This window comes from Inquilinus sp. CA228 (assembly GCF_052078665.1).
GTDB lineage: Bacteria > Pseudomonadota > Alphaproteobacteria > DSM-16000 > Inquilinaceae > Inquilinus.
The window spans coordinates 1-54,805 of record NZ_JBQJIK010000057.1 but is presented as its reverse complement, the minus strand read 5'-3'; the positions used below and the strand labels follow the sequence as shown (position 1 = coordinate 54,805).

The following is a 54,805-nucleotide window of genomic DNA, read 5'->3' as shown; positions in this document are numbered from 1 at the left end:
GGAACACCAGCGTCTCGACATGGGCGCTGCCCAGCACCCGGTCGAACAGCTGGTACGAATAGAGCGGCGACACCATCACCAGGAGGTTGAGGACGAAGCTGAATCCCGCCGCCACCAGGAACCAGGGTCTGACCGACCTCAAGGCCCGGCGGGCGGCGCTCGGCGGTGTCGATTCGGTCTTCGCCATGTCTGACTTACTCTCCCCGAAGCCGATCAGCATGATCGACGTCACCAACACACATCCTAAAGCCGGCGCCATTCACAACCCGCTCTGCCTCCAATTGAGGCAAACGGAAGACGGCGCATGGCAATACCCAAAGAGCCTACTCACAAGCGATTCTCCTACCTTGCCGCAAGTCAATATCAGATTTCGTAAAATGCAAAACCTCATAACAATTTAGTGAAAATCAAATCCAACTGCAACAAAAAATCAACAACCGCAAAAATTATTTAGTTCCATAATCGAAATACAATATAGTATTCATGAAATTTATAGGAATTTGTTTCCGGATCTGAGAACCACACCAAAGTGCTTCATCATCGGAGAGGGGAGTCATCGGCTCGTCCGCGTGGCCGATATCGGCCACGCAATGGACAAGATGGGAGCTCGGGATTGCGCGTCCGTGGTTTCACATGCGCCGTTTCGGACTGCCCCTGGACACGCCGAAAACCGCCCCGCCCGATCGCCATCTCAAGAGTCAGAGATCATCGGCGGTGAGCGTGATCGAGCCGGTGAGCACCATCTCGATATCGGCTTGGCCATCGCCCGTTGATGTCGCCCTGCGCCGGCGCGTCGCCATCTCTGTGCTCGTAGCGCGGTTGTCCGGCCGCATCGATGACGAAACCTGCAGTGCCGACAAACGCACCCTCGGTCACCGGACGTCGTCTCGTCGGTGTTGATCAAGATCATCTCGATCGGGTCGAGCTCGGGAAAACAGGGCGGCAGCAGAAAGATCTGGACGCCGGTGGCGACGGTAGTGGTTCGGACGTCCTGGGTCTTATAGGCTGCCAGGATCCGGACCGCCGGTGGCCCGGTGTCCGCCGGAGCTGATCGAGGAAGATCGGCTCGCCCTCGAACTGGATCGTCGACTCGCGAGACCGGGTGGTGAAGCTCAGCACGCCGGCGAGGAGCGTTGGTCGGCCACGTCCTTCGTCCGACGGAGACCGACGAGCCCTTCATCGAGCTCTTTGCCACCTCACCCTCCCGGGCGCGGCACTGGAGCGGCGCTGCAGATCCGGGATCTTTGCGACGACGGCGAGATTCCGCGCCTGCGCTGTAGCACTTCGCGCCACAGTGCGTACGGGATGACGATCCGTTCATCGACGCTGGTATGGAGGCCCGTCGCGGCGACGCCACCAAGAGCAGGCACCACAGCATCGGCCCGACGACGCGGGAAGAGGTCGGGGGGCCGGCGGCGGCCGGCCCCAACTCGAGCTCAGAGCACGAAGTCGCGCCCAGTCAGTGCGATCTGACCTTCGAGCGCGATCTCGAAATCCGCCTGGCCGTCACCATCGGTGTCGCCCTGCACCAGCGTGTCGCCGTCTCTCCACTCGTAGCGCAGTTGTCCGGCCGCGCCGATGATGAAGGTCTCGGTACCAACGAAGGTAAACCACTGATCGCCAGACGCCGCCTCGTCGGCATCGATCGCAGACAGGTCGATCTTGTCGCCCTGCACCTGACTGAAGTCCTGGATCAGATCGCTGTTCTCCTGAGCGCTGTCGTCCGTTGTCGCGTAGGCGAAGCAATCCGCTCCGCCACCGCCCCGAAGGACATCCTTGCCCTGACCACCGGTCAGCCGGTTCGCATCACCGTTGCCGACGAGCGTGTCGCCCTGATCCGAACCGACGACATTCTCGATCTGATCATAGTGGTCTTCCTCAGCCGTGCCGTGGTGACCCTGGCCCGTCGAAAGATCCACGATCACGCCCTCGGCGCTGTCGCCGTAGCAGACGGTATCGATGCCGGCGCCCCCATTGAGGTTCTCCCCATCGATGACCGCCCCGCCAGTACCGCCCCAGAGGATGTCGTTGCCATCCTCACCGTAGAGATTGTCGCTGCCAGCGCCTCCATAGAGAACATCATTGCCCGCGCCGCCGAGGAGCACATCGGCCCCGTCGAGACCAGAGAGGACATCGTTGCCCGCCCCACCTTCGAGCCAATTCTCGCCCTCGTCGCCTTCGCGGTTCTCGCCCTCGGAGGCATCGCCTCGAGCCGTTCCCTGCAGACCTTCAACGGCACTAACGATCACCTCATGGTCTTCGCCTCTGGCCAAATCTTGACGGACCTCCGCGATATCGACCGAGGAAGCGCTGCCGGCGGCGGAGTCAACATGCCCGAGCCGGCTCCATAGATCGTCGTCGCCCAAGCCGTAGAGAACATGCGCCGAGTCCGCAGCCAATCTTTGCTTGCTCATGATCATTCCTATCTTGGTTCTTCTGAGACAGCCGCTGATGTATGCCGCCAGCCACAAGGCTAAGGCTATAATCATCTCACCCCGGCTATCGGCATGATCTATATATCTTGACCATTAAATCAACAAAAAACAGAATATTACTTAAACGAACTTAATATATAAAAAGTAATTATGGAATATAAATTTCAACCTCCTGTAATTATTCGATGCTGATTTCCGGAATACTATCAGTTTTTGGAGACCATAGGGGATTGAATGAACCCGCTGGCGCGGGATGTGAGAAGCGGTGACGGCGGAGGTCTCCTGAACCGCCCCGGGTTTCCCGGAGACTCCGACTCTTAGAGACCGTCTGTAAATGCTACTGGCGCGGCCGTCTGACGGCGGTTTCTCCGCTTCCGGTGCTCACGGACCCAAACGTCCGCTGCGCTCCGGGTCTCGAAACCACCGCCAGCCGACTCACGCCAGCGCATTTCCAAACGGTCTCTTAGGAGAATGGAGACCGAAGATATTCTCCCAGGAAGTGAAGGAACGGGCGGTGCGGATAGCGAGCGAGCACCCGAATGGGAACGGCTGCGCAAGCTCGAGCGCGGGAGGAGCGGCAGTTGCGCCAAGCCAACGAGATCCGGCGCAAGGCATCAGCGTATTTTGCCCAGGCGGAACTCGCCGCCGCTTCAAGTCGTGACGGCGTTCATCGACCAGTATCGAGCCGCCTACGGGGTCGAGCCGATCTGCAAGGCACTGCCGATCGCCCCGTCGACGTACCGGATCCATGCGGCCCGAAGCGCCGATCGCGTGCAGCCGCCGGCCGGGGCTCGAGATGGCCATGGCCCGCCACAGCGACTGCGGCCTGGAATACGTCTCGATCCGCTGCACCGAGCGCTTGGCCAGTCGAGCCGTCCATTGGTCACGTCGGCAAAAGCGACGACAATGCACGCGTCGAGGCCATCATCGGCCTGTTCAAGGCCGAGTTGATCTGACGGCGAGGCCTTTGGCGTAACGCCGAGGCGGTCGAACTGGCCATCCTCGAATGGGTCTACTGGCTCAACCACCGTCGCCCACTCAAGCCGATCGGAAACATTCCTTACGGCCGAGGCCGAAGCGCGCAGCTATGCTCAACGTGAGGTACTCGCTCTGGGGGCGCAGGCAAAACCGCCCCCGGGAAACCCGGGGGCGATTCAGTTGGGACGCCGCAGCCTATGCCGAGGAGTGCTCCGTCACCGGCTTCAACGCTTTACCGGAATCCTGCGCTTCGTGGCGCCCTCCATCTTCGCCTGGAGAGCGCCATGACGCTGTCTGTAGCATTATTCACAGTCACACGAATAAAGATTAGGGCACTCTAAAGGATCGCATTGCTCGTCAGCACGAGCCTGACCAAACACAGCCACACTCCCCATGCTGACCACGAGGGCGATAGCAAGCACGGTGCGGCGGACAGATATTGGAATATTCAGCATTACTTTCTCCATTGACTGAGAAATTTATAAATACATGTTCACAATACTAAAGTCAAACTTGATGCCAAAAATATTGAATTACTTTAGATGGATCTTAATATTACTTCAATTCATTGAATAACTCTATGCAGACGTCACCGTCTGCGATCGCGATTGACAGGAAATTATTCCTTGGATTGGTAAGACTGATTGTGCCGCCAAGTCACTCGCTAGATTTGGAGGCAGCCTCGCGCCATAATCGTCATCGGCGACGTGATCCGGCAGATCAAGAGATGCTCTGGTGCCAGCGCCCCCGCCGGCACGAGCCGGCTCCACCCAGTGGCCCAAGGGCGCTGCGCGGGCCAACTCCAAGCACGGAGACCCTTCAGCTCGCGGCTCCGAACTGGACTGGCCAGTATTTCATGCGGTGCGGCAGCGCGACGGACCATCCCTTCGCTGACAAAAGCAGCCGTTCATCGTCAAGCGCCGCCTTCGCCTTCGGGTCGATCCGCTCGAGATCGGCTTCCCGACAGACGTCGACCGCCGCGAGAAACACCTGGTGGGAGCCGTGATCGTTCAAGACGTAGTGGTCCTCGAAGCGACCGAACCGGCTGTCGCGGACGATCACGAAGTCCGTACCCTTCCGCCAATAGCAGCGTCCGTGGCAGAAGTCGCGGCGCCAGTCGAAGAGCTGTTCCTCCGGCAGATCTCCCGCCGAGGGCGGCGCCAGATGGCGCAGCGCTGGCACCAGATCGGGACGCAGTCCCCGGATCGTCCAGTCGACATCGATGCCGCAGGCGGCCAGATCGCGGATCGCTCTGAGCCAACACAGCCCGGCCCGGGCGGACCTTTCATTGGCGAGGCCGAGATCGACCGGATCACGGATCGAGACGCGCCTCATGCCCGCCCTCGCCAGCGCTTCGATCCGCCCGAGATCGGCGAACATCTCGTCCGCCCCCGGATCGGACACGGAGATCTCGGAGCGCCCGTGCAGTCGCAGGCTGTTGCTCGCCGTTGTCACCTGCTGCATCCCTCAAGATGCCGCCGCGGCCGCGAGCACGGCCGGCGTCGAACCAAGCCGGATCCGCTCGAAGCCCGGATGCGAAGGCTTCTGGGCCTCGCGGAGAATGCTGATCTGAGTGCAGCTGAGGGTCAGAGCGACGTACAGGCCGTCGTCAGCGAACAGCAACCCGTTCGCCGACAGCCACGCCAGGGCGTCCTCCACAGAGGACGGGACCGCCTCCGGAAATTCCCGTCGCGCATGGACCAACAGCGCGTTCGCGGTCGTCGGTCGCCGCAGCATCCGGTAGACCGCCGCGACAAGCGGATCATCGATCATGTAGGTGCGGTCCCCCCATCCGATCCGCCGGTCGGTGATGACGATGCCGTCTTCAGTCTCCGCATGCGTGAGAACACTTCCTGCCGCATAGCCCTGCCGCCAGTCCGTCAAGCCCTTGGCCAGGGCGGCCAATACCTTATCGGACACGCCACGGGGCGCGCTGTCGAAGAGATAGACCATGTCCGCCAATTCGGTCTCCGGCAGCGCGAAGATGTGGTTGAAGAACGCTGCCGGCCGCTTCTCGGGGAAGCCGAGATCAGGGCGATTGAAATACGGGCTGAACCGCTCGATCGCGATGCGGTTGACGGATGCGGGCGGCTGAAGGTGAACGAGGGCCGGCATCTGCGCCAGCGTCCCCGCATAGTCCGCCTCCGTCTCACCCGGGAAACCGACCAGGATGTTCCAGGAGGTGGTCATGCCGAATTCGGCGAAATCCCGAAGCACCCGCACGTTCTGCGGGGCCGTGACTCCCTTGTCCATGATGCGCAGAACCTTGCTGGACAGGCTCTCGATCCCGGGCTGGATATGCCACACCCCCGCGTCGCGCAGCAGCTCGATCTGATCGTAGCGCAGGTTCGATTTGACCTCGTAGTGAAGCTTCAAATCCCGATCGCGACGGCCGAGTTCCGGCAGCAGATCCTTGAAATATTCCATCGGGATGATATTGTCGGCCATGATGATGTCCAGCACCCCATGACGGGTGGTGAGTTGGTCGATCTCCTCGAGGACGCGCTCGGCCTTCTTGCTTCGGAATGCCATCCCCGAGCCGTTCAAGCCACAGAAGGTGCAGTGGTGCTTCTGCCCCCACCAGCACCCTCTGGCGGATTCCAAGACGATGTTGGGCTGAATGAAGCGCGCTAACGGTGACGAGAGGCACTGCTGGAAATAGTCGTCAAAGACAGGGGTGGGGACCTCATCCATCGAGGCAAGCGACGCGACCGGATTGGCCCGCGTCCTCGCACCTTGCCGCCAGCACAGTCCCGGGACGTCAGCCACCGCACGATGACCGTCGAGGAAGGCGAGAAAGGCTTCAAACGCAGCTTCGCCTTCGCCGCGGACGACATAGTCGATGAAGGGATAGTTTCGGTGGAGCGTCTCGCCCTGAACACCATCGCAGTTTCCGCCGCCCATGATGATGATGGTCTGCGGCGACAACGCCTTGAGCCGCCTGGCGAGCGCTAGGCAGGGCACGCTTTGCATGAAAGTGTTGGTCAGCCCGACCACGTCCGGCCGGCTGTCCGCGATCTCCTGCGCCAGCGCCTCGACGAATTCGCGGGACAGCCGGTGTGCCTGAAGAGCCAGATCGAATGTGCCGGGCGAATTCGACAGGACCTCGCGGTACCCCTCCACGCACCACTCGTCGGCGTCATAGAGCGCCGGGGTGAAAACCCATTCCCCCACGCCCTGAAAGAACAGATCCTCGCCGAGCAGCTTGTAGGTGTCCGGCGACAGCGCGCCACCGGACTTCCGCATCATGAATTCGACCCAGCGGAGATTGGCATAGCGGGTGCCGACATCGGCCGTCGGCAGAGCCCGCCGGGCGACGGCCGTGAGAATACCCATGCCCAAGGAGGGATAATGAATGGAGTTCCAGGGCATGACGACGAACTGGATCCGCACGGCCTTCACCCACCGATTTCGAATGCGAAAAGGACCTGAGCCCCCTCAGATCGAGCGAGCACCCAAGCGCGCCGAGGGCACGGTCGACGCGAACTCGGGATCCGCCCCCGCCGAAAGCCGAGTATCGGCCCTTTGTTGGGAGCGGAGCAGATCTCCCTATTCCTTGCCCGCGGACGGGGCCGGCGTCTCGACCGGCCGCTCCGCCGCCGTTGTGACGGGAATGATGGGGCTCGGGCCCTTGAGAACCGAGAGCGTGGCACCGCTCGGTCGATTCGGAGCAACCACCTCCAGTTGACGCTTGATCATCTCTTTCTCCAATCAGGAATGCGGATTTGGACTGCGCCGCCATGCGTGTTCAGCGACACGCCACGACATCTAAATTTGAAGATAACCTTATCTTACGTCAATAAAGCTTTTCCTTATGCAAGACACAAATTGGGTAATACATGAAATATGCTTGTGCCATCGCATCCACTCATAAAAATCCTTACCTGACTTATCGCCATGGCCACGCCCGCTCTCGGCCGACCGGTCCGACCCCGAAAGCGCAACAGCCGCCGGCAGCGTGTCACCGACAGCCTGGAGAGATCAGAGGCCTGCCATTTCGGGGAGCGGATGATCCAGTCCGCGCAGTGCCCGGAGATCACCCAGATGGGGTGATCCCGCGGATCCTGGACAGACGAAGGTCATTGGAGTGGGGCTTGGCCGTCACCACCCGGCCGAGGTCAGCGGCCGGCCTTGACGGCCGGCCCCGGCTTCGTGGGCTCAGAGCACGAAGTCGCTGGCGTGGAGGTCGATCGTGCCGGTGAGCACGATCTCGAGGTCAGCCTGGCCGTCGCCGTCGACATCGCCCTGCACCACGGTGTTGCCGCCCTGGTGCTCGTAGCGCAACTGCCCCGCTACCCCGTCGGTGAACCTCTCCGTGCCGATGAAGGTGAAGTGTTGGCCGCCTTCCTTGGTGGTGTCGGCGTCGATCTGCGTCAGCCAGATCTCGTCCTCCCCCTGGCTGAAGTCCGTGATCACGTCGGCCTTCCCCGCCTCGCTGTCGCTCAGCGCAGAGAAGAAGAAGTTGTCCGAACCCGACCCACCGGTCAGGATGTCCTGTCCGGCCCCGCCTTCGAGCCAGTCGTGGTCGCTGCCGCCGTCGAGCACATCGGCGCCGTCGTTGCCATAGAGCAGGTCCTGGCTCTCCTGGCCCATCAGCACGTCATTGTCTGCGCCACCATGGAGCGAGTCACCACCCGCGCCGCCCTCGAGCACGTCATTGCCCGCATCGCCATAGAGGTAGTCGGTGCCGCCGCCGCCGGACATCCGGTCATGGCCATCACCGCCCAGGAGGCGGTTTCCTGCCTCGTTGCCGGTGATCCGGTCGTCCTGGCCCGAGCCGATGACCTCCTCGATCCCGATCAGAACGTCGCCCTCGGCGAGACCGCCCGAGCACCGGCCGCCCGACAGGTCGAGCACCACCCCGGCACTGCTGCCGCTGTAGTCGACCCGATCCGCCCCGGCCCCGCCGTCGATCCGGTTCGCCGCCTCCCCAGCGAGAAAGACATCACCATAGGCCGAGCCGACGACATTCTCGATGCCGGTCAGCACATCGCCCATGGCGTCGCCGCCCCAGCCACCGCCGGTCGCGAGATTGATCAACACGCCTTCGGCGCTGTCGACATAGGACGCCGTGTCCACCCCAGCACCACCGTCGATCTGGTCGGCACCGGCCCCGCCAATGAGCACATCGTCGCCTTCGCCGCCAAGGAGCACGTCATTGCCCTCTTCGCCGTCGAGCATGTCCGCGCCCTCGCAGCCATCGAGAAGATTCCCGGCGCCGTTCCCACTGAGCCTGTCGTTCAGGGCCGAGCCGACGACGTTTTCGATCGAGTGGTACAGAAGATCGCCCTCGGCCGCGCCGCCGGAGCCCATGCTGTAGAGCGGGCCATTGAGGCCACGGTAGTCGACAAGATCGATGGTGACCCCGTCATCGCTGTCGACATAGGACACCGTATCCACGCCGTCGCCGCCTTGGAGAACATCCGCGCCGCCGCCGCCGATCAGAATGTCATTACCACCGCCGCCCCAGAACACGTCGTTGCCGGCGCCGCCCGCCAGGATGTCATCGCCCTCGCCACCGAAGAGATCATCGTCGCCTTCCCCTCCGTCGAGGTTGTCATCGTCGTCCCCACCATCCAGAAAGTCGTCGCCATCGCCGCCATAGAGCTCGTCATTCCCCGCCTCGCCGGTGAGATAGTCGTCGCCATCCTCGCCGGAGAGATCATCATTACCGGCCTTGCCATAGATCTGGTCCCGGCCGCTGGTGCCCCGGAGTTCATCGTCGCCGTCGGTGCCGCAGATGATGTTCGGGCCTGTCGCCCCGCCTGGGTGGGTAGCGGCGGCACCGAGGATCGGCATGTCGGAACCAGCCGCATCGCCGAGCGTGATCTGGTCGTCGCCGGCATCGTACTGAGAGTTCACCATAGCTGCCGTCGATCCTGACTTGCGCATGCTCGTTCTCCAATGACAAGGGACGGCGCGCAGGCGATACAGACATGCTGAGGATTGCGCCGGATGAGCTCTACTAGATTGGCCGATACATAAGGTGGAGCTGATTTGAAATCAACGTATCTGAATAATAATTTTTATAGTATAACCAAAATTAATGTTTGGAGTTTTCTAAAACTATCGATGGCCCTATCAAAATTATGTGTGCGACGGGGCCGGAAGTCTGTTCTGGTGTCCGTGGTTACGCCGGTCGCTTCACAAGCCTGGTCATCCTCACATGTCGCGTTCGGCCCATGGCACGAGACATGGCTTCCTCCCCTCGTCGTTGGAGCCGTCCTAAATTGTGATGATACAGGCGTTCTGGCCGGGACGATCTGGAAATCGACCACACCATCGCCGGTTAATTCACCCTCCACCAGCATTTTGTCTGAGACCGTCACCTGATTTTACTGTGTTACAAACTCCGTGATCTTTGGATCGGATTGATCATCCGAGCACAGCATGGACATCGGGCTAGGCGGCGGACGATGGCTGCGGCCAGTCTTTGGCGCATTGTGGCGATCGAGTTGGGGATGTGCCGGGCGGTCCTGAGCGGGGGCGCCGCGGGGTCGGAAACCAGCTAGAAGGCGAGGCGCTAGGAGGCGCGCGGCGGCACGCGGTGCTGAGGGGGGAATGGTCCCCGGTCGGAGATCAGGAACCCGTAGGCGGCGATGCAGAGCAAGGCGTGATGGTGGAAGCCGCGCCCTTCAAAATGCCCGAGCCCGACTTCCTGCTTGAGCTCCTGATAATCGCGCTCGATGCGCCAGCGCAATTTGGCCAGATCGACCAGACGGGCAAAGCCGATGCCATCGGGCAGGCTCGCCAGCCAGTACTTCGGCTGCCTCGGAAACCGCGTTGCGCGTCCTCGCTTTTGCGGCGTCAGGTCACGACCGCATCTGAGTGGTGGGCTTCGCTTGCCGAAATCGATCCAGCCGTATTCCGCCGTCTTGACGGGCCCCTACGACGCCTACGAAGTGATCATCTCAAGAGCGGTTCGACGATGGCATCCATTCGCCGACAAGGTCAGATCGTCCGATGGCCAGAGACCAGGCGCCCCCTCGAGACGGCTCGTCGGCGGCAGAGATACGCCAGGAGAACGATGCCGACCGAGACCAAGCCGAGGATAAGCTGGGATCGTGTATCATTCTTGAACGCCATCGCTAGCAAGATCGCGGCCATCGCAGCCATGGTGAGGAGGGTGAGAACGGGATGGAACCACATCTTGACCCGCAGCCGCTCCGGTGGAATTCGCGGCCTCAATACCAGCTGAGATACGGCGATCATCAGATAGACAAACAGAATGATCGCACCTGAGGAGTTCAGCAGGAACAGGAACACGGTTTCCGGCGAGACATAGGCCATGACGGCGCCGAGATATCCGATCAAGCTCGAGGCCAGGATCGCCCGTACTGGAACGCCGCGCTTGGAGACAGCGATCAACTTGTGAGGCGCCTCTCGCCGGCCGGCAAGCACGAAGAGCATGCGCGATGCGGTGAACAGGCCGGAATTCAGACAGGACAGGATGGCCGTGAACACAACGGCGTTCATCAAATCTCCCGCCCAGCCGATGCCCATCCGCTCGAAAGCGGCGACAAAGGGGGAAACCCCCGGCACATGGCTGTCCCAGGGCAAGATTGCGGTCAGCAGAAAAACCGATCCAATGTTGAACAGCAGAACCCGGATGACGACAGAGCGGGTCGCCCTGATCACCGCGCGCTCCGGATCGGCAGTCTCTGCCGCGGCGATCGTGGCGACTTCAGCCCCGACCATCGAGAATATGGCGACCACGATGCCCGAGAAGAGCGCGCTACCTCCGTTTGGGAAGAGCCCGCCCGGCGGCGAGAGATTGGAGAGATCCATGGCATGGCCGGGCCACAGGCCAATGATGTACAGCGTTCCAAGTAGAATAAACACGCAGATCGTCAGAACTTTGATCCCAGCGAACCAATATTCGAATTCTCCAAAAGAGTGAACCGAATAGAGATTGGTTGCCGTCATCAGCAACAGGAGACCAAGAGACAGGATCCAGAGCGGAACCTCAGGCAGCCACACCTGCAGAATGCCGGCACCTGCCACCGCCTCGAAGCCGACGACCATGACCCAGAAGTACCAGTACAGCCAAGCAACAGTGAAGCCTGCCCAATCGCCCAAGGCCATCCGCGCATAGTCCGAAAAGGAGCCGGTCGATGGATGAGCGGCCGCCAACTCACCCAGCATTCGCATCACCATAATGACCACGATGCCGGTCATGGCATAGGCGAGGAATGCACCCGGCCCGACCTCTCCGATGACGGCACCGGATCCGACGAACAGTCCAGCGCCGATGACGCCGCCAATAGCGATCATGTTGATCTGACGCTGCTTCAAACCTGGCTGAAGCTGGCCTTTTGGATTGGAGAGCATTTCAGTTTCCCGGGTTTCCGCACTACATCGAATTATTCTGGCCTGGACCGGACCATGGGCGAGCCGCACCCGGTCTCGAAAAGGCCCTCGGCGGCCTGCGCCTCCGGCCGTCGGGAATGATGGTCCCTCTCGCTGGTGCGGCCCGGCACGACCGGCGCCAAGGCGAGTCTGCCGCTTCTCCTCACAGGCAGAAGTCGGTGGCGGTGAGGGGGTGGTCGGCGTCGACGGCGATGGCCAGATCCTCGGTCTTGTCGCCGTCGGTGTCGGCCAGCACGTATTGGGTCGCCCCCTTCGTCACCACCCGCACCTCCCCGGCGGTGCCGGTGAAGCTCGCATCACCGATGAAGCTGAAAGCCTGATCGCCGTTGCCGGCATTCCCGTCGGCATCGATCGCCGACAGGTCGATCCGGTCCCCGGAGGTGAAGTCGCGGATCGTATCCCGGACCGCCGCCGTGCTGTCGCCGACCGCGGTGTAGACGAAACGGTCCGATCCGGCCCCGCCCTTCAGGCTGTCGGCCCCGCCGCCCCCCGTCAGCACGTCGTCGCCTGCGCCGCCCCACAGCCCATTCACCCCGGCATCCCCGGTCAGCCGGTCGTTCCAGGCCGAGCCTATCAGCTGCTCGATCCCGATGAGGCTGTCGCCTGTCGCGTCGCCGCCTGAGGCAGCGCCGGCCGTCAGGTCGACCATCACCCCCGCGATGGAGCTGGCATAGCTCGCGGTGTCGATCCCCGTACCGCCGATCAGCTCATCCGCCCCCGCCGCCCCCTCGAGGATGTCGTTGTCCTCACCGCCCTCGAGCTTATCGTCCCCGGCCCCGCCATAGAGCTTGTCGTCCCCGGCCCCGCCATCAACCCGATCCCTGTCGCTCCCGGCATCCACCGAGTCCGCGCCGGCGCCGCCATGGATGGTGTCGATGCCGGCACCACCGACCAGTCGGTCGTCGCCGTCGCCGCCATCAAGGGTGTCATTGCCGTCTTCGCCGGACAGTACGTCATCGCCGCTGTGTCCCACGAGGATATCGCTGCCGAGCTCGCCGCCGATGATATTCCGCCCGTCGTCCCCGACCAGCGTGTCGTCATGGCTCGACCCGTACAGGTTCTCGATCTCCACCAGCACGTCGCCTTCGGCGTCGCCGCCCGCCGCCATCCCCAAACTCAGGTCCACCTTCACACCGGCCGACGAACCCTGGTAGTTGGCAAAGTCCGACCCCGACCCGCCGATCAGCACATCGGCCCCAGCCCCGCCGCGCAGTGTGTCGTCGCCGGCACCGCCATCGAGCCGGTTCGCGCCATTGTCTCCGATCAGCCAATCGTCCCAGGCCGAACCCTCGACATTCTCGACACCCTGATAGCTGTCGCTTTCGGCCGTGCCGCCGGCCCCCCGGCCGGTCTGCAGATCCGCGGTCACGCCCGCGGTGCTGTCGGCATAGGACACCGTGTCCTCGCCGGCGCCACCGTCGAGGATATCACCGCCGCCAATAACAGCGTCACCGCGGCCGCCGACAAGCAGATCATTTCCAGCACCGCCGCGGAGCGTGTCGCTGCCGTACCCTCCCTCCAGCCGGTTGGCACCGTCGTTGCCGATCAGTGTGTCATTCCGATCTGAGCCAATGGCATTCTCGATGTCGTGGTATTCGTCGCCCTCGGCATCATCGCCGGCCCCGCGACCAGTGCCGAGGTCGACCGTCACCCCTTGTCCACCAATCGCCACTGAACTGACGGCGTAGGAGACCGTGTCCACGCCCGCGCCGCCACGAAACACGTCCGCGCCTGCGCCGCCGTCGAGTACGTCGTCACCGTCACCGCCTTCAAGCGTGTCATTGCCGCCGCCACCGTGGAGCGTGTCGCTGCCCAGGCCGCCGTTGAGCAGATCGTCTCCATCCCCTGCGCCGGCGGTCCATGTGTGGCTGCCGCCCCAGAGCTCGTCATTGCCCGTGCCGCCGATGAGAGTATCGTTGTCGAAGCCGCCTTCGAGCCGGTTGGCGCCGTCATTGCCGATCAGCGTGTCCTTCCAGATTGAGCCAATGGCATTCTCGATGTCCTGGTACCGGTCGCCTTCGGCATCGCCATCAGATCCATAACCGGCCCCAAGATCGACGAACACCCCCTCGGCACTGCCGAAATAGGACGCCGTGTCGATGCCCGAACCGCCGTCGAGAAGATCCGCATCAATGCCGCCGACGAGCTCGTCATTGCCACCCCCACCATGTAGCTCGTCATTGCCCATGCCTCCGTCGAGCCGATCGTTCCCATCTTCGGTGTCGCCAGCCCACTCCTCGTCTCCCCCCCACAGCCGGTCGTCACCCTTGTCGCCAAGAAGGTCATCGGCGCCGTAGCCGCCTTCGAGCCGGTTTGCACCGTCGTCGCCGGACAGAGTGTCATCGCCAGAGGACCCTTCAAGATTCTCGATCCCATCATACTGATCGCCATCGGCGTCCCCCCCGATGCCATAGGTGTTTTCGAGATCGACGATCACCGGTTTGGCACTCTCGGCGTAGGAAGCGGTATCTATTCCCTCCCCACCGCGAATTGTGTCGGCGCCCGCGCCGCCATCGAGCACATCGTCACCAGAGCCGCCGTCGAGTATGTCCCTACCCTCGTGGCCGAAGATCTCGTCATCCCCGCCCGTTCCCTCCAGGCGATCGTCGCCGATGGTTCCATCGATGATGTCGAGGCTGCTCGTCTGGCGAGCACCGACATGGCCGCCGGCGGCACGACCGGGAGCAATAGCCGCGTGCTCATCGGGCCTCTCGCCGAACCGGGGCTCTCGCCCCGTCTCACCGCGCGCAATATCGGTCGTGCCACAGGATCGACCATCCCCGGCCCCGCCATCGAGCAAACCTGTCAGTTCCGCGCCCAACTGCCGCTTGGTCATAGTCGCTCACCGAGTAAGGAAATTTCCGCGCCACGCATTGCAGATGTTCTGCAGATCACCCAGAGCAGGCGCCGACCCCTGACGCGGAGGACATTTGGACATTTTCCAAAATATTTTCAATAGGGTTTCAATTAAAATTTGAAATTACCTGCTATCCCCACTTCAATTACATCAATTTATATTTATGAGATGTCACAATTCGACAGATTGCCTCTTCTCGTTCCTGATGGCTGTTGACCCTAAACGTTCCGCGCCCTGGAAGGGCGACCTTCTTGCCCTGCGCGGCGCCGTCGACGATCGCCTTGGAGACGGTATCAATGATCCGCCTGGCCGGGGCCTTTGTCCGTTCGCCGCGACTTGGCCGCCAGTTCGCAGGCGCTCACGATTGCGCCCGAAGCGCGTGCGAGACCCCTTCCCATGTCCCGCGCCCCTTCCGCATTCCGTTGAGCCAACCGCTTCCTCCCGGTTGTCGATCTCATTTCCCCGACGGAGGTGGCGGGTGACCGCGGATGGACTCGATGGCGCCGCCCGGGAATGGAGCGGCCGAAAGCAGGTTCGCGATGACGGGTAGAAGACCGGAGCGGCCGCTCGATGACGTCCGCGCGTGGCCGCACTGCCGCGGCGGCCACCGCGCCTGTCAATCGCGCCCACCCGATAGCACGGCCGCGACAAACCCGGTGAGCAAGACGCTTCCGACCACGGACATTGCCGCCGCCTCGCCGAGAAACAGATATACGACGGCGCTTGCCACCATGGCGATGGCAGGCGCCACCACAAAGGCGATCTGCAGTCGCGTCATCGAGACATCTCGCTTCATCAGTGAATTCTTGTGTCCGGATTCTCCACGCTCGCGACCGACCGAACGCGCCGTGACGTGAATAGTCCCAAGATCGCAATAGCATCCAATCCTCAGAGACTTTTTGCCACATGTTTTTCCATAACGAAAAATTATCGCATCAGAACTTTCCCTAATAGTTATAATTTTTTATTGCCGTAAATTACACCAAGCATTACCGTACGCATAACTTAGTTATGATTACAAGCAGAGCCGCGAGACAGATCTCGACCAACTGAGAAGGATGTCGCTTCCAAAGCCCTCGTTAGAGCCAATGGATCGTGGATGACTCGTCTCCCCAGTCTCTCTAACGGTTGGCCGCTATTCTGTGGCCTCTCGGCCAGAAATCGTCGGCGTGCTATGGCACGGCCGGAATGCGGTGTTTCATTTCTCCGATGCCCCTCCGATCTCAAAGGCCGCGGGACCATATCGCCGGGCCCCCGGGCCAAGTCTCCACCGCCCCGGATCCGGCCAGAAGAAAAATGTGGAATGGGCGCAGCCGAGGCCGGATGATGGAGGAAGACGTGATCTTGAGTCATGGCCATCGTGAATCCGGAGTCCCCCCTGGCCTTCTTCGCCGGTGGGTGGCGGCCGCGGCCGGCGTCCTCATGGCATGCGTCGTCATCTCCGGCTTCGCCACAGCAGCCGATCCGCCGATCGAAGGGCCCGAGTTCCGCCTGCCGAACATCTGGCAAGGCGATCTCGACGGCATGGCGCAGCGTCGGCTGATCCGCGTGCTGACCGTCTTCAGCAAGACCAACTACTTCCTCGATGGCGCCCAGCAGCGCGGCGCCACCTATGAGCTCGTGGAAGCCTTCGACGACTTCATCAACAGGACGATGAAGGCCAGCCGGACACAGCCCATCCGGGTCGTCATCGTCCCGGTCTCGCGCGATCAGCTTCTACCGGCGCTCGCGGCCGGGCGCGGCGACATCGCGGCCGCCAATCTGACCGTCAGCTCCGACCGGCAGGCAACGGTGAGCTTCTCCGATCCCCTGATCGAGCAGGTGAATGAGGTCATCGTCACCGGCCCTCTCTCGCCGGCGATCACCGGGATCGAGGACCTCGCCGGAATGACGATCCACGTCCGGCGATCGAGCAGCTATTGGCAGAGCCTGGAGACGCTCAACACCACCTTCGCGGCCCGCGGCCTGGCGCCCATCACGCTGTCGCCGGCGGACGAGGCACTGGAAGACGAGGATATACTCGAAATGGTCTCGGCCGGGATCCTCCCGCTCGCGGTCGTCGACGATCATCTCGCCCGGTTCTGGGCCGGGATCCTCAAGGGTCTGGTGATTCATGAAGATGTGACGGTACATCGCGGCGGCGCGATCGCTTGGGCCGTGCGCAAGGACGCGCCGGAGCTGCTCGCTGCCGTCAACCACTTCATCCCGAAGGCCAAATACGGGTCGGAATTCGGCAACACCCTGGCGCGTCGCTATTTCAGGGACAACAAATGGGTCAGGAACCCAACCGCATCGGCGGATTTCCAGCGGTTCCGGGCAGCCGCCGCTCTGTTTCAACGCTACGCCGCGGATTACGACTTCGACTGGCTGATGATAGCGGCCCAAGCCTATCAGGAATCGGGACTCGATCAATCAGCTCGCAGCCGTGTCGGCGCCATCGGCGTGATGCAACTCGAGCCGGCCACGGCGGCGGATCCGAACATCGGCATCCGTGACATCTCAGACCTGGACGACAACATCCACGCCGGAACCAAGTATCTGCGCTTCCTGGTCCAACAGCATTTCAACGATCCGGCCATCAATTCGCTGAACAGAACCCTCTTCGCCCTTGCCGCCTACAATGCCGGGCCAAGCCGCATCGACCAGGTGCGCCGCCAGGCTGCGTCGATGGGGCTCGACCCCAACCGTTGGTTCGGCAATGTCGAGCTGGCAGCCGCCCATGCGATCGGGCGAGAGACCGTCGTCTATGTCAGCAACATCGCCAAATACTACTACGCCTACCGCCTCGCGCTCGAGGAGCTGGAACAGAAGAAGGCGGCCCAGTCCCAATCGGACCAGGAGTGAGCGTCCAAGGTCGCCGATGCAGCGCCGACGGCGCGCGCGCCCGAGCCGACGGGCGTCGGCATAATGGATTTTCCCGCCCACACCCCTCCGTCGAAGTCATCGGTGATCTCACACGGTCGCCGTCTGCCGAATGGCGCCCATGACTGGATCGTCTTCCTCAAGTCGCGCGCCCGAGCCGCCGCTGTCCTCCGGAATGAGCTGGACGCAGGACTCCAAGAAGGCAATCGCAACCGCTGCTATGATCGCGGATCTTCGACCGACAGCCGCAACGCCGTCCCCCTGCTTGAGAACAACAGGTCGGAAGAGGTGAGACGTCCGAACGGTAGGCGCTGTGGGTGTCGTAAGCAGACCGGACCAGAATCGCGTCCCCCAACACGCGATCGGGAAGCGCTCCTGGAGCCGATCGTCAAGGCGAAGTTCCGCCATGCCTCACACAGGTCCGCCCCGGACGAAGCCCCTCTGGCTCCGGAGCATATCGGCTAGCGCGGATATCTCACCACGTGTGGAGCGGGTTGGTTGGTCGGGCTGGAGGCGGAGGGATTTCGGCGAGAGCGGCGGATTTTCCGGGGAGTTGACGGATTTCGGTCACGGCTGGTCGCCGCCGTTAGTGGCGGTGGTGTTCGAGCTGATGTGGCCTCTGCGCTGTCTGGTTCGTCAGCGCCGTGCGGCGTCCAGGAAGGCATGGGCGAGCCCGAACTCGTGGTTGTAGGGGCTGCCTGAAGCCATGGCGAACTTGATCCGTCGTACGCTGGTGGTGACGAGCGCACCGATCTTGAGGAGCTTCAGGCGGATGGTGCCGCAGGTGGCTTGGGCGAACTGGGTGTGGCGCAGCCTGATGCGGCGCAGGGCGGCGAGCAGGACATAGGCCATGGAAGCGAACCAGAGGCCGTTGCGGACGAGACCGAACAGGTAATCGACCGCATGGCTCTCGCACCACGCCATGAGGCCCTCCCGGCAGAAGCCGCTGTCGGCGCGCAACAGGATGCGCACCCGGGGCCAGCGGCGCCGGATCTGGGCCACGAGGCGGGCGACCTCCTCGACCGCTCCCGCCGCCGCGTCGATGTTCGAGCGCCGGAGCTTCGCGGCCAGCAGATGGCGGCCGCAGAACACATAGAGCGGCAGGTAGCAGTAGCCGCCATAGTAGCCGTGGAAGAACCGGCCTTCCCCCGCTTTCGTGTTTGGTCCCGGGAGATTGGTTGAATGGATTTGGTGTAGAACGGGGCGTCGGGCATGTCAGGGAGAGGCTCGGATGGAGCTGAAGCTGCACGCCAACGCCACCACCACCCCGAAGATCCGGGCCTAAATCCAGGCGAGCGCCCAGCCGGTCGCCGCCTTGGCCGCGGAGCTCGGAGTGAGCGAGACCACCATCCGCCGCTGGCGCGGCCGCGACAGCGTCCGGGATCGCCCGCACACGCCGAAGCGGCTGACCACCCGCCTGACAGCGCTGGAGGAGGCGCTGATCTGCGAGTTGCGCCGCATCCTGGCCCTGCCGCTCGACGACATCGTCGAGGTGATGCGCCGCTGTGTGCGCCCCGACCTGTCGCGCAGCGCCATCCATCGCTGCCTCCGCCGCCACGGCCTGAACCGCCGGCCCAAGCCCGACACGCCCCCGGTCGGCGCCTTCGAGCACGCCACCGTCGGCTTCATCCACATCGACCTCAAGCACCTGCCCGCCCTCCAGCGGCAGAAGAGCTACGCCTTCGTCGCCATCGACCGGGCCACCCGCTACGTCTACCTGGAGGTCCACCCCCGCCGCGACGCCGTCACCGCCGCTGCCTTCCTGAAGCGCTTCCTGGCCCACTTCCCATACCCGGTCCACACCATCCTCACCGACAATGGCAGCGAGTTCACCGACCGCTTCGCCGTCGACATGATCGACAAGCCTGACGGCAAACCCTCCGGACGCCACCCCTTCGACCGCATCTGCAAGCATCACCGCATCGCCCACCGGCTCACCAGGCCCTTCCGACCCCAGACCAACGGCCTCGTCGAGCGCTTCAACCGCCGCCTCGCCGAGGCCCTCCGCGGCCACCGCGCCGCCGCCCGCAACGGCGGCAAGAACAAGTTCGACAACCACCCCGAACGCGACGCCTTCCTCGAACGCTTCGTTGCCGACTACAATCGCACCCGCCTCAAATGCCTCGGCTATCACGCCCCGCTCGAGGCACTCTCCAATCTCCCGGGACCAAACACTTCCGCGGGGGCAGGCTCTGACGGCCGTGCAAGGGATCGTCGGTGGCGTCGAGATCGAGGATGATCTGCTTCGGCGCACGGGCATGCGCCTCCAGGAACAGATCGACCAACAGCCCTTCGATCGCCGCCGGATCATGGCTGATCTTGTGATAGCGCGATGGCTCCGGCCGGCTCAGCTCCAGCCGGTTCAGCGTCGATTTGCCGGCGACTGGCGCACAGCCCTTGCGCCGGGCCGTCAGTTTGCCGGCCAGCACCGCCAGCATCGGGTCGTGCCGCAGATCGTCATGATCGACCAGGTCTTCCCCCGGGTCCGGCTTCGCCGGCCCGAGGACAGGCTGCACCGAGCGCCAGGCCGAACACCCGCTGCCCGACCAAGGTGCGGACCTGATGCTCGATCAGCTCCGCGGCACGGGCATCCCGGAAGCACAGAGCGAACCGATCGACCAGCCGGATCGCTCGATCCGTCGCGCCGAGCAGCAAGCCGCCCGCATCCGACGTGATCGCTCCGCCATCGAACGAGGCCACCACCGCACGCCCTTCAACGGGTGCAAATCCAAACAGATCCGAGCTACACTCTGTCGGCATCGGGGAGCTCCTTTGATCCAAGATAAGTCGTTCTCGCAAAACAACTTTCTCAGATCCAAAGCCCCGATGCACCTGCTCTCTGTGAGAAATGCGGGCTAGTTCTCCCTGACGACAGGGGTCCAGTTCCGGAAGTCGCTTGATAGGCAGCTGGCCGCCGATGCGCCGGGGACATGCCAAGCATTCCGCCCGGGCCAAGCATTCGATTTGATGATTCTTGGTAACGTATCCATGCAATAGCTGCATTGGTAGGAAAAGGGTGCATCCTGATAGCCTGCAAATAAGGGCATATTTTAGTAAACCTTAGCCGTATGGGCAGCCATGGCTGATGCGAGTGACGGCTTCCACGAGGTTGCGAGCGGGATCAATGGCTTGGTTGATCCGCGGCTCTATTGGGAGCGGGTTTCGACCTGGGGATCCCAGGTCGGAATGCCCCCTTTCCGATTCGATATGCCGGACCCTCTGGTCCAGGAGTTCCGCAGTCGCCTGAGGCTGTTCGCTGGCGACAACGGCGCCCACTTCATCGACGGCTTCATGAACGCCGCGATAAGGCAGACAACGACGATCGATACCCAAGGCGAGGCGGTTGTTGTGGGTTATCTCAGCACTGGTCGTCTCTTCATTGAACACAATCGAAACGATATAACATCATTACAAGCAGGAGATCTCTTCGTCTCGGACTATGGACGGCGCACTCAGATGTATTGGCATCCAAACTACTTTCACTACTTGACAATACCTCGAAAATCTGTCGAAGCAACCCTCGGCCGACGGGTAACTCATCTGCTCGGCAACAATGGCATTAAAAAGATACCGGATGAAGGATTAGCGCCTTTCCTTCGTTCACAGCTGCAAATGCTATCGAGACGTGGCCGGATTCTCAACGTCTATGAGCGGGCCGCTGCCTTGACCACTTTGGCGGACATGGCCATGGCCCTGCTGCAGCAACATTTCGGAAAGACCAAGAGCGATCGTACGCATGGAAATCCTGGCGTCTTTGCTGCGGCGAAGCGGTACATCGAACAGAACTATCATCGCCACGACCTGCACGTTGATGAGATAGCCGCGGCTCTGCGCTGTTCACGCACACAGCTCTATCGCGTCTTCAGCGAAAACGAGACGGCCATAGCGGAATACATCCGGGAGACCCGCTTGAAGCGGAGCCACCAGATCTTGGGGGCTCATGGAGGCGCCGATATTGCGGCAGTCGCCTATCTTTGCGGCTACACAGATCTCTCTGCATTCGGCAAAGCATTCCGGCGTCGTTTCCAGCAGTCGCCAAGTGAACGGCGAGGCCTGATTTTGCCACCGGAGCGCCGGCCACAGGCCGGCGCCTGGAATCCTCAGCCCCCCTCTGCCGAACCAGCGGATTCGATGCGGGACGGAACCGGTTCCCCCTGAGGGCGCCGACTCCTGATGGCCTGGCAATGCGGGCATGCGATCGTGCGATACCCGATGTTGACAGTGGAGAGATTCGGCGCCAGCCAGAATGACTGCTCGCGGGAAATCGAGATGCCCGCCCCTCCGGATATTCCCGCCCTCCGGCTCCGACAGGCTCATCGGTGGGTTTGGCCGCCGGCAAATATAGCCACAACGCGGCCAATCAATAACTCATGGACATCAATAGATCAATAAAATGCATTTTGCTTTTCTCCTTTACTTAAGATAAATAGCCATTGCCGAACTGTCTCTCGAATTGGTCTCATCATGCATTGGAGGACAACACCATGAGCCGCTTGGCCAGCAGCAGGATCACCGCTGCTCCCGTCAAGGATGCGCCTTTGCCCGTGAAAGGCTTCGCCGCCGTCGATCCCAGGAGGTTCGCAAGGAGCACGGACCAGGCTGCCGTCGTCTTGATGGAAGGAGAGAAGAGCTTTCTCGCGACTGTCAGCTGACGTCCCAACGACCTCCAAGGCGCGCCCGCGAGCAGCGGGCACGCCTTGACTGACAAAAAGGGCACTGCTGCTCGGATTGCGACGCGAGCCGAACGGCGTCGCAGACGGGGCTCATGATGTCCAAACGCGGTCGGTGGCGTTGTCATGTGGGTCGATGGCGAAAGACCGGGCCAGGTTGCCGGCGCGAATGAGCTTTTCCCTGCTCGGGCAGCCGCCTGTTGCTCCAGTTTCGATATGCGCTAGCGACCGTGAATTCGGAGACGGCGGCATACGTCGCCCTGACCTTGCACACCGGGCCGCATGGATGATCACATCCGTCCTCGCCCGTCGGTCCGGATACCGCCGCCATGCGCCGCATTCGCAGCAAGCTCGACAGTTTGCCTTGCAGCGAGATCGTCACCGGCGAGTGCCCTGCCGCTGCGGATCTCGTGGACGGCTCCGATCTGCCGGCAGCCGCTCTGAACAGAAGCGAGGCCGCCTTTCTCAGGACGATCTCCTGAGACCAATGAGGGTGGGCAGAACCCCGCCCACCCTTCGTCGTCCGTAACGAAACATCGGTAAGGTCACTGATTGCGTCGGCAGGATGATGCGTGGTCGGCCCTTGAAGGCGATGGCATGGGCCGACAACGGCCCGGAAAAGCCTCCATTCAGCTACCCCACATCAAGCCGTGGCCAGAGACCGATCCGGCAGGTTCCTCGACCAACTCGCCCCGCCGGGCCCGACCACCCAGAGGCCTCTCTCCATATCCGCTATATCCGCCAAGACGAGTGAAGCATAACCGATATGACATTCCAATATTATCACTATGAATTTTACATCCTCCTATAATATCATCATAGGATTTGTCGGGCATCTATCTCGGTTTTGCCTAGAATTGAACAATCAGAAATGGAGACTCTTGGTATGGTTCGCTTCCTCAGCAGCAACCACGGCGTCAAGGATTGCCTAGCCCGAAACAAGCTCGGCAGTCTGCTTTGCAGCGAGATCGTCGCTGGCGAGCGCCCTCACGCTGCGAATCTCGCGGACGGCTCCGATCTGCCGGCAGTCACTCTGAGCAGAAGCGAGGCCGCCTTCCTCACGATGATCTCCTGAGACAGATGGGGTGGGCAGAACTCTGCCCACCCCATCGGCCGTGACGGAACATCGGGCAGGACGATCGATCGCGTCGGCAGGATGAAGCGTGATCGGCCTTCGCTTCCCCTCCCGTGGCGGATCCGCCACTTTGGAAAGACTCGTCCTATGAACCCGACGGAACGCAGCCAGACCCTCGAGGCCGCCTACACCGGTGCGACCTCCTTCATCTATAATCGAGGCTGGACAGCCAACATCGCCATACAAGGCACTGGCCTTGTCACTTCACATTGCGACATCAGGGATCACGACGGCGACGTTCTCTCCAGGGGACAAGGCAAAGGCTTCCTCGACGAATCGATCGTCGGGGCGATGTATGAGGCTCTGGAGCATTTCTACAGCGACATCGAGATGATACACTCACCTTTCTTCCTCGTGCCCACCGAAGATTTGGCACGTGCGGACGGGATGCAGAATCTCCCCTTCCATGAAGCCTTGAGCTCGCAGAAAGCCGATGTCGCGTGCAGGAGGTTCAAGTCCTTCTATTCCGACTTACATGCCTTTATGCCTCTTTTCATGCTGACGCCGGACTACGGTATTTCCGTTGCCGCGATTCCGGGCGATACATTTGATCACGCCAGCGTCACACGATACTCCAACAACGGCGGAACCGCGATCGGCAAGACCTTCGAAGAGGCCTGCGTCCATGCCCTCGGCGAACTGATCGAGCGCGACGCGACCTCGCTGTTCATGCTGCAGCACTTCGTATCCCCCAACCGGACCTGCTCCGCGACGATCATTGAGCCGACGTCCCTCCCGGCAGAGCTCTTGGCCGATCATCGGACCGCGGAGGACCGCGTCGGCCAGCCGGTCATCCTCTTGGACGTCACGACAGACATCGACGTGCCGTCCTTTGTGGCAACGACCGCCAGGAAACGGGAGGAAGATGCAGTCTTTCACTACGGCGCGGGGAGCTCGCTGTCCCCGGCCTACGCGGCGCACCGAGCCTATGGGGAGCTGGTCCAGACGTCCGACCTGAGGCGCAGGTTCGACAGGGTATTGGACGAGGATCATATCGCTCTGCGAATGCTCGAACCATATCCGCGCCTCTCGGCGGCGGCAATGTTCCAGGTCGACACGAAGGCTCTTCGGTCCCGGCCTTGGGGGGCGCACGGCCACGCAAGCCTTGATCCTACGCAGACCCTCCGTGTGATCCTCGAGCACCTCTCCGCCAGCGGCATCGACGCCTATGTCTCGGTGAACTTCGAGGCCCCCGGGACCTGTTGCGTCGTCAGTTGCGTTTCCACCCTGCTCGAGCGCTTCCACCTCGTCAGCGCGGGTCATGTGGTGGTCCCAGGGCGCAGGGGACGCACGTTCTTCGCCGATTCCCCGGCCATGGACTGACCAGACCGCGCGATCAGGCAACGTCATACCAATAGACAGGCGACACCGCGACAGGAAGCCGGCACGGCCCGGCTGGGTGCCGGACGTGGAATGCCATCGATTGCCGGCATTCGGCAGCATAGGGATCAGCACTGGCCTGACAGCGAGGGAGTGACCCTTTGTCGGGCTCGACGCCCTCGGCCCCGCTCGCGCCGTCAGCTAAAAGATGGCTTCGGATGCCGGGTGACGTGCAGTGCCACGGCCAAGCGCCTGTGTCCCGGCGATCGCCCCCTTCGATGATAGCCTGTCCGGCAGCGCCGTCGGGCGTCAGCCGCTGATCTCTCGCTTGACCGCCGCTAGAGACGGCGAGAGAAAGCCGGGTCTGGCGCCGTCCGGGATCACGATACCGTGGTGCTCGAGCATCAATGCCCGAAAGTGCTGCCAGTCGTCCTCGGTCGTCGCCAACCGACGGCCCACGAGCCGGTCACGGCCCGGCCGCCAGAACTCGGCACGGCGATGCAGGATCTCGAAGCCGCGTCCGTCGAAGTGGCCGATGCGATGGCCTCCGCCATCGTCAATCCAGACGGTCCCGGGCGCGCTGACGATCTCCGCGCCGCTATCGGTCGCCCCCACGCGCACCAGCGGATTCACGGAGATGACGTTGTGCTCTGCCTGCATCATCGGCGCCTCGACATCAATCAACGATGTAAACTTATCCCGGACATATCAGCAAGAGAAGCTTAATTCTTAACAATCAATTCTACCAACCCAATTGTCATGATAATTTCAAGGAGAATTCCTCAACGTTCTATAGGCCAGACGACAGGATCTATGACCAATTTTTATGGATTGTACTCTGATCTCGGCGCAATCTCGGCTGTGTCACCATGACGGATGTCGATGACACCGGCTTCGACGGCGACGGGACCAAGCCGCCCCGTGCGGGCGCACGGCATCCGATGCTTCGCATTCGTTCAATCTCTCGACCCGTGGACGATCCGGCCGTAGCGACTGATGGCATCGGGCACAGGTCCGGCGCGGCGCGTCTGACGCAGCCGTCCAAAACCTCGGCGGGAGGGCGTGCCGCTGGACCTGGTGGCCTGGTCGCCCGCCCAGGTCACGCTCGGCGCCGTGGCCCGGCCTTCGGCGAAACCAAGGCCCGACAACAGACGTGAACTGAGGCCAACAATGCAGGAGATCACGATCCCGTCTCGCAGCGAACGCTTTGCCGCCGGCAAGGCGCTGCGGACAGGCTGCCCCCGCTCCAGCCATGCCGATCCCGCACCGCAGAGCGATCGCGACCCCATCCATCTGATCGAGCGATCGAACCGGAACCGGCTGGAGAACCTCGTGCCGGTGCGGCACGAGCGAATGCTTGAATCGCCCTTCGCCTTCTTCCGCGGCACGGCACTGATCCAGGCTCACGACCTAGCCCGCACCGCGCGTTCGGGCATCATCGTTCAGGCCTGTGGCGACGGCCATCTGCTGAACTTCGGCGGTTTCGCCACGCCTGAGCGCAACCTGATCTTCGATCTCAACGATTTCGACGAGACCTTTCCAGCTCCGTGGGAGTGGGACGTGAAGCGGCTCGTCACGAGTGTGGTGCTGGCGGCCCGCTGGCGCGGGATGAGCACGGTCGAAGCCACGGCCGCTGCGGCCGAAAGCGTCGCCGCCTATCGGCAGGCGATGGCAGGCTATGCACAGATGAAGACGCTCGACCTCTGGTATCACGCCATCGGTCTCAAGGAACTTCGGGCCGATGCCAAGGGCGATAAGCCGATTGCCGATGCCTTCGATACCCTGATCGCCAAGGCGGCGGGCCGCACCTCCAGCACGGTGTTCCAGAAGCTGACTCGCGACGCAGAGGGAATGCCGCGAATGGTCGACGCACCCCCGCTCCTGTACCATCCGGATTTACCCGATGCCGAGATCCTGAAAATCGCCGAACCCTTCTTAAAGCAGTATCGCAAGACGCTTTCCGGTGATCGACGGGTGCTGTTCGATCGCTGGGCGCTGGTCGACACCGCCTATAAGGTGGTTGGGGTGGGTAGCGTCGGCACGCGCTGCCTCGTCGTGCTGATGATGGCGGCCGGCGACGACCCGCTGTTCCTGCAGATCAAGGAGGCGCGATCCTCGGTGCTCGAGGGCTATGCCGGCAGGTCGCCCTGGAAGAACCACGGCGAGCGCGTGGTGACGGGTCAGCGGCTGATGCAGGCGGCGAGCGACGTCTTCCTCGGCTGGTCGCGCGGGCCGGCGGGCCGCGACTTCTACATCCGCCAGCTGCGCGACATGAAGGTTGCCTTCGATATCACCACCCCCGGTGCCCGCCTGTTCCAGCACTATGTCGCCTTGTGCGGCCGGGCGCTGGCGCGGGCGCACGCCAAGGGCGGCGACGCCGCCATGATCGCCGGCTATCTCGGCGGCAATGACGCCTTCGTGGAGGCGGCGGTGCGCTACGGCGTGGGCTATGCCGATGTCGTCGAACGCGACTACGAGGGCTACGTCCGCGCTGTGCGGACCGGGCGCCTGCCGATCCGAGCCGACGCCGAGGAGCTGGTGCGCTGACCATCAGCGCCCGTTCGCCCCCGCCATCCCCGGCCAGCACATCGCCCCAGGCCGAGCCCATCACCTGCTCGATCCCGGTGAGGTTGTCGCCCGCGGCATCGCCGCCCGAGACGGCGTCGGCCGCCAGGCCGACCATCACCCCGGCGCTGGAGCTGGCATAGCTCGCCGTGTCGATCCCCGCACCGCCGATCAACTCATCCGCCCCGGCCCGCCCCCTCAAAGATGTCGTCGCCCTCTCCATAGAGCCTACCGCGGCCAGCGCTACCGTCGAGCCGATTGACGCCGTCGTCTCCGATCAGCCAATCGTCCCAGCCTGAACCCTCGACATTCTCCACGCCCAGATACGTGTCGCCCTCTGCATCACCGCCGAAGCCTTGGCCGAACAAGGGATTGGCGATGACACCTTCAGTGCTGTCGGCATAGGAGACCATGTCGTTGCCGCCGCCGGTCCGCGTCAGCACCGCCGGAGAAATCGTCGGTGCTCCCAAGACCAAAGATCGAGTCGTCTCCGTCGGTTCCCGCGAGGCGACCACCGCCCTCGGTTTCATGAGGACGGTCCGACGGCAAAGCATCGCGATGAGAAAGTGCCCGCATCAAAGGATGAAATCGTCGGCCTTCAGTCCGATAGAGCCTTCAAGCCTGATTTCGAAATCGGCTTCCTCATCTCCATTCAGATCGCCGCTAATGACAGTGAACCCCTCATTCCCGTAGGCGTAGCACAGCTCTCCTGCCTGACCACTGAACCGATCTCCACCGATGAAAGTGAAGGCAGTGTCGCCATTTTCGGCATTGCCATCCGCATCGATCTGCGACAGGTCGATCTTGTCATTTTCGGCTTGATCGAAGTCCTGGACGCGGTCGCAGGTCTCGCCCGGCCGGCTGTCGTTCATTGTCGTGTAGACGAAACGGTCGGCACCAGCACCGCCCTCAAGCACATCGCCATCGGCGCCGCCATGGAGCGCGTCGGCACCGTCGCTGCCGCTCAGGCGGTCCACACCCGCCTTGCCGAAAAGTACATCGTTGCCGTCATCGCCGGAGAGCCAATTGGCACCGCCGTCGCCGATCAGCCTGTCATTATGCGCCGACCCTACGACGCGCTCGATGTCTTGGTAGATGTCCCCCTCGGCCGCGCCGCCGGCACCATGGCCGGTCTGGAGATCCACAGTCACGCCCGCGGCACTGTCGGCATAGGAGACTGTGTCCATACCAGCCCCGCCTTCAAGCGTGTCAGCGCCGAGTCCGCCCAGAAGCACATCGTCGCCTGCGCCGCCCCAGAGCGCATTTGCCCCGGCGTCCCCGATCAGCACGTCACCCCAGGCCGAGCCGATGACATTCTCGATCCCGACCAGCACATCCCCCTCCGCGTCGCCGCCCAGGGTCACGCCACCACCGAGATCAACCCACACCCCAACCGTCGACCCGGCGTAGGACACCGCGTCCACACCCGCTCCGCCCTCGATCCGGTTCGCCGCAGCGCTGGCGACGATCGCGTCGTCATGGGCCGAGCCCAGGACATTCTCGATCCTGACCAGCACGTCGCCCTCGGCATCCCCACCAAGGCCGCGGCCACCCGAGAGATCCACGGTCACGCCCGCGGCGCTGCCGCCGTAGGACACCATGTCATTGCCGGTACCCCCTTCGATCCGGTTCGCCGCGGCGCTGGCGACGATCACATCGTCATAGGCCGAGCCCGCGACATTCTCGATCTCGACCAGCACGTCGCCCTCGGCATCCCCACCATGGCCTTCGCCGGTTGCGAGATCGACCATCACCCCTGCGGTGCTGTTGGCATAGGACACCATGTCCACACCCGCTCCGCCCTCGATCCGGTTCGCCGCGGCGCTGGCGACGATCGCGTCGTCATGGGCCGAGCCCAGGACATTCTCGATCCCGACCAGCACGTCGCCCTCGGCATCGCCGCCATGGCCGCGGCGGCCACCCGAGAGATCCACGGTCACGCCCGCGGCGCTGCCGCCATAGGACACCATGTCATTGCCGGCACCCCCTTCGATCCGGTTCGCCGCGGCGCTGGCGACGATCACGTCGTCATAAGCCGAGCCGGTGACATTCTCGATCCCGACCAGCACATCCCCTTCGGCATCGCCGCCATGGCCGCGGCGGCCACCCGAGAGATCCACGGTCACGCCCGCGGCGCTGTCGGCATAGGACACCGCATCGGCGCCGGCGCCCCCTTCGATCCGGTTCGCCGCGGCGCTGGCGACGATCACGTCGTCATAAGCCGAGCCGATGACGTTCTCGATCCCGACCAGCACATCCCCCTCGGCATCGCCACCGCGGCCTTGGCCGGCGGCGAGATCGACCATCACGCCTGCAGCACTGCCGGCATAGGACGCGGTGTCCACACCTGCGTCGCCACAAAGCCTGTCCGCGCCGGCGCCGCCCTCGAGCCAGTCGGCACCGCCGTCACCAATCAGCACGTCGCCATAGGCCGAACCGATGACACGCTCGATGTCGCGGTAGCTGTCGCCTTCGGCGTCGCCGCCGGCGCCATGGCCGGCCGAGAGATTCACGCTCACGCCGCCGCCGCTGGCGCTGTAGTCGACCGTGTCCACACCAGCGCCGCCGTCGAGCACATCGCCACCGGCTCCACCGTCAAGCACGTCCTCACCCTCGCCGCCGTAAAGCCGATCGGCGCCACCGCCACCACGGAGCGCGTCGGCGCCGGCGCCACCCTCGAGCCGGTTGGCACCGCCGTCGCCGAGCAGCACGTCGTCGTGCTCAGAACCTTCCACATTCTCGATGTCGCGGTAGCTGTCGTCCTCGGCCGTGCCGCCGCGGCCGAAGCCGGCCCCGAGATCGACATGCACGCCCTCGGCACTGTCCGCATAGGACGCCGTGTCCTCGCCCTCCCCGCCGTCGAGCGCGTCCCGGCCGCCACCACCAGTCAGCAGGTCATCGCCCTCCCCACCGCCGAGCCAGTTGGCACCGTCGTCGCCGATCAGCACATCGTCATGGTCTGAGCCCCCGACATCCTCGATGTTCCGGTAGGTGTCGCCCGCGGCCGTGCCGCCGGCACCGCGGCCGGCCTCGAGATCCACGACCACACCTTGAGTGCTGCCGGCATAGCCGACCGCGTCCCGCCCCGCACCGCCGTCGAGCGCGTCCGCCCCGCCGCCGCCGAACAGTGTGTCGGCTCCGTCACCACCCATCAGCCGGTTCCCGCCGTCGTCGCCGATCAGCACATCGTCATGGCTCGAGCCGACGACATTCTCGATCCCGACATAGCGGTCGCCCTCGGCATCGCCGCCATGACCTTCGCCGGCTCCGAGATCGACGATCACGCCCCGGCCGCTGCCGACATAGGACACCGTGTCCACACCCGACCCGCCGTCGAGCCGGTCGGCCCCGCCGGCGCCGTGCAGCACGTCGCCGCCGCCGCCGCCGGACAGCGTGTCGGCGCCGTCGCTGCCGAAGAGCACATCAGCGCCCTCGGCACCCTCCCGGATGTCGCTGGCGCCGGACCGGATCCAGAGGCCGGGCTCCACCGCGGTCCGGCCGGCTCCTTCGCCGGAGCCCGCCTCCCGCCCCCGCTCGCTGACCGCGGCGCCGGTCGCACGGAAGCGGCCGTCCTCGGCCAGGCCATAGAGCAGTTCCGTCAACGCCGCATCCGGCCGATACCTGGTCATGATCACACCCGTGGTGAGGACAGGCCCGCGCCCAGTGAATGCCGGCATCGCAATGCCTGCCGAGCGCAATCCTGCTACTGATTGAGTTGCCCATAATCTAGAAGGAGACTGAGATAGATTCAATATAGATATTAAAGTATTTTACAATTACTTACATAAAAAATATACATTACTTCTACTCATACTCCTGCGCCCGCTCACGGCAATTCGGCTAGACAGAACGGCGCAGCCGACGCCTGCAGCGCCTCAGCCGATGCCCGTGCCGGCGCAGACTGATGACCTCAATGCTGTCGATCCGGGCAAGCGCTACGCACCGTCGTGGTCACTCCTCGATATGCCCGATCAATGAGGGCCTGCGAGAGGACCGGAGTGACGAACCGTCTTGAACCGCGAGAGCAGCTCGGATCGGGGTGCCGATCATCACCGTCGGGATCACAACTTCAACCCTGCGTCCGATAGCCAGTCGGATGCGGGATAGCTCCAGGGATCGGCACCGATGAGAGAACAGGCCACGAGTTCGCGCAGCCGGTCATTGGGGAGGCCCGAAGGGATGTTGCCGAGCGCGTCGCGATACAGCCTCTCGATCGGATACTCCGCGGAGTAGCCGCGGGCTGCGTGGAGCCGCATTGCGGCATCGCAGACCCGGACGGCCATTTCCGACGCATAGATCTTCGCCATCATGAGCAGGTCTCGTGCCGGCTGCCCGCGCCCTTTGCGCCAGGCCGCATCGAGAGTGAGAAGGCGCGCCGCCTCAAGCTCCGCCTGCATGTCCGCGAGCCGGACCTGGACAGCCGGCAGGTGGGCGATCGGCCGGCCGAAGGCCTTTCGCTCGCGGACGAAGTCGATGGATCCGGCCAAGGCCGCACGCGCGATCCCGACGGCGCTCGCGGCCTGGAGCACGTGCCCCCAGCCTATGGCGTCAAGCGCTCGGCCGCTATCCACAGGACCAATGACATCCTCCTCCGCAACCTCGACGTCATCGAAGCGGAGGCCGCCCCACGGCATGCCGCGCAGCCCCATATGTGCGGTCGTGGTGCGGTGGATCCCAGGACGGTCGAGGTCGAGGACGATATAGTGCACGGGACCTGCGGACGGCGCGTCCCGACGGCGCGCCGTGAAGACCCCGACATCAGCGATAGGACCGTTGCTCACCCAAGGCTTCTCGCCCTTGAGCACGTAGCGGCTGCCGTTCCGGACCAGCGTCGTCCGGTCGGCATCCGGATCGCAACCGGACTCCGGGCCGATGATGCCGAAACATCCCACGACTTCCCCCGCGATCAAGGGGCGGAGCCAGCGCCGATGATGCTCCGGCGTGCCGAGCTCGTGAAGGAGCTTGCCGCACAGCGCAGCGGAAATCGTGGCGCTCCATGCCGTGCTGGCACAAGCGCGCGCCAGCGTCTCGATGGCGAGAGCTATGCCGACGCCATCGGCTCCAACGCCCCCCAATTCGGGCGGATGAAATAGGCGCGCAAAGCCGAATTTTGCCAAATCACGGGACGTTCTCGCAGACAGGCTGGCGGAGCGGTCGACCTCGGCAGCCCTCGGGGCGATGCGCTGCCGGCAGAGCCGGCCAAGACGCGTCAGGTAGCGCCTCTGCCTGGCGCTCAACGAGATATCCATGAAATGGCCTTCAGGGGCAGGTCGAAGCCGAGGCCGACCAGTTGGATGGTGATCCTCGCGCTTGTGGTTCGGCGCGAGGATCTGCATGAGCTTGGAACTTCCTCTCTGCACCGCGCTCGACGCCAAGTTCAACCGCTCGCAGACGGTGAGCACGAGCACGGTCTTGGCGGCGAGACCGATCGCCGCCGCAGCGGTGACCCCGCGTTGCCCATTGGCTTCGAACTCGCGGTGCAGTCTTCGGCCCAAGGCCTCCGTTTCGGGCTGGCCATCGAGCCAGGCATCGATCCCGGGCCGGATCGCAGGTCGGCCGTAACCAGTTCCGCCTGTCCCGGCCACCGGTACGAGTACGCACGGAACGCCGGTGCGGCGGAGCAGAATGCCTTCCTCCCGCTGCCGGTCGTCCTGCCAGACCTCCCAGCTCGACGTCGATCACCCGCCATTCCCACCGGAGCTTGAGGAGCGGATCAGGCTTGCGGGCCGCCGCCCGACAATGATCGTCGCGTCGTCCAGGGTGTCGCTCGTCACCACGACGCCCCGCGGTCCCGTCGAACAAGCCGCGGTCGACTCCCGACGCGACGCCGCGAAGCGGCTGGCCGGCATTGCCCATCATGGGCGGCCGAGAGCCATGCGCTTTGGCGTGCTCCAGAGTTCGGCGCTGGACGAGAGGCCTTCTCCACCCCGGCAAGGATCCCAACAGCTTTCCGCCAAACCGGTCCTTGCCGACGTCTACCGCCAGCACAAACGGGACGGGTCTCAAGTGTCAGCCCAGGTTGCGAGCTCGGCCCCGATGGCCCGGGCCACCTGCGCCTCACAGTTTTGGAAATAGAAGTGGCCGCCGGGGAACAGGCGTGTGCGGCCCGGTCGTGTCGTGTGCCCCAGCCAGGCCTCGAGGTCGCTCCAGCTGACACGGCCGTCGGCATCACCGCCAAAGGCGGCGATCGGGATGTCAAGGGGAGCGCCGGGCTCGAAGGCGTAGTCTGCCAAAGCCGAAAGATCGGCTCGAAGCGTTTCTTCGGTGTGCCGCGCCAGATCGGGGGTGACGAGGGCGGCATCACCGGCGTCTCCGAGCAGGATCTCAAGGGCGGCTCGCAGATCCTGTCGTGGATCGTCGAGGGCACGCCGGAGCACGCCGGCACGGCCCATCCAACGGTCGGGCGCAGGGCAACCGGAGACGAAGAGGCCAAGCGGACCGGGAGACTGGGTGGAGATGAGCCGGCGGGCGAGCTCGAATGCCACGAGCGCGCCCATACTGTGTCCGAAGAAGGCGAAGGGTCGATCGAGATAGGGGCGGATCGCGGAGAAGAAGGCCTCAAGCTGGATCTGGAATCGATGCTGCACGAGTTGGCCCTGACTGCCGCCGCGAACAGGCGCCCGGGTTGAAAGGCATTCGATATATCCAGGCAATGCCCGGGCCAAGCCGCGGAATGCGGGGATGCCCCCTCCTGCGTGAGCGAAGCAGATGAGGCGCAACGGCGCATTCGGGGAATTCCGCAGCGAGACGATTGCAGGATCTCCCGCGGGCCGGGCGACGGGAGATTGCGCCGCGGCCAACACACCAAGACGTGCCGCAATGGCCGCGATGCTCGATCCATCGAGCAGCCAAGCGACAGGCAACGGCATGCCGAGCTCACGGACGAAGCGGGCGCTGACCTCTGTCGCGAGCAGCGAGTCGAGCCCCAGTTGCGGCAGCGGAGCGCGAACATCGCAGTGCTTCATCGGCAGGCCGAGGGTCTGGCTCGCGATCCTGCGCAACTGCGCTTCAAGAAGGTCGCGGGACTGGCCGACTGGACAAGCCGTGAACGCCTGATCCGCCGGCACATGGCATGGCGACGCACCGGTCGAAGTACCGGCATTGCTCAGGTCGGCGGGCTGCTCTCCGATCCGGCAGCGCTGCCGTTGCCAGGGATAGAGCGGCAGTCGCACTAGACCAACATGGCGACGGCCATGAAGACTCCGGAAGTCGATGGGGCAACCGCAGGTGTAAAGAGACCCGAGGCTGTGGAGCAGGGCGCGAAACTCGGGCTCGCCGCGGCGCAGCGACGCGAGCGCGGTGCCGACTTGCCCGGCGCTCTCCATGCATTGGCGTATCGATGTCAGGAGCAGCGGGTGCGGACTGAGTTCGAGGAACAGCGAAACCCCATTCTGGATCAGCAGTTGCATCGCCTGCGCGAACAGCACAGGCCGGGAGAGATTCATGGCCCAGTAACGGCCATCGAGAACTCGGCCGTCCTCGACGCGGCCCGTGACGGTGGAGAAGAAAGGTATGGTGGCCGGCCGCGGCGAGAGAGTGGAAAGCTCCGCGCGGAGCTGAGGCAGAATCGGGGTCATGTGCCGACTGTGGGAGGCATAGTCGACGGATATGCGACGACAGAAGATGTTCCGGCGAGCAAGCTCTTCGATGACTGCGTCGAGATCCGCGGCGTTGCCGGAAATGACGGTCGAGGTCGGGCTGTTGCAGGCAGCGACCGAGAGCCGGCCGCGCCGTCCGGCGATGGCGTTCTCGACCTCCGTCTGCCCCAATTCGACGAGAGCCATGCCACCCGAACCGCCCTCCGAGGCCGCCAGGCGGCTTCGCGCACGGATGACAAGCGAGGCCTCGCGCAGCGTCAGAGCGCCGGCTACATGGGCAGCGGCGACCTCTCCCATGCTGTGACCGACGACGATATCGGGCCTCACACCCCATGACTGCAGAAGCGCCGCAAGGGCCACCTGAACTGCGAAGATGCAGGGTTGGACGACGTCATCCGCTCGGAACAGATCAGAGCGGGTCTCGTCGAGATGGAACACATCCAAAAGAGAATGACCCGCCAAGGGTCCGAGGGCGTAGCCGCAGGCTTCGAGGGCCGCGCGGAAGACAGGGGCGACCTTAAGCAGTTCCCGGCCCATGCCCAACCATTGCGAGCCCTGTCCAGAGAACACAAAGGCGAGACGCGGGGGCGCGTCGCCGGTGCGACCCGGGGCGCCACGTGGCTGAGCGTCCAGGACGGTCGCAAGCTCGTCGAGATTGCCGGCGACGATTGCAGCACGATGCTGATGATGGTCGCGGCATACCGCGGCAGCGGCTGCCAACTCGGAGAGATCGACGTTGGGTTTGTCTCTCACCATCTCGCCGAGAGCCCGGATGAGATCCGCAAGAGCAGCCGGGCTGCGAGCGGAAACCGGCATAAGCGTGGGAAGCCCCTCTTCCGGCCGGGCCGAAGGGGTAGGCCTCTCAACCTCGGCCTCGAGGATGACATGGCAGTTCGTGCCGCCGAACCCGAAGGCGCTTACACCGGCCCGGGCGGGCCCGCTTTGTGACGGGGGCCAGGGGGTGAGCCGAGTGGGTACGGCGAGCTTCAGGTCGGCTAGTGGGATGGCGCAACCCGCCTCCTCGAAGTGAAGCGTGGGAGGGACTTGCCGGTGATGGACCGCGAGCGTGGCCTTGATCAGACCGGCGATGCCTGACGCGCCCTCGAGATGACCGATATTCGCCTTGACCGAACCGATGAGGAGCGGCCGGTCCCTCGACCGATCGGCGCCAAGCACAGCGCCGAGCGCTCCCGCTTCAACGGGGTCGCCGAGACGAGTACCGGTTCCATGGGCTTCGACGTAGTGAATGGATGATGGTTCGACACCCGCGTTTCTGCAGGCCAGTCGAAGCATGGCTTCCTGGCCGCGCTGGCTGGGAGCGGTCAGGCCGATCCTCGGCCCGTCATTGTTGACGGCGCTCCCGCGGATGACCGCGTAGATTCGATCTCCGTCGGCGCGGGCCTGCAAGAGCGGCTTCAGAACGATGACACCGCCGCCTTCGCCCCGGGCGTAGCCGTCTGCCCGAGCATCGAAGGGCCTGCTGCGCCCCCCAGGCGACAGGGCGCCCAGCTTCGACATCGTCACCATCGATTCGGGCGCCAGGATCAGGTGCACGCCGCCGGCGAGGGCAACAGTGGTCTCCCCGGCGCGCAAGCTCTGGCAAGCGAGATGCACGGCGACGAGCGAGGCGGAGCAGGCGGTGTCCACAACCAGGCTCGGACCTTCAAGCGCCAGTGCATGCGAGATCCGGTTGGCGATGATGCCCAACTGCATTCCGGTGGCGGTGTGCTGGCTAATGCTTTCGATCCCATGGCGGCTCAGCACTTGGGTATAGTCATTGGCGATCGCACCAACGAAGACACCCACCGGCAGGCGACGCAGGCTGGATGGCGCAATGCCCGCGTCCTCGAGCGACTCCCACGCCAGCTCAAGCATGAGCCGCTGTTGCGGATCCATCTGCATGGCCTCGCGCGGCGAAATGCGGAAGAACAGCGGATCGAAACCGTCCACCCGATCCAGAAATCCGCCGTGCCTGGCGATCGCCCGGCCAGGCGCACCGGGGTCCGGATCGTAGAAGGCATTGAGATCCCAGCGCTCGGCCGGGATGGGACCGACGCCGTCGGCTCCTGCCACGAGCTGCGTCCAATAAGCATCCAGGTCCGGAGCACCTGGCAGGCGGCAGCTCATACCGACGATCGCAATGGGCTCGATCATGGTATCAGCCGGAATCTGCCGAGCCACTCGCCATCGGCGCTCTCCTGCGCCTTGCACGCCTGCAGTCTCATATCGTTCTCTACGGAGATGGCTGAAAAGAACTGGTTGGGTGATGCCGACCCAGAGCAGGAGGTCGCCGTCAGGAAGCCGGACCATGCCCTCAAGCACGATCTCGATATCGGATTCACCGTCGCCACCGGCATCGCCCTCGGCCACCGAGCTCCCGTCCTTGCGCCCATAGCGCAGATCCCCGGCCCCGCAATCGAAGGCCATCCAGCTCCAGTTCGCGAGGCTGATCGAGACGCTCGTCGTCGGCGCGCTCCCGACACTGGAGCAAACTCGCCATATCGGGCCTCCGATGAGGTTTGATCGCCGCCTTACCTCTGAAAAGAGGAACGTCTGCGGCCGTCAAGCCGACAGAACAGACTGCGTCGCCGCGTGATCCATATCCCGCCCAAGTTACGACGACAATTGGAAACACGTCAAATAGAATTGACGCAGAGAAACTATTCACATAGTACGCGAATACGATAACTATATTCAATAAAGAGAGTTTCCATAATATATAATTCGAAACGGACGTGCACGATCTCGGCCCGTGAGCCTGCCCGCAGAGGCCATGGGTCAGTTCCTCCGAAGCCTGTCGGAGGGCGAGCTCGGACGCGACTGCCGCGACCTCACCGAGGAAACACCCCCCGCCCCTCGTGATCTCCGCGGCTCTCCTGCGAGAGCACTGCCGAGATATGTCCCGCACCGTCCTCCGCCGCGCCGCCTCGCGATGAAACCATTGAGCAGGCCTCCCTCTGGAGGCGACAGAGGCCCTTCCTCTCTCGCCCGCCCTGTCGGTCCCCGCCGCTCCGCGAGACGCCGCATATCCGGAGGGCTGATGCCTGCCTGAGTGCGTGACCGATCGAAAGCCGGCGCCGGCCCGGGCTCGGAATCAGAGGATGAAGTCGTCTGCTATCAGGTCGATCTCGCCCACAAGCACGATCTCGAGATCGGCCACGCCGTTGCCGTCGACATCCCCCTGCACCAGCGTGTTGCCGTCCTTGTGCTCGTAACGCAGCTCCCCGGCCGTCCCGCTGAAGTCGCGATCCTCGATGAAGGTGAAGGACTGGTCGCCGCTCCTCTCGGGGTTGGCGTCGATCTCCTTCAGCCAGATCAGGTCCTGCTCCGCCCGGCTGAAGTCCGTGATCACGTCGCCGGCCCCCGCTGCGCTATCGCTCACCACATCGAAGACGAAGTCGTCCTCGTCGGCCCCGCCGGTCAACACGTCCCGGCCCGCACCGCCTGCGAGCCGGTCGTAGCCGCCGCTGCCGTACAATCCGTCATCGCCGTCGCCACCATGGAGCGAGTCGCGGCCATCGCAGCCTTGAAGAAGGTTCCCCGCCCCATTGCCGGTGAGCGTGTCGGCGCCGTTCGAGCCCACGACATTCTCGATCCCGATCAGCGCATCGCCCGCGGCATCGCCGCCGGAGCCCCGGCCGTGCTCCAGATCGACCGTCACCGCGGCAGCGGAGGCATAGTAGTCGGCCGTGTCCATCCCCTCGCCGCCCTCCAGGATATCGGCTCCGCTCCCCCCTTTGAGCACGTCGTCGCCTCCTTCCCCGCGGAGCCAGTCGTCGCCTGCGCCGCCCCAGAGCGCGTTCGCCCCGCCATCACCGCGCAGCACATCGGCCCAGGCCGATCCGACCACCTGCTCGATCCCGGAAAAGCTGTCGCCGTCCGCATCCCCGCCCGTAGCGACGCCGATGTCGAGATCGACCAACACCCCCGACGCCGCCCCGGCATAGCTCAGCGTGTCGATCCCCACCCCGCCGATCAGCACATCCCCGCCCCCCGCCCCCTCCAGGAGGTCATTGCCTTCGCCGCCGTCGAGCTGGTCGCCGCCCGTGCCACCGTAAAGCACATCGTCCCCGGCCTCACCGAAGACGATGTCGTCCTCGCTGCCGGCATCCACCGAATCGTCGCCAGCGCCGCCACGGATGTCATCGCTTCCGGCCCCTCCAACCAGCCGGTCGTCGCCGTCGCCGCCAAGGAGGCTGTCATTGCCATCCTCGCCGGACAGCACGTCGGCGCCGCCATGGCCGAGGAGGATATCGTTTCCCCGTTCACCGCCGATGATGTTCCGCCCATCATCCCCGATCAGCTCGTCGTCCTGGCTCGACCCGTACAGGTTCTCGATCCCGGTCAGCACGTCGCCTGCGGCGTCGCCGCCCAACCCCGTCCCGGTCCGCAGATCGACCTTCACCCCAGCTGACGATCCTTGATAGTTGGCAAAGTCCATCCCCGCCCCGCCATCCAGCACATCCGCCCCCGCGCCCCCTCGCAGCGTGTCGTCGCCGGCCTCACCTTCGAGTCGGTCCGCCCCCGCACCGCCCCACAGCTTGTCCTCCCCGGCCTCGCCGGAGAGCACATCGGCGCCGTCGGCACCGTCGAGCACGTCGTCGCCATCCCGGCCGGCGAGCTTGTTCCCCGCCGCGTTGCCAGTGATCCGGTCCGCATGGTCCGAGCCTTCGACATTCTCGATCCCGACCAGCTCGTCTCCCTCGGCCCAGCCACCCGAGCCCCAACCCGTCGCAAGATCGACGGTCACCCCGGCGTCGCTGATGAAGTATTGGACCCAGTCCACGCCGTCCCCGCCGTCGAGCCGGTTCGCCTGGCTGCTCGCGACGAAGGCGTCGTCGCGGGCCGAGCCGGTCGCATTCTCGATCTCTTCCAACCGGTCGCCCGCCGCATCGCCGAACCAGCCAAGGCCGCTCGCCAGATCGACCCTCACCCCCTCGCGACTGTCCTCATAGGACGCAGTATCCGCGCCCTCGCCGCCGTCCAGTTCATCCGCCGCCGCGCCACCGCAGAGGACATCGTCACCCGTCCCGCCTCGCAGATTATCGTTGCCGCCGTCGCCGTACAGCTGATCATTGTCCTCATCACCAGACAACAGATCCTCACCATCGCCGCCCCAAAGCACATCGTTCCCCCTGTCGCCGTACAGTTTGTCATTTCCTCCGTTGCCATGAATGCTGTCGCCTGCAAGCCACCCGTGAAGCTTGTCGTCCTCGTCGTCGCCTTCGATAACCTCGAGGCCACGCACGCCTTCCGTGTCGTCGCGCGGCACGAGGACCTCACCGCCGCGGCCGGACGGGGCGAGCGGTCGCGACGACGCGATCGGGGCGGGGGCATCGGCCAAATGCGAGAGATCGCGGTCGGAGGCCGCAGGGAGACGCGGCTGACCGGGGCTGGTCCGGCGCTCATCGTCGCCACCATAGAGCAGAGCCGCCAGATCTGCGACCAGGGTCCCAGCATCGTGCATGGGTCATTCTCCAAAGAGTGCTGTGCCAGACGGTGCCCCGTGCCGATGCCCGTGGCCAAGCCGTGCTCACGGATCGGATCCAGAAGCGGTGAACTTTAATGAATCCGACAATAAGTTCAATAAAAATTTTCAATATTTCGCTCACATTACCAGATTATCTAGAATGAATTATTATAATTTATTGACCACAGGGCTAAAGAATCAAGAGAAACAACAACAGACACTATTATCCACAACCCTCTTCCAGATCGGGATCCGTCGAGCTTTTGAGACCCGTGCCCGGCTCGGGCGTGTCGGGTCGCGCGTTCGACTCTCCAAGCAGGAATTATTGCAGGCTCCCATCACCGCCCCCGCCGCGAATGAGCGTCTATGCTGGCGATTCGCGCTCTTGGCCAGACCGGAGACGTGTTGTGGAGCCACCAGGACGGAGCCGTCTCCGCTCTTCGGCAACGCTTGAACCGCCGACGACCAGAACCTCAACGCCACCGCCACGCCCGGCCGCCAGAGGGATGGTTTGGCTCGCCCACCACCTTGCCTTCCTTCAGGTCGCAAATCAGGAGCTTGAGCGGCTCGATCTCGGAGTCGAACCGCTCCGAGATCGAACGGACCAAGCCCGGCGCAGCATCGCGAGATCCCTCCGTACCGGGACGCTACCGGCGGAACCCGACTTCAAGGTTCAATCGATGGCGTCACCGGCCGCATCCAGCGGCGCCGCGACCGCGTCACCCACCACCGGAACGATCTTCGCCGTATCGGCAACAACACGGAATGGAAAGGCCACGGCACCGCAACCGGCGAGCCCGAAGCATGTCGCTGCGATCAGCAGCAGCACTGGGAACCGAGCATGACCGCCGCGATGGGCGCTCCATTGGTGAAGACCCTGACGCATCCCTGTTCGAGGCATCGGCTCTTCTTCGCCCATAGCAGGTTTATCGATCATGGACTCGGGATCTCCGGCAGGCCAACGCGGACGCAACGCAAGTGCGCTGCCGTCCGACGGATTTGCGGGATCGGAGCGGAAGCCATCCACCGTCATCACAATCTGATCCTCTGGAGCGGAGATTTGAGGTCCGCCGTCGGACACGATCGCGCCTGCCGTTCCTCGCAGCTGAGAGCTTCGATCGACAGCCTGCCCCTTCGTTTATCCTTGCCGCGGCGGGGCGGCGGCCACTCAGAAGCGATAGACCAGCCCGAGTTGCGCCGCGATCTGGCCGGCCTCACCCTCCGCCTCCACGATCGGGCTGTCGGCTGCCTCGCCGACGAGCCGCGACACCCGCACATAGCCGACCAGGGAAATGGACGGCGTGATGTCGTAGGCCGACCCGAGGAACAGGCTGACCTCCTGGATGCCGGCGCCGGGCCGATACGCCGGCAGCCCTGATCGGGAGGCCTCGCCGTCGTCGATGCCAAAGAAGGCATCGCTCCAGCCGCCGTCGCCCCACAGGGCCGTGGCGCCGACCCGACCGCGCCACCCTTCCGCCAACTCGAAGGCCATCACCCCGGACAGGGTGGCGACATAGCCATCGAAGTCGCCTGCGAAACTATGGCCCACGCGCCCCTCGATGGCGAACGGAGCCAGGCTGTATCGGACGAAGAGCCCAGCAAGGCCCGTCCCGTCGAGGTCATCGAGGCCGTCGGCAGCCCGGCTCCGCTTGCTGCCGAGCGAATAATCGAGGAAAGGCCCCGCACTGAGACCGCTAAACCTGACGAGATTCGCGCCGATACCGCGTCCCGTCGCAGCGAAGGCGATGTCACCGAACCGAACACCGACGATCGGAATCGGCTCCACCCGCAGTTCGCCTCCCCCAACGAAGTCCGGCATGACACCGGCTCCGAGACCGAGGCTGACTGCATCGTCCTGCGTCGTCGAAGCAGCCAGAGGATCGACTCCGATCCCGATCATCTGGGCCTGGGCCTGGGCCTCAGGCACTGTCGCCAGGCCGATGCACGCCGCAACCAAGCCGACCAACCGTCGGCCGCTCTCCGTCGCCGGTCTTGAGGCTCTCGCGATCACAACCCATCCCTTGCATGAAGATCCAGACCGACGTGCCGGGCTTCCCCGAACGCTGGAGTCGGAGACCGGACACGACGCAGTTTTCTCGATGAGGGCAGGCGCACCGGATCTCCGCGCCTCACAGCAGGAAATCCGTCTCCCACAGAGAGATCGTTCCATCGAGCTTGATCTCGAAATCGGCGATCTTGTCGCCATTGGTGTCGCCCAGCACCAGCGTGTCGCCGTCTTTGTGCTCATAGCGCAGCTCACCGGCCTCACCATGAAAGACCTCGTTGCCAATAAAGGCGAACCCTTGAACGCCGTCCTCCGTGCCATCGGCGTCGACCGCCGACAGATCGATCAGATCCTCTCCCTGATGAAAATCCACGATGGTGTCGTGGGCATAGGAATTGCCTGGCTTGCTGTCGCTCACAGCGTTGTAGACGAAGGTATCTTTGCCGCTCCCACCGCACAGAACATCTCCGCCCGAGCCTCCGCACAACCGGTCTGCGCCTGCGCCGCCATCGAGCATGTCGATGTCACCGCCACCGTTCAGAATATCATTGCCGTCCAAGCCACACAGAATGTCATCGCCGCCATGGCCGTTGAGCGTGTCGTCTTCAGCGGTTCCGTCATGTGTATCGTTCCGGTTGCCTTCGCCGTTCCAGACTTCGCTGGGCCTGATCCAGGGGGTGCCGGCGTCACCGCGCTGGCCGCCCTCGGAATCGACACCGATCCAGAGGGGCTGGCGATCGGAGCAGCCCTGGGCTTCGGGAAGGTTGCCGGCGCCGTGATGGCGGTGATCGATGTCACCAGCAAAGCCCTGGCCATAGAGAGCGTCAGCGACACCCATATCCGACGGGTATGTGATCATGATCCTTGCCTTGATAGTAGAGATGCGTCTAGACCTCTGATGCCAACGCCTCGTCACGCGACATCCTCACTAAATACAAATTAGGTTTTATTAAAAAATGGTCAAATGAATATCAATTATAGTATACTCATTCCCGCGTTATGGATGCTATATAACTCACCCTCTCTATCAATCCGCATGAAGCATATTCTTCGCTGCAGAGATATATACGGCGAGGACAACCAGATAGAGCTTGCGAGTCTCGGCTTCGCAAGATCGATCACGATCCTCCGATTGGCGCTGGAGATCCTCAAGCGTCCTCACCGGACGGCGATAGAGGATGGCCGACGGCCCCAGGCCGTGATCATCCCGACGGACAAATCGCAGATCCCTGGATCCGCCAGATAGGCGAGCGCGGACTCAATGGTTTTGTGCGCCACCGAACCCGACGCCAAGAGGCTTGGGACCGCTTGGCGCAGCGTCAAGTCCCAGAAGAGGGCGAGTGGCGATCCGGCGGTGACGATAGGAAGGTCAACCGCCATGCCGATGTCCGTCAAGCGATGCGCCGCCAACGTCCCCGGGTGACGACGACCGTAAGTCATGTCAGTGCCGATCGTGTTGGCCAGTGTCCGCCACAGGGCTGTCAAGGTGTTCCTGTAAGCAGAGTGAGCCGAGGAGAAGACGCCAAAATCAGCATGGTCGCTGACAACCAGCCATCCGCCAGGTCGCACCCAGGAGAGCATGCGGGCAAGCAGATGGTCCCGGTCGCGCAAATGCATGAGCACGAACCGGGCATGCACCAGATCAAACGTGCCGGGAGCAAAATCCGGCTCCGTGATGTCCGCGGTCATGACGGCAAGCCGCGGATGATCGATCTGCTCGAGAAAGCGGGTGTCCCGATCGACGGCCACGACCTCGCCACCGGCAACCACCTCGGCCAGCCACCGGCTGACCGTACCCGGACCGGCGCCGACGTCCAGGCATCGCCATCCGCGCCGTACTCCCAAAGCCGCCAGCCGACCCTGCGTGGCGGGATCGAACGCGGCGGCCAAGGCAGTGAGCCGGTCGTACTCCCCTTCGCGACCAGGATGGAACAAGCGATCGCCATAGCGTTCCGACTTCTCCATATCGATCTCCTGTTGATGGGCATGATCCGCGAAGGGTCCTGTCGGGCCAGATGCTTTGGTGCGGTTTCCAGCGCTACCTACGGCTTGCGATCGGCGCCGCCCCAGCCACCGCCGGTCGCGAGATTGATCAGCACGCCTTCGGCGCTGTCGACATAGGACGCCGTGTCCACTCCCGACCCACCATCGAGCCGGTCGGCACCGGCGCCGCCATTCAGAACATCGTCACCCTCACCGCCGCTGAGCTTATCGTCGCCACCGTCACCGTACAATTCGTCATCGCCGGCGTCTCCGGAGAGGTTGTCAATATCATCCCCGTCTCCACCGCGGATCAGATCGTTGCCTTCTCCGCCGCGGAGCAGGTCCATGCCCTCGTCGCCATTAAGCTCATCATCTCCATCACCACCGTAGAGTTTGTCGTTTCCACGCCCGCCGAAGAGTGCGTCGCTCCCCCCTTTGCCGTGAATCTCGTCATTACCAAGGTTCCCGCCGAGCACCTCGTCTTGATCGTCACCTTCAATCAAATCACCGCCGAAGAGGACCCTCACCGCCTCGTCCTCGGAAGCGATCGGGAGGCACGCGCCGTCGGAAAGGGGTCTGCCGGACGGCTGTGCCGGTCCTTCTTGGGCGAGGCCGTTCACCATCGGATGTGGGAGACGGTGCGAGTGCTGGAGGCTGTGGCCGCTTCGGTCGTCCTGGCGCTCATCGCCGGCGCCAGAGTGCAGGACCAACGCATCGACGGTCGAGGCTGTGACGTTGCGCACGTTTCTTCATCCAGAAGCTGGGGCGTCAGAGCACGATCCGCACGGACGCCAAGATCAGACCAAATTCTCAGAAACAGATCACCGAGGATCGGAAACATGTACGAGAGCGCCCAAGATATATGATCTTATATAGAACCGATCAACACAAACCAGATATCGAAACCGGAATTACTGAATATCAGTAGAAATATTACTAGAACTTATGCAAGGGCGGCGTCCTTCGCTAAAGATGCACGGCGCAATCCGTCGTCCCGCCATTTCAACAGAATCGAGGGGGACGATTGTGCGTCTTGATCCAGGCTCGGACGGAAGGCCCAGGCGAGGTCGTCCAGAGGTTTCCTCGGAAGCCCCCCGGAAGGCACCAACCTCAACCACTCCATCAACAAATCGAGACACCACTATCCAATCTTCCGAACAGATTTCGGCTGCCTGGAAACGCATCCGCCAGTCGGGATTGGGGTCTTATCCTTCCCGACAAAACTCGTGGCGTGATGGGGCTCGATATTCATCAGGTCGCGCAGCCCCTCCTCGAGCGACCATTTCGGGGCCCAGCCCAGCGCCGAGCGGATCTTGCCGGTGTCGCCGGAGAGCGACGGGCGTTCGAACTTGCGGAACCGCCTCTTGTCCTCGACGATCGGCCGCGGGTTGCCGACAACTCGCCTTCCACAGCAAATTGCACCCATGCTCAGGTCAATTCAATCCATAACAAATATTAATGGAAATATTTTCTTGAGCACAATCTTAGAGGCTTCTATATCTTAGAAAGATTGCCCATTCAATTCTGAATCCATACTTCGAGATCGTCGATAGAAGCATGGAGATGCAGAGTCGTCATGGTGCGCGGCCGACCTCCGAGGCGGATGCAGGACGATGGGGACACACCAACAGCCCCATCCGCTCGACGATCGGGCTGCCGTGCGGGCGTCCGACAAGGAGACAGGTATGAGCTATCGGATCGCAGCGGGTGTGCTGACCACCCTTCTTCTGACGACATCGCCCGCTCGTCCTCAGGATACAGCCGCGACGTCCCTGAGCGGGGAGATCTCGAGCGGCAGCATCTCGCTTCGTGGATCGAAGATCGGACCATCGGGGACTGTCACGGACCAATCTCTTCCGGCTGACGGCATTTTCATCCTCCAGATGGCGGTTGGCGGCTTCGTCATGATCGAGTTCGGCCACCTTGCGGAGCAGAAGAGCACGAACAACGCCGTCCGCGGCTTTGCCCGCCAGATCATCGAGGAGCACACCCGTGTGCGGGACCGTCTCGTCGATCTGATCAGGGCGAGCGGCTTCCGGTATTCGGTCGACCTGGATCCCGAGCATCGCGCGATCCACGGGCTGCTCGTTCAATTGTCCGGCATCGCGTTCGATCAGGCCTATGTCGCCGGGCAGATCACTGACCTCACCACACTGTCGCAAATTCTGGTCTACGAGATCGGTTCGGGCCAGGACACGGCACTGCGGACATTCGCGTCGGAGACTCTGCCGGTCATCCTACAGCAGCTCCGCACGGCTCAGACCATCGCGGTAGTGCTTGCCGACCAGATCGCTACCTCTTCTCAATGAAAGGACGAACCCATCCGCCACCGGCCGACGCATCGCGCTGTATCGGGTCTTGAGGCGACCTCACTTGGTCGTGCCGGATGCGGACACCGATCCGCCTCGCGCGGTCGCCCGCTCTCTTCTCGATCGGCTATGGCAATGTCGGGGCGCCGGCGAGTTTGACCCGTTCGGCCGGGCCTCTCGGCGCAGGATGAAGACGCCGCCCGTGTAGAGGGCGATCCCTCGCATCGGGGACTGTCGTATCGCCGTCGACACCAATCAGCACCTCACCCGGCTGTCTGAGGACGACGCCGATCTTCTCGGCCGTCAGGACGCCTTCCAGAACTGCTGCTGCATGTTTCCGTTGGCTACGGCCCGGACGATGCCTCGACCCAGGTGGCGTCGACGGCGTAGGACTGGATCGCCGCCGCAAGCACCTCGGTGCGGTCACCGAGATCCTTCTGCCAGATCAAGCCGAGGTGATTGATCAGAAAGGTCATCCGGCCGGTCCGGCCATAGGTCGCCGGAACCGCGATCAGTGCGAAGCCGGCGATCATGTTGTCGTTGATGACGTAGTCGTAGCGGCCGCCCGGCACCTCGCCCTCCTGCCGGGTCAGGATCTGGAAGTAATATCCGTGATAGGGCTGTCCGGGGCGACGACTTTCGAAATAGCTCCGATCCTCCGCCACCAAGAGTCCGAAGGGGCTGGGATCGGTATCGGCCACGTCCGGCCAATAGAGTCCGTCCTGCCTGCCAGGCGAGCTGACCAGCCTCTGCGCGAATTCGAGCACGCCGTCACCGTCGCGGTCCTTGGCGGCATAGGCCATTTGCGCGGGGCCATATGCCTGCAGCACCGTGAGCGCCGCCAGCTCATCGGCGCCGATGCGCCGGGCCAGGATCTCGTCGAGACCGGCCTCGGTGTCGAAGCGCCAGCCGTCCGCCGCCCGAACGATCGGAATCGGGAAGGTCCAGCCGGCCAAGCCCATGGCAATGATCCGCAGGTCACCCTCACCCTCCAGGACGGCCCTGGCCCGAGCCGCAGCGACGACATCGTCCAGCCCCTCCTCGAAGGAGACCGGGTCATCGGGCATCAGCGCGTCGCGGTAGCGTGTGCCGAGGATGCGCAGGACTCCGTCCGGGTCCCCCGCCTCCAACGCCTCGACCATCGCCCTGCTGGCCGCCTCCGGCGCGTCGAAGCGCTGCGGGCCATCGCCGTCCTGGCCTTCGGCCACGGCCGAAGGCATCAGCAACGGGAGGAGAATGACGGCGAGACCGAGGAGACGCCTTCCCCGACGCCTGATCGATGTCAGCATGAATGCGCTCCTGCGCTCGGGTTCATCGGCCGAACAGGCGGTTGCGGTTGCCGTCCGGGGCATCGCCCAAGCGGCCGGACCCGCGCTGCGGCAGGGCGGCGGGCGCGATGACCCGCTGGCGCGGGCCCGGCCGATCCTGGGGCACCGCTCTCGAGCCCGGGCGCTGCGGCAGGTCCAGGCTCTCGCGACCGCGGACCGAGGCGCGGCCGGTCTCGGGCCGCGGCGCTACGTTGCCGAAGGCGCCGTCCTTCCGTCCGGTGCCGTCGCCGACCCGCGGCGGCTGCCGGGGCTGCTGCAGCCGCGGAGCACCGGCCGTCGCCTGATCGCGCTGACGCAGCCCTTCGGTGGTTGCGCGCTGCGTTGTGTCGAGGCTCGGCCCGTCCTGGCGGGGACGTCCCCCTTCCGGACGTGCGTCGTCCGGCCGCCAGACACGCCGCTGGCCGTCGCCGATCTGGCCATGGGCGGCCACGAAGGTCTGGCGGTTCGCGTCTATCTGCGATTGCAGCGTGGTGCGGTCGACATTCTTGAATCGGCCGTTGTTGATGAGGGTGTTGACGTTGACATTGACGTCGCCGCCGATGTCGATGTCCGGGCGCACACGGTGGACCTTGTCCCAGTCGACATGATCCCAATCAATATCGTCCCAATCGACATGGTGGACGTCGATGTCGATGTCGCGGTCGTCCCAGCTGAGGGCATAGCCCAGAGCGGTGCCGAAGAGCAGTCCGGTGAAGAAGGGCGCGGCCGGCGACTGGTAGCTGAGATAGGGGGTGGGGTAGGCCACCGGCGGGGCCGAGGCGTAGGTCTGGTTCACCACCATCGCCGGGCTGTAGGTCGGGACGTAGACGATGTCGGGGTCGGCGCTGCGGATCACCACCGTCTGCTTGCCGGCCGCCGCACCAGGCGACGTGCCGGCCGGTGCCGGCTGGCGGGTGACCGTGACCTTGTCGTTCGAGGCCAGATAGCCAGCCCCCACGGCTTCGTTCCGGATCCCCTGGATGGCGTCGAGCACGCCGTTGAGATTGCCGGCCACCGCCTGTCCGAGCTGTTCGGCCCAGTCGAGGTCGGAGTCCATGAGCCGCAGCGCCTCCGGGTAGTTCAGGAGGGCGATCACGGCGGGGTCCCAGTTCGGATCGGGGGCGGGGGATGGGTCCTTCCCGCGCTTGTCGAGATAGCGGACGGCTTGGACCACGTCGAGAGGCGCGGCCGACGCCGGCAGCACCAGCGACAGCAGATCATCGGGATAGAGTGCGATGCGCGCGACCAGATCGCGCAGATCCGGTGCCGTCTTGGGGGCTGCCTGGGCCGGCGCGCCGGCTGCCGCCCAGCCCGGGGCGGCGAGAGGCGGCAAGCCCGCGAGCAACAGGACGGCAAAGGCCGCGGGCAGCCACGCTCGCAGCCGCCTGCGGACAGGATGGTCCGGCGAGGCTGCGGGTACCAGGAAGGGCAAGCCCATGACGAATCCTTTCGCGACCATATCCATGGCGCGGCCGCCATCGACGGGCCGGGAGCCGGCTCCGGCCGCGGCTGAAAATCTAGAACAGAAACAATTTTAATTCAATGGAGACCAAAAACAAAATCCAACATTCCGCTTCTGATTATTATAATAACTTTGAGTTATGGCAACATTGGCAATCGACCGCACACTATCATTCGGCATCAGCTCGACGCCGGAAAGATAGCCAACGGACAGAGAGCCGTGAGACGGCAATGATCGGCCTGCGACGGGAGACTTCCAGATGGCGATCCCGGAAGGTGAGGACTGCTTGGCCGCCGCCCGGCTGGCGGAGGCCAGGGGCCGGCCGAGGCCGGCCCCTGCTCGGGCTCAGAGCACGAAGTCGCTGGCTAAGAGCTCGAACGTGCCGGCGAGCACGATCTCGAGATCGGCCTGGCCGTCGCCGTCGACGTCGCCCTGCACCAGGGTGTTGCCGTCCTGGTGCTCGTAGCGCAACTGCCCCGCCACCCCCGGCGTGAACGTCGCCGTCTCGATGAAGGTGAAGGACTGGCTGCCGTCCTTGGTGGTGTCGGCGTCGATCTGCGTCAGCCAGATCTCGTCCTCCCCCTGGCTGAAGTCCGTGATCACGTCGGCGCTCCCTGCCTCGCTGTCGCTCACCGCATAGTAGTTGAAGTTATCCGCGCCGGTCCCGCCGGTCAGGGTGTCCTGTCCGGCCCCACCTTCGAGCCAGTCGTGGTCGCTGCCGCCGTCGAGCACATCGGCGCCGTCGTTGCCATAGAGCAGGTCCTGGCTCTCCTGGCCCATCAGCACGTCGTTGTCTGCGCCACCCTCCAGCCAGTCGCCGCCGCCGCCACCCTCGAGCGTATCGCTGCCCTCCCCGCCATAAAGCCGGTCGGTCCCGAGACCGCCCTCGAGCACGTTTGCGGAGCCATCGCCCAGAAGCACATCGTCGTGAGCCGATCCGATCACGTTCTCGATGCTGTCCAGCACATCGCCCTCGGCATCACCGGACTGACCCTTGCCAGCCCCGAGATCGACCGTCATCCCGCTGGCGCTGCTCGCGTAGGACGCCGTGTCCATCCCCGCGCCGCCCTTCAGCAGGTCGGCCCCGGCACCACCCTCGAGCACGTTTGCGGAAGCATCGCCCAGGAGCACATCGTCATAGGCCGAGCCGATCAGGTTCTCGATGCCAATCAGGCTGTCGCCCTGGGCGTCGCCGCCCTTCCCGCTGCCACTTACGAGATCGATCACCACCCCGCTTGCGCTGTCGGCGTAGGATGCCGTGTCCACCCCAGCGCCGCCATCAAGCCGGTCAGCCCCTTGGCCGCCGTTCAGCACATCCTCGCCGTCGCCGCCAAGGAGCTGATCATCGTCGTACCCACCAAGGAGCCTGTCATTGCCACTGCCACCATCGAGCAGGTCATTGTCCGCGTAGCCATGAAGCTCATCGTTGTCACTTCCGCCATAGAGCTTATCCTTGTCCCCGCCGCCGAGCAGAGAATCATCGCCGGCTTCCCCATATGCCACCTCAACCGGCCTATCATTACCGTGGACCATACCTGGTCGGCCAAGATGCACTATGTCGTTGCCGTCACCGCCGTAGACCACGTCGCTACCAGAGCCACCCCAAATCACGTCGTCGCCGACATCGCCGTACAGCTCATCGTTGCCAGCTTCTCCTTCGATGTAATCGTCGCCATCGCCCCCTCGCACCAAGTCGTCGCCGGTGCCGCCGTAGAGTTGATCATTCCCTCCTTTGCCGTCGACCTCGTCGTCGCCAGCTAGGCCGCGGAGGTTGTTGTCTCCCTCGTCACCTTCGACGTACCCGTCTTTGAGGGCAATCGGCGTTTCCACGTCATCATGTCCCTCGGAGGCCCTGCTGACGCGGCCGACCAGGGGAGCGGCGGCGCCGGCAGGGCGCTGGCCGGGGCCGTCGTAGCGCTCGTCATCAGCGCAGCCATAGAGCAGCGCAGCCAGATCGGCGGCCAGGGTCTCGGTGATGTGCATAGATCATTGCTCCAACAGAGGCGGCGCCGGGGCACGATTCCGTGTAGGCGCCTGAGGTCAAGCCAAGCCCGTAGCTCAAATATCCACGGATCGGGCGAATATGCGAGAGACGATTCAGACAACTCAAGGAAAATTGCAATAACAGAATCGAGAATTACCATAATTTCTCGATCAATTCCGAAGATTTATTTTATTCATCCAGAAGATAACTTTAGTGGCCTCAGGCCATCACCTCCAAGAATGACAGAAGGCGGCATGGCCCAGAAATCGGCCCGGCTACACAGTCCCCTTGCGGCCCCTCCGGCGGGACTGGGCACGCCAGAGCCCGTCTGATCGAGGACCACGGATGACGGGATGAACCTGCGGATCCTCGGAGGGGCGACCCGGAAGCCGCTCGGCCGCGCGAGACACTCCGCTCCGCGGTCGAAAGGAAGGGCTTCCCTCCTGGACCACATTGCGGCGCCCCCAGTCTGGAGCGAGGTCTACCGGGCCGCCGATGCCATCGTGGACGCGGGGTCGCGACGACGATTTCCATGGCCCCACACATCCTCTTCGCGTTGTGTGCGGCAGCACCATTGGCGGCAACACGCCCGAACAACGATCAAGGAGACCGCCCTCAACAAATGCCTGCACGCGCTCGATCGTGCCAGTCAGCTCAATTGAATTGCACCAGTGCCCTTGAATTGAAGCCACCGCTAGGCCGGAACGCAGTTCCCGGCCGCGCTCCCGACGGGTTCGGCGGCCTCGAACAAGGCATCGCCTTGCCCTCGGTCTGGCCAACGGGCCTTCGCGTCGAGCCCCTTTCATTGCGCAGGAGGTTGTCGGCCTGCGCCGCTGGTGCGGCTCCGAGTCACTGAGGCAGCCGTTGCCACGCACGCCAGCCGCCGTTGACGGCCTCCGGGGCCGGCCGAGGCCGACCCCGATCTGGGACTCAGAGGATGAAGTCGGCGGCAGTGAGGTCGATCGTGCCGGCGAGCACGATCTCGAGATCGGCCTTGCCGTCGCCATCGACCTCGCCCTGCACCACCGTGGTGCCGTCGTCCCGGTGCTCATAGCGCAGCTGCCCCGCCACCCCTGACGTGAACGTCTCGGTGCCGATGAAGCTGAAGGCCTCGTTCGCGTCGGTCTCGTCGTCGGCATCCACCCGCCACAGGTCGATCTTGTCCTCTCCCTTGCTGAAATCCGTGATCTGGTCGCCGCTCCCCGCGAGGCTGTCGTTCACACGCCAGTACTCGAAGACATCCGCACCGGCACCCCCGGTCAGCACATCGGCTCCGTTCCCCCCTTCGAGGCCGTCGGCGCCGTCGCCCCCCTCCAGCATGTCGTTTCCGTCGTCGCCATAGAGCCAATCGGCCCCGCCACCGCCCGCGAGACGGTTCGCACCGCCATCCCCCATCAGCGCGTCGGCAAAGGCCGAGCCGTCGATGTTCTCGATCTCCCGCAGGGTGTCGCCCTCCGCGTCGCCGCCAAGGCCAGAGCCGACCGCCAGACCGACGGTCACGCCCGTGCCGCTGCCGGCATAGGACGCCGTGTCGCTGCCGGCTCCACCCACCAACTCGTCCGCGCCCGCCCCGCCCTCGATCCGGTCATCGCCGTCCGCCCCCTCGAGCCGGTTCTTCTGGGCGTCCCCGATCAGCACATCGGCATGGGCCGAGCCGATGAGGTTCTCGATCTCCCGCAGGGTGTCGCCCTCGGCGTCGCCGCCACGGCCACTGCCGGCCGCCAGGTCGATGGTCACACCCGAGCGGCTGCCGGCATAGGACGCGGTGTCGCTGCCGGCGCCACCCACCAGCTCGTCCGCGCCCGCACCGCCCTCGAGCCGGTCATCGCCGTCCGCCCCCTCGAGCCGGTTCGCCTGGGCGTCCCCGATCAGCGCATCGGCGTGAGCCGAACCGATGAGGTTCTCGATCTCCCGCAGGGTGTCGCCCTCGGCGTCGCCGCCCGACCCGCGGCCGCTCGCCAGGTCGACGGTCACGCCCGCAGCGCTGCCGGCATAGGACGCCGTGTCGCTGCCGTCGTCACCTGCGAGAAGGTCGGCACCACTGCCGCCTTCAAGAACGTCGTCGCCGCTGCGGCCATACAGTTCATCGCTATCGCTGCCGCCATATATTTTATCATTGCCCTCATCGCCAAACAGTGTGTCGCGACCTTCGTCACCGCAAATTACGTCATTGCCGTAACTGCCAAACGCCACATCGTCACCTGAACCACCATAGATCTCGTCGTTACCGTCGGCCTTGGCGTTTCCGGTAGTGGCATAGCCGTACAGTACATCATTGCCACCTTGGCCATAGAGCTTGTCGTCGCCGACCGAACCGCAAATTATGTCGTCGCCTTCCGTTCCCCAGAGTTCGTCGTTCTCCAAGCCGCCAACGATGACATCGAGGGCATGCGGTCCTTTTGCATCGTCGTGCCCCTCGGAGACCCCGCCATCGTGGCTGGCCAGGGCGAGCGGCAGCGCCGGCGCGGCCTCGGCCTCGCCATGGGCGGGAGGCGCGAGGTCGCGGTGAGGCGTGATCAGGACAGGCGGTTGGACGTGGCTGGCCCGGCGCTCGTCATCAGCGCCGCCATAGAGCAGGGCCGCCAGATCGGCGGTCAGGATCTCGGTCTCACGCATCGGTCACCACTCCAATAGTTGCAGCGCCGGAGCACGAGCCGTGCGGACGCCTGAGGTCAAGCCAAGCCCGCGGATTGATATCCACGTGTCGGGCGAGCATGTAAGGGACGATGCGCAGAATTTCAAGAATAATGATAAAATATAAAATCAAATATTCCAGAATAACTATCGATCAATTCCAAATATTTATTTCAATACATCTCAAAGATAACGGCAACAGACAACGACCGTCGCCTCCTGGAATGGCGGAGGCGGTATGGCCCCGAGATCAGCCGGTGTCCACAGCCCCCTGGCTGCCTCCAGCTGCTGGCGACCGGCGCGTCGAAGCAGCCCGCGGCCCACGCCATGCGCTTGGGAGCGCTCTCCACCGCCCCGCCTCGGCCGTCCGATCGACGGCTGAGCCAAGCGTTGCCGGCGAACGCCCGTGGAGCGTCCACTCCCCGGATCATGAGCCGGAGGACCGACCGATCAGCGGAACCGGAAGCGAACAGCCCCCACGGTCGAGCGCCACGGCGTTGCCCCAGACGCGAAGACCAGGGCCGGCATGGCCGGCCCTGGCTCGGCCTCAGAGGACGAAGTCGTCCGCCTTCAGGTCAATGGTGCCGGTGAGCACGATCTCGAGGTCGGCCTGGCCGTCGCCGTCGACATCGCCCTGCACCACCGTGTCACCGTCCTGGTGTTCGTAGCGCAGCTGCCCCGCCACCCCTGAGGTGAACGTCGCCGTCTCGATGAAGGTGAAGTGTTGGCCGCCGTCCTTGGTGGTGTCGGCGTCGATCTGCGTCAGCCAGATCTCGTCCTCCCCCTGGCTGAAGTCCGTGATCACGTCGGCCTTCCCCGCCTCGCTGTCGCTCAGCGCAGAGAAGAAGAAGTTGTCCGAAC

The 54,805-nt window shown here is 63.9% G+C and carries 35 protein-coding genes, 6 pseudogenes and 1 other annotated feature; of the genes and pseudogenes, 11 read left to right on the top strand and 30 right to left on the bottom strand.

From position 1 onward, the window contains the following. On the bottom strand, positions 1 to 187 hold a 187-nt coding region (locus ACTOWL_RS25730), incomplete at its 3' end, for a hypothetical protein (RefSeq protein ID WP_441324138.1). Between the two features lie 1,249 nt (positions 188 to 1,436). Then, on the bottom strand, positions 1,437 to 2,420 hold the full coding sequence (locus tag ACTOWL_RS25725; protein WP_441324137.1) for a calcium-binding protein: 984 nt from the start codon (positions 2,418 to 2,420) through the stop codon (positions 1,437 to 1,439). Between the two features lie 552 nt (positions 2,421 to 2,972). On the opposite strand from ACTOWL_RS25725, the pseudogene ACTOWL_RS25720 reads away from it, so the two are divergent. Together ACTOWL_RS25720 and ACTOWL_RS25715 are read left to right on the top strand one after the other, a co-directional pair. After that, positions 2,973 to 3,194 (top strand): annotated as a pseudogene (locus ACTOWL_RS25720) (IS3 family transposase); the annotation flags it as partial. After that, positions 3,052 to 3,167: a sequence feature (AL1L pseudoknot), on the top strand. (Overlaps the previous pseudogene by 116 nt.) A 49-nt stretch (positions 3,195 to 3,243) precedes the next feature. Continuing rightward, positions 3,244 to 3,701, top strand: a pseudogene (locus ACTOWL_RS25715) (integrase core domain-containing protein); the annotation flags it as partial. Between the two features lie 531 nt (positions 3,702 to 4,232). On the opposite strand, the gene ACTOWL_RS25710 reads toward ACTOWL_RS25715, so the two are convergent. The 9 genes and pseudogenes from ACTOWL_RS25710 to ACTOWL_RS25670 form a co-directional block, all read right to left on the bottom strand. Continuing rightward, a complete protein-coding gene (locus tag ACTOWL_RS25710) occupies positions 4,233 to 4,877 on the bottom strand; it encodes a DUF5825 family protein (RefSeq protein WP_441324136.1) in 645 nt (214 codons plus the stop codon). Positions 4,878 to 4,880: 3 nt separating this feature from the next. Further along, entirely contained in the window at positions 4,881 to 6,806 is a 1,926-nt protein-coding gene (locus ACTOWL_RS25705) for a RiPP maturation radical SAM C-methyltransferase (protein WP_441324135.1), read from the bottom strand. A 156-nt stretch (positions 6,807 to 6,962) separates the two neighbouring features. After that, complete coding sequence (locus tag ACTOWL_RS25700; protein WP_441324134.1) at positions 6,963 to 7,112, bottom strand: hypothetical protein; 150 nt, start codon at positions 7,110 to 7,112, stop codon at positions 6,963 to 6,965. Between the two features lie 459 nt (positions 7,113 to 7,571). Next, on the bottom strand, positions 7,572 to 9,305 hold the full coding sequence (locus ACTOWL_RS25695; protein ID WP_441324133.1) for a calcium-binding protein: 1,734 nt from the start codon (positions 9,303 to 9,305) through the stop codon (positions 7,572 to 7,574). Between the two features lie 676 nt (positions 9,306 to 9,981). Further along, positions 9,982 to 10,176 (bottom strand): annotated as a pseudogene (locus ACTOWL_RS25690) (IS701 family transposase); the annotation flags it as partial. Between the two features lie 188 nt (positions 10,177 to 10,364). Further along, entirely contained in the window at positions 10,365 to 11,744 is a 1,380-nt protein-coding gene (locus tag ACTOWL_RS25685) for an amino acid permease (protein ID WP_441324132.1), read from the bottom strand. Between the two features lie 181 nt (positions 11,745 to 11,925). Beyond that, positions 11,926 to 14,619 carry a M10 family metallopeptidase C-terminal domain-containing protein gene (locus ACTOWL_RS25680; RefSeq protein ID WP_441324131.1) on the bottom strand — a complete coding sequence of 898 codons (2,694 nt, stop codon included), beginning with the start codon at positions 14,617 to 14,619 and terminating at the stop codon, positions 11,926 to 11,928. 166 nt (positions 14,620 to 14,785) lie between these two features. Then, positions 14,786 to 14,953 (bottom strand): annotated as a pseudogene (locus ACTOWL_RS25675) (hypothetical protein); the annotation flags it as partial. Positions 14,954 to 15,256: 303 nt separating this feature from the next. Next, positions 15,257 to 15,418: a hypothetical protein gene (locus ACTOWL_RS25670; RefSeq protein WP_441324130.1), complete on the bottom strand. Its 162-nt coding sequence runs from the start codon at positions 15,416 to 15,418 to the stop codon at positions 15,257 to 15,259. A gap of 545 nt (positions 15,419 to 15,963) precedes the next feature. Between ACTOWL_RS25670 and ACTOWL_RS25665 the strand changes: the two genes are divergently transcribed. Continuing rightward, positions 15,964 to 17,484 carry a transglycosylase SLT domain-containing protein gene (locus ACTOWL_RS25665; protein WP_441324129.1) on the top strand — a complete coding sequence of 507 codons (1,521 nt, stop codon included), beginning with the start codon at positions 15,964 to 15,966 and terminating at the stop codon, positions 17,482 to 17,484. Between the two features lie 654 nt (positions 17,485 to 18,138). On the opposite strand, the pseudogene ACTOWL_RS25660 reads toward ACTOWL_RS25665, so the two are convergent. After that, positions 18,139 to 18,648 (bottom strand): annotated as a pseudogene (locus tag ACTOWL_RS25660) (transposase); the annotation flags it as partial. A 139-nt stretch (positions 18,649 to 18,787) separates the two neighbouring features. Here ACTOWL_RS25660 and ACTOWL_RS25655 point away from each other — a divergent pair. Then, positions 18,788 to 19,639: pseudogene (locus tag ACTOWL_RS25655) on the top strand (DDE-type integrase/transposase/recombinase); the annotation flags it as partial. Here ACTOWL_RS25655 and ACTOWL_RS25650 read toward each other — a convergent pair. Further along, positions 19,617 to 19,940, bottom strand: coding sequence for a transposase (locus ACTOWL_RS25650; protein WP_441324128.1), 324 nt, complete (start codon positions 19,938 to 19,940; stop codon positions 19,617 to 19,619). The pseudogene ACTOWL_RS25655 and the gene ACTOWL_RS25650 sit on opposite strands and share 23 nt — an antisense overlap. 19 nt (positions 19,941 to 19,959) lie before the next feature. Then, positions 19,960 to 20,262, bottom strand: a complete 303-nt coding sequence (locus ACTOWL_RS25645) for a transposase (protein WP_441324127.1) — start codon at positions 20,260 to 20,262, stop codon at positions 19,960 to 19,962. Between the two features lie 318 nt (positions 20,263 to 20,580). On the opposite strand from ACTOWL_RS25645, the gene ACTOWL_RS25640 reads away from it, so the two are divergent. The 5 genes from ACTOWL_RS25640 to ACTOWL_RS25620 all read left to right on the top strand — a co-directional run bounded on the left by ACTOWL_RS25640 (position 20,581) and on the right by ACTOWL_RS25620 (position 24,630). After that, positions 20,581 to 21,660: a helix-turn-helix domain-containing protein gene (locus ACTOWL_RS25640; protein ID WP_441324126.1), complete on the top strand. Its 1,080-nt coding sequence runs from the start codon at positions 20,581 to 20,583 to the stop codon at positions 21,658 to 21,660. A 326-nt stretch (positions 21,661 to 21,986) separates the two neighbouring features. Next, on the top strand, positions 21,987 to 22,154 hold the full coding sequence (locus ACTOWL_RS25635) for a hypothetical protein (RefSeq protein ID WP_441324125.1): 168 nt from the start codon (positions 21,987 to 21,989) through the stop codon (positions 22,152 to 22,154). 347 nt (positions 22,155 to 22,501) lie between these two features. Then, the gene (locus ACTOWL_RS25630; protein WP_441324124.1) at positions 22,502 to 22,654 is read left to right on the top strand and encodes a hypothetical protein; all 153 of its coding nucleotides are present in this window, start codon (positions 22,502 to 22,504) and stop codon (positions 22,652 to 22,654) included. Positions 22,655 to 23,058: 404 nt separating this feature from the next. Continuing rightward, positions 23,059 to 23,247, top strand: a complete 189-nt coding sequence (locus tag ACTOWL_RS25625; RefSeq protein WP_441324123.1) for a hypothetical protein — start codon at positions 23,059 to 23,061, stop codon at positions 23,245 to 23,247. A 147-nt stretch (positions 23,248 to 23,394) separates the two neighbouring features. Beyond that, positions 23,395 to 24,630: a YcaO-like family protein gene (locus ACTOWL_RS25620; RefSeq protein ID WP_441324122.1), complete on the top strand. Its 1,236-nt coding sequence runs from the start codon at positions 23,395 to 23,397 to the stop codon at positions 24,628 to 24,630. 306 nt (positions 24,631 to 24,936) lie between these two features. On the opposite strand, the gene ACTOWL_RS25615 is transcribed toward ACTOWL_RS25620, so the two are convergent. Further along, positions 24,937 to 25,311: a hypothetical protein gene (locus tag ACTOWL_RS25615; RefSeq protein ID WP_441324121.1), complete on the bottom strand. Its 375-nt coding sequence runs from the start codon at positions 25,309 to 25,311 to the stop codon at positions 24,937 to 24,939. Between the two features lie 378 nt (positions 25,312 to 25,689). On the opposite strand from ACTOWL_RS25615, the gene ACTOWL_RS25610 reads away from it, so the two are divergent. Beyond that, on the top strand, positions 25,690 to 27,174 hold the full coding sequence (locus tag ACTOWL_RS25610) for a DUF2252 domain-containing protein (RefSeq protein ID WP_441324120.1): 1,485 nt from the start codon (positions 25,690 to 25,692) through the stop codon (positions 27,172 to 27,174). A 194-nt stretch (positions 27,175 to 27,368) separates the two neighbouring features. Here the strand turns inward: ACTOWL_RS25610 and ACTOWL_RS25605 are convergent, their stop codons facing one another. The 10 genes from ACTOWL_RS25605 to ACTOWL_RS25560 form a co-directional block, all read right to left on the bottom strand. After that, positions 27,369 to 27,635: a hypothetical protein gene (locus ACTOWL_RS25605; RefSeq protein WP_441324119.1), complete on the bottom strand. Its 267-nt coding sequence runs from the start codon at positions 27,633 to 27,635 to the stop codon at positions 27,369 to 27,371. 132 nt (positions 27,636 to 27,767) lie between these two features. Then, complete coding sequence (locus ACTOWL_RS25600) at positions 27,768 to 30,794, bottom strand: hypothetical protein (RefSeq protein WP_441324118.1); 3,027 nt, start codon at positions 30,792 to 30,794, stop codon at positions 27,768 to 27,770. A 459-nt stretch (positions 30,795 to 31,253) separates the two neighbouring features. Continuing rightward, entirely contained in the window at positions 31,254 to 32,687 is a 1,434-nt protein-coding gene (locus ACTOWL_RS25595) for an acyl-CoA dehydrogenase family protein (RefSeq protein WP_441324117.1), read from the bottom strand. A gap of 507 nt (positions 32,688 to 33,194) precedes the next feature. After that, positions 33,195 to 37,217 (bottom strand): type I polyketide synthase, encoded by a 4,023-nt coding sequence (locus ACTOWL_RS25590; RefSeq protein ID WP_441324116.1) that lies wholly within the window; start codon positions 37,215 to 37,217, stop codon positions 33,195 to 33,197. Positions 37,218 to 37,884: 667 nt separating this feature from the next. After that, positions 37,885 to 40,257 (bottom strand): calcium-binding protein, encoded by a 2,373-nt coding sequence (locus tag ACTOWL_RS25585; RefSeq protein ID WP_441324115.1) that lies wholly within the window; start codon positions 40,255 to 40,257, stop codon positions 37,885 to 37,887. A gap of 676 nt (positions 40,258 to 40,933) precedes the next feature. Further along, positions 40,934 to 41,293 (bottom strand): DUF6726 family protein, encoded by a 360-nt coding sequence (locus ACTOWL_RS25580; RefSeq protein ID WP_441324114.1) that lies wholly within the window; start codon positions 41,291 to 41,293, stop codon positions 40,934 to 40,936. A gap of 135 nt (positions 41,294 to 41,428) precedes the next feature. After that, entirely contained in the window at positions 41,429 to 42,226 is a 798-nt protein-coding gene (locus tag ACTOWL_RS25575) for a MipA/OmpV family protein (protein ID WP_441324113.1), read from the bottom strand. A 163-nt stretch (positions 42,227 to 42,389) separates the two neighbouring features. Then, complete coding sequence (locus tag ACTOWL_RS25570; RefSeq protein ID WP_441324112.1) at positions 42,390 to 43,124, bottom strand: M10 family metallopeptidase C-terminal domain-containing protein; 735 nt, start codon at positions 43,122 to 43,124, stop codon at positions 42,390 to 42,392. Positions 43,125 to 43,423: 299 nt separating this feature from the next. Beyond that, positions 43,424 to 44,230 carry a class I SAM-dependent methyltransferase gene (locus ACTOWL_RS25565; RefSeq protein ID WP_441324111.1) on the bottom strand — a complete coding sequence of 269 codons (807 nt, stop codon included), beginning with the start codon at positions 44,228 to 44,230 and terminating at the stop codon, positions 43,424 to 43,426. 77 nt (positions 44,231 to 44,307) lie between these two features. Continuing rightward, positions 44,308 to 44,991 carry a calcium-binding protein gene (locus ACTOWL_RS25560; protein WP_441324110.1) on the bottom strand — a complete coding sequence of 228 codons (684 nt, stop codon included), beginning with the start codon at positions 44,989 to 44,991 and terminating at the stop codon, positions 44,308 to 44,310. Between the two features lie 942 nt (positions 44,992 to 45,933). Here ACTOWL_RS25560 and ACTOWL_RS25555 point away from each other — a divergent pair. Further along, on the top strand, positions 45,934 to 46,557 hold the full coding sequence (locus ACTOWL_RS25555; protein WP_441324109.1) for a DUF4142 domain-containing protein: 624 nt from the start codon (positions 45,934 to 45,936) through the stop codon (positions 46,555 to 46,557). A 344-nt stretch (positions 46,558 to 46,901) separates the two neighbouring features. Here ACTOWL_RS25555 and ACTOWL_RS25550 read toward each other — a convergent pair whose 3' ends face one another. The 5 genes from ACTOWL_RS25550 to ACTOWL_RS25530 all read right to left on the bottom strand — a co-directional run. Continuing rightward, entirely contained in the window at positions 46,902 to 47,765 is an 864-nt protein-coding gene (locus tag ACTOWL_RS25550) for a DUF2950 family protein (RefSeq protein ID WP_441324108.1), read from the bottom strand. Between the two features lie 103 nt (positions 47,766 to 47,868). Beyond that, a complete protein-coding gene (locus ACTOWL_RS25545) occupies positions 47,869 to 49,329 on the bottom strand; it encodes a DUF3300 domain-containing protein (protein WP_441324107.1) in 1,461 nt (486 codons plus the stop codon). Between the two features lie 342 nt (positions 49,330 to 49,671). Then, complete coding sequence (locus ACTOWL_RS25540; RefSeq protein WP_441324106.1) at positions 49,672 to 51,309, bottom strand: calcium-binding protein; 1,638 nt, start codon at positions 51,307 to 51,309, stop codon at positions 49,672 to 49,674. A gap of 931 nt (positions 51,310 to 52,240) precedes the next feature. Further along, a complete protein-coding gene (locus ACTOWL_RS25535; RefSeq protein ID WP_441324105.1) occupies positions 52,241 to 53,926 on the bottom strand; it encodes a calcium-binding protein in 1,686 nt (561 codons plus the stop codon). Positions 53,927 to 54,491: 565 nt separating this feature from the next. Next, positions 54,492 to 54,805 (bottom strand): M10 family metallopeptidase C-terminal domain-containing protein (locus tag ACTOWL_RS25530; RefSeq protein ID WP_441324104.1); only part of this gene is annotated, 314 nt, incomplete at its 5' end.

What these genes read in the sequence shown, in the direction of transcription:
- ACTOWL_RS25725 (WP_441324137.1), bottom strand. Translation starts at nt 2,420, where the DNA reads ATGATCATGAGCAAGCAAAGATTGGCTGCGGACTCGGCGCATGTTCTC.
- ACTOWL_RS25710 (WP_441324136.1), bottom strand. Translation starts at nt 4,877, where the DNA reads ATGCAGCAGGTGACAACGGCGAGCAACAGCCTGCGACTGCACGGGCGC.
- ACTOWL_RS25700 (WP_441324134.1), bottom strand. Translation starts at nt 7,112, where the DNA reads ATGATCAAGCGTCAACTGGAGGTGGTTGCTCCGAATCGACCGAGCGGT.
- ACTOWL_RS25695 (WP_441324133.1), bottom strand. Translation starts at nt 9,305, where the DNA reads ATGCGCAAGTCAGGATCGACGGCAGCTATGGTGAACTCTCAGTACGAT.
- ACTOWL_RS25685 (WP_441324132.1), bottom strand. Translation starts at nt 11,744, where the DNA reads ATGCTCTCCAATCCAAAAGGCCAGCTTCAGCCAGGTTTGAAGCAGCGT.
- ACTOWL_RS25680 (WP_441324131.1), bottom strand. Translation starts at nt 14,619, where the DNA reads ATGACCAAGCGGCAGTTGGGCGCGGAACTGACAGGTTTGCTCGATGGC.
- ACTOWL_RS25670 (WP_441324130.1), bottom strand. Translation starts at nt 15,418, where the DNA reads ATGACGCGACTGCAGATCGCCTTTGTGGTGGCGCCTGCCATCGCCATG.
- ACTOWL_RS25665 (WP_441324129.1), top strand. Translation starts at nt 15,964, where the DNA reads ATGATGGAGGAAGACGTGATCTTGAGTCATGGCCATCGTGAATCCGGA.
- ACTOWL_RS25650 (WP_441324128.1), bottom strand. Translation starts at nt 19,940, where the DNA reads ATGCTGGCGGTGCTGGCCGGCAAACTGACGGCCCGGCGCAAGGGCTGT.
- ACTOWL_RS25645 (WP_441324127.1), bottom strand. Translation starts at nt 20,262, where the DNA reads ATGCCGACAGAGTGTAGCTCGGATCTGTTTGGATTTGCACCCGTTGAA.
- ACTOWL_RS25640 (WP_441324126.1), top strand. Translation starts at nt 20,581, where the DNA reads ATGGCTGATGCGAGTGACGGCTTCCACGAGGTTGCGAGCGGGATCAAT.
- ACTOWL_RS25635 (WP_441324125.1), top strand. Translation starts at nt 21,987, where the DNA reads ATGAGCCGCTTGGCCAGCAGCAGGATCACCGCTGCTCCCGTCAAGGAT.
- ACTOWL_RS25630 (WP_441324124.1), top strand. Translation starts at nt 22,502, where the DNA reads ATGCGCCGCATTCGCAGCAAGCTCGACAGTTTGCCTTGCAGCGAGATC.
- ACTOWL_RS25625 (WP_441324123.1), top strand. Translation starts at nt 23,059, where the DNA reads ATGGTTCGCTTCCTCAGCAGCAACCACGGCGTCAAGGATTGCCTAGCC.
- ACTOWL_RS25620 (WP_441324122.1), top strand. Translation starts at nt 23,395, where the DNA reads ATGAACCCGACGGAACGCAGCCAGACCCTCGAGGCCGCCTACACCGGT.
- ACTOWL_RS25590 (WP_441324116.1), bottom strand. Translation starts at nt 37,217, where the DNA reads ATGGCCTTCGATTGCGGGGCCGGGGATCTGCGCTATGGGCGCAAGGAC.
- ACTOWL_RS25585 (WP_441324115.1), bottom strand. Translation starts at nt 40,257, where the DNA reads ATGCACGATGCTGGGACCCTGGTCGCAGATCTGGCGGCTCTGCTCTAT.
- ACTOWL_RS25580 (WP_441324114.1), bottom strand. Translation starts at nt 41,293, where the DNA reads ATGACGGTGGATGGCTTCCGCTCCGATCCCGCAAATCCGTCGGACGGC.
- ACTOWL_RS25570 (WP_441324112.1), bottom strand. Translation starts at nt 43,124, where the DNA reads ATGATCACATACCCGTCGGATATGGGTGTCGCTGACGCTCTCTATGGC.
- ACTOWL_RS25565 (WP_441324111.1), bottom strand. Translation starts at nt 44,230, where the DNA reads ATGGAGAAGTCGGAACGCTATGGCGATCGCTTGTTCCATCCTGGTCGC.
- ACTOWL_RS25555 (WP_441324109.1), top strand. Translation starts at nt 45,934, where the DNA reads ATGAGCTATCGGATCGCAGCGGGTGTGCTGACCACCCTTCTTCTGACG.
- ACTOWL_RS25545 (WP_441324107.1), bottom strand. Translation starts at nt 49,329, where the DNA reads ATGGATATGGTCGCGAAAGGATTCGTCATGGGCTTGCCCTTCCTGGTA.
- ACTOWL_RS25540 (WP_441324106.1), bottom strand. Translation starts at nt 51,309, where the DNA reads ATGCACATCACCGAGACCCTGGCCGCCGATCTGGCTGCGCTGCTCTAT.
- ACTOWL_RS25535 (WP_441324105.1), bottom strand. Translation starts at nt 53,926, where the DNA reads ATGCGTGAGACCGAGATCCTGACCGCCGATCTGGCGGCCCTGCTCTAT.